Origin of the sequence: Streptomyces coelicoflavus (assembly GCF_003112555.1) — a bacterium.
In the GTDB taxonomy this organism is placed as follows: Bacteria; Actinomycetota; Actinomycetes; order Streptomycetales; family Streptomycetaceae; genus Streptomyces; species Streptomyces coelicoflavus.
Map to the genome: position 1 here is coordinate 1 of NZ_BEWB01000012.1, position 57501 is coordinate 57501.

Below are 57501 nucleotides of genomic sequence, written 5' to 3' on the forward strand. Positions count from 1 at the left end.
GGGGGCGCGGCGGTCGCGGGCGCCGAGCCCCTCGTCGTCCGAGTCCGTCCACAGCGAGCCGTCGTACGGCGTGTCGGGGATCGGGACGAGGTCCGGACGCCTGGGCGCGTCCGGCGCGGCAGCCGCCGCCCGCAGCAGGGCGAGGCTCTCGCGCAGATGGTCGGCGTCGGTGCGGACCCGGCGGACCTCCAGGTCACCGCTGCCCAGCTGCTGCTCCAGCCGGGTCACCGTCCGGGACAGCTCGTCGAGGCTGCGCTGCACGGATGACAGATCGTCGTGCACGGACAAGACGTGACCTCACTTCCGTCGGACACGGCAGGGGAGCCGCCGGGCCGGTCTCGGGGGCGACGCTCATGCGCCTGAGAGTGTCGCGCGTCACACCGGCCGCTGGGAAGGGATGTGCAGCGATTGGCCGGGGCGTGTCGGTGCATCGCGGGTGGCGTTGCGCCGGACGGGTGAGCTTACGCAGCGTCGTCGCCGTGTCTCCCGGCGTCGCCGAACCGTTTCCCCTTCAGTGGCCGCATCCCCGTCCGGATACAAATGATCAACTTGAATACCGCAAATACCGCAAACGCGGCCTTCCGGAGGTAGCAGAGATGTCCCACGTCGGCGTCGGACCGCGCGCGGTGATGCGCTCGGTCGCCTTCCTCACCGCGGGTGTCCTCGCGGTTCCCGCGCTGGCCGGCTGCACCTCCGAGGACCCGGCCGGCAAGCCGCTCGCCGAACAGGACGTCGCCGCCGCGGCCCGCGCCCGGATCGCCGACGGCGGCACCCTGCGCTGGGCCGTGGACTCCGTGCCGGACACGCTGAACGCCTTCCAGTCGGACGCCGACGCCACCACGACCCGTGTCGCGCAGGCCGTGCTGCCCTCGATGTACCGGATGGACGAGACCGGCAGCCCGGTGCGCAACCCCGACTACCTGGAGTCGGCCGAGGTCGTCGACACCGAGCCCAAGCAGGTCGTGGTCTACAAGCTGAACCAGCAGGCCGTCTGGAGCGACGGCCGGGAGATCGGCGCCGCGGACTTCGCCGCCCAGTGGCGTGCGCTGTCCGGCAAGGACAGCGCCTACTGGACCGCCCGCAACGCCGGCTACGACCGCATCCAGAAGATCGAACGCGGGGCGAACGACCTGGAGGTGAAGGTCACCTTCAGCAGGCCCTACGCCGACTGGAAGGCCCTGTTCTCGCCGCTGTACCCGAAGGACGTCATGGGCACCCCCGACGCCTTCAACGACGGCGCGCGGCGGTCGCTCGAGGTCACCGCGGGGCCCTTCGCGGTCAAGAAGGTCGACACCAAGAGCGACCAGGTCGTCCTCACCGGCAATCCGCGCTGGTGGGGCGAGCCGGCCAAGCTGGACAAGATCGTGCTGCGTGCCGTGCCCCGCGACGAGCGCGTCTCCGAGCTGGTCGCCGGCGAGCTCGACCTCGCGGAGATCGACCCGGAGACCGCCGACGAGGTCACCCTGGCCGGGGCGCCCCGGGACCCGGCCACCGGCACGCCGCTCATGGGCCCGGAGGGCTCCCCGGCCCGCGGTCCGCAGGGCAGGTCCGCCGCCGAGGCGCTGCGCTCCTGGGCCGTCGCCAACGGCTCCGACGAGGACGCCGCCGAGGAGGAGATCCTCGCCCGCGAGGAGCGCCGCGAGGCGGCGGCGAAGGAACGGCGCCGGCAGAAGGCGCTGAGCGGCTTCGAGGTCCGCAAGTCGCTGGAGGCCGCCTACACCCAGCTCGCCCTCAACGGATCCGACGGCCCCCTCGCCGACGAACGCGTCCGCAGGGCCGTGGCCCGCGCCCTGGACCGCGAGAAGCTGGCGGAGGCGGTGCTGAAGCCGCTCGGCCTGCCCGCCGAGCCCGTCGGCAGCCACCTCGCCCTGTCCGGCCAGCCCGCCTACGCCGACGGCAGCGGCGCGCTGGGGCAGCAGAACGCCAAGGAGGCCCGGGCCCTGCTCGCGGACGCCGGGTGGGTGTCCGGCGGCCCGGTGAAGAAGGCCGACGAGGGGGAGAAGGCGGCCGGTGCCGAGAAGGACGAGAAGGGCGACAAGGACGAGAAGAAGTCCGACGGCGACGACGGCACGTACATCGTCGGCGAGGACAACAAGAACGGCGGGAGCGGCGACGGCGGGAACGACGACGCCAAGGACGACGCCAAGGACGGCGCCGACCGGGAGAGCGGCGAGAAGCTGAGCAGCGGCAAGAACACCGCGCAGGGCGGCGCCCCCGGCGCCTACGCCCCCAAGGGCACCGCGGCCCCGGCCGGCTCGGTTACGGCCCCGCTGGCCAAGGACGGCAAGGCGCTCACCCTGCGCTTCGTGCTCCCCTCGGGCCCCGGCTCCGAGGCCCTGCGCACCGTGGCCGACCGCATCACGGACATGCTGAAGGAGATCGGCATCGGCACCGAGATCACCAAGGTGCCGGACGAGAGCTACTTCAAGGACCACATCGCCGCCGGCGAGTACGACCTGGCGCTCTACTCCTGGCCCGCCTCCGCCTTCCCGGCCACCGACGCCCGCCCCATCTACGCCAAGCCCGTCCCGGCCGCCGACGGCTCCCTGAACGTCGCGCAGAACTACACCCGGGTCGGCACCGACCAGGTCGACCAGCTCTTCGACCGGGCCATGACCACGCTGGACCAGAAGGAGGCCCGGGACCTGCTGCGCAAGGCGGACTCGCGGATCTGGGCGGCGGCCGGCTCCATCCCGCTCTACCAGCGCCCCCAGCTGACGGTGGCCCGCGAGAACCTCGCCAACGCGGGGGCCTTCGGCTTCGAGACGCCGGTCTACGAGGACATGGGCTACCTCAAGAAGGGCGCCCAGGGCTCCCGGCCCTCCGCCCCGGCCGGGACCTCCGCGTCGTCCTCTCCGTCGTCCTCCTCGGGGTCCTGAACCCTCCCGGCAAGCCGCAGTCTCCGGAGCCCCGTACCATTGGGTGAGGCCGTGGCATGTACCGCCCGGCAGGCCCGCGTGACACGGACGTCCGCGACGGCCGTCCTCACACCCTCCGGGAGTACGCCTCATATGACCGCGTCCACAACGCGTCACGACATCCGCAACGTCGCCATCGTTGCCCACGTCGACCACGGCAAGACCACGATCGTCGACGGAATGCTCAAGCAGGCCGGTGCCTTCGCCGCGCACCAGCTCGAAGGCGTCGACGACCGCATGATGGACTCGAACGACCTGGAGCGTGAGAAGGGCATCACGATCCTCGCCAAGAACACGGCGGTGAAGTACCACCCGAAGGATGGCGGCGACGTCATCACCATCAACATCATCGACACCCCCGGCCACGCCGACTTCGGCGGCGAGGTCGAGCGCGGTCTGTCGATGGTCGACGGCGTGGTGCTGCTCGTGGACGCCTCCGAGGGCCCGCTGCCGCAGACCCGGTTCGTGCTGCGCAAGGCGCTCAGCCAGCGGCTGCCGATCATCCTCTGCATCAACAAGACGGACCGCCCGGACGCCCGGATCGACGAGGTGGTCAACGAGACCTACGACCTCTTCCTCGACCTGGACGCCGACGAGGAGCAGATCGAGTTCCCGATCGTCTACGCCTGCGGCCGGGACGGCGTCGCCTCCCTCACCAAGCCCGACGACGGCACGGTCCCGAGCGACTCCACCAGCCTGGAGCCGTTCTTCTCGACGATCCTGGACCACATCCCGGCGCCGACCTACGACGAGGACGCCCCGCTCCAGGCCCACGTCACCAACCTGGACGCCGACAACTTCCTCGGCCGCATCGCGCTGCTGCGCGTGCACCAGGGCGAGCTGAAGAAGGGCCAGACCGTCGCCTGGATGAAGCGCGACGGCTCCGTGCAGAACGTGCGGATCTCCGAGCTGATGATGACCGAGGCGCTCACCCGCAAGCCCGCCGAGAAGGCCGGCCCCGGTGACATCTGCGCGGTCGCCGGCATCCCGGACATCATGATCGGCGAGACCCTGGCCGACGTGGAGAACCCGGTCCCGCTGCCGCTGATCACGGTGGACGAGCCCGCGATCTCGATGACCATCGGCACCAACACCTCCCCGCTGGTCGGCCGCGGCGCCACCGGCAAGGGCGCCGACAACAAGGCGGTCGTCAAGGACCGCAAGGTCACCGCCCGCCAGGTCAAGGACCGCCTGGACCGCGAGCTGATCGGCAACGTCTCGCTCCGCGTCCTGGACACCGAGCGCCCGGACGCCTGGGAGGTGCAGGGCCGCGGTGAGCTGGCGCTGGCCATCCTGGTCGAGCAGATGCGCCGCGAGGGCTTCGAGCTGACCATCGGCAAGCCGCAGGTCGTCACCAAGGAGGTCGACGGCAAGACGTACGAGCCCGTCGAGCGCATGACGATCGACGTGCCCGAGGAGCACATGGGCGCCGTCACGCAGCTCATGGGCGTGCGCAAGGGCCGGATGGACAACATGTCCAACCACGGCTCCGGCTGGGTCCGCATGGAGTTCGTGGTGCCCTCGCGCGGCCTGATCGGATTCCGGACGGAGTTCCTCACCCAGACCCGCGGCACCGGCATCGCCCACTCCATCCACGAGGGCCACGAGCCCTGGTTCGGCACCCTGACGACCCGTAACAACGGCTCGCTGGTCGCCGACCGCTCCGGCGCCGTCACCGCGTTCGCGATGACAAACCTCCAGGAGCGTGGCGTGCTCTTCACGGACCCCGGCACCGAGGTGTACGAGGGCATGATCGTCGGCGAGAACTCCCGCGCCGACGACATGGACGTGAACATCACCAAGGAGAAGAAGCTCACGAACATGCGGTCGTCCTCGGCCGACTCGTTCGAGGCGATCGTCCCGCCGCGCAAGCTCTCCCTGGAGCAGTCGCTGGAGTTCTGCCGCGACGACGAGTGCGTCGAGGTGACCCCGGAGGCCGTTCGCATCCGCAAGGTGAACCTGGACGCGCGCGAGCGCGCCCGCGCCGCGAGCCGCGCCAAGCACGGCTGACCCGCCTGCCGCGCCGGCGGCACGCAGCGGAGCCCGGGTGCCCCCATCATGGGGGCGCCCGGGCTTTTTTCAACCGGTTTTCCGAGCGCCGGACACCCCTCTGTGACCTCCTGAGCACCCCCTTGTGTCCGAAACGCGGAGATCGACGCCCGATAGCCATGTAACACGTCCGTTTCGCGGTCTTCTCGTCCCGAACGGTTTGTCCAGATTTTGGAAGATCTACCCCGCAGCTGTGACTGAATTGAGATTTAAAGACGGTGGTCGGTTCTTCTGCTCATGGCAGATAGTTAGCCGCGTAACGCTCGGGTCAATGGGTCAAGGCGCTGTGGGGACAGTGCCCGACTCACGAGCACCAGGGGGTGACTGAGCTTCCGTCAGGGGTGTCGGAAGCCAGACGCACGCCCCCTCCTGTCGGTGAACACGTGGAGTCATGAGGAGGAGTCCCATGCGAGGTGTCACGAACACCAGGTGGGTCACACGGTCCGTCGCCCGCATCTGTGCACCGTCGGACGGCGACCGACTCTGAGGAGCGGGCCGGCCGCTGAAGTCCGGGCATCCGGCTACGCGCGTCCGGCTGCGGGTTTCCGGTGTCTTCCGGGACGTCCCGACGCTTCTTCATGATCCGTTCCGCGATGGCGCACACCCTGCGCCCGTCGCCGGTTCGGCACACCCACACCTGTGAAATGGGCGAATTGTGACAAGTCCGATCGACATTGAGGACGGCGGAACGGCAGCCGTCGCAGCCGACGCTCCGGAGCCCGTCAAGACGGAGGAGGCGAAGAGCCACGAAGGCCGCTCACCCGGGCAGTTGATGTGGCTCCGCTTCAAACGCGACCGCACCGGAGTCGTCTCCGCCTGCGTCGTGCTCCTCTACTTCGTCGTCTCCGCACTGGCGCCGCTCATCGCCAATGTGTACGGGAAGAACCCCTACACGCTGTACGCCCGGGAGCCCGAGTACCCCTTCCTCCTGGACGACTTCGCGATGCCCACGGGTTCCTTCGGCGGCATGTCGGGCGAGTTCTGGTTCGGTGTCGAACCCAAGCTGGGCCGCGACGTGTTCACCATGCTGCTGTACGGCATGCGCACCTCCCTCTACATGGCCGTGCTCGTCACCACGCTCTGCGTCGTCACCGGTGTGCTCATCGGGATGGTCAGCGGCTTCTTCGGCGGCCGCGTCGACTACTGGCTGGGCCGGGTCACCGACTTCTTCCTGGCCTTCCCGCAACAGCTGTTCTTCATCGCCTTCATGCCCGTCGTGACCGCGATGTTCGTCTCCCCGCAGGACGAGACCCCCACCTACCTCAGGGTCGTGGCCATCACCCTGGTGATGTGGTTCCTCGGCTGGATGGGCCTGGCCCGTCTGGTGCGCGGCTCGGTACTGACCCTGCGGGAGCGGGAGTTCGTGGAGGCGGCCAAGGTGTCCGGGGCCTCTCCCTGGCGCATCGTGCGCAAGGAGATCCTGCCGAACATCGTCACACCGATCCTGGTGCAGGCCACCTACATCCTCCCGAGCACGATCCTGTCCATCGCCTTCCTGTCGTACATCGGCGTGGGCTTCGTCGAACCGACCCCGGACTGGGGCCGCATGTTCGCCATCGGTGCCGACGTGTACGAGCAGGACCCGATGTTCATGTTCTTCCCAGGAGTGGCGCTGGTCGTCTTCGTCCTCTCCTTCAACCTTCTCGGCGACTCCGTCCGGGACGCATTCGACCCCAAGACCGGACGGTAACCGTCCATTGGTGGTGGGGGAGCTGCCACCCCCGTGCCGGGCTTCCGGACCGTCAGGCAGCACTCGTGGACAACTCTCGACAGGCAGGTGGATCGGCACTATGAAGCCCATCAGAACCCGCACCACGCGCACCACGCGCGCCATAGCCGTGGCCATCGTGGCCGGCACGCTGGTGCTGACCGGCTGCTCCGGCGACAACGACGGGGGCGGCGGCAAGGGCAAGAGCGACGCCAAGAACCAGAAGGACGCCGCCGAGCAGCAGGACCCGGTGGCCTACGGCGACGCCGCGGCCTCCAACGGTCCGGCCGAGGAGGTCCCCGGGGCGAAGCCCGGCGGCTTCATCAACGTCTACATGCAGTCGGACCTGACCCACATGGACCCGGGCCAGATCTACGTCAGCGACGCCGGCCAGTTCGCCAACCTGATCCACCGCGGCCTGACCAACTTCCAGGAGGACGACCAGGGCAACCTGACCGTCGTCGGCGACATCGCCACCGACTCCGGCCAGTCCTCCGACGGCGGCAAGACCTGGACGTACAAGCTCAAGGACAACATCAAGGACGACCAGGGCAACGCCATCACCTCGGCGGACGTCCGGCACAGCATCGAGCGCCTGTACTCGAAGGTGATCTTCGACGGTCCGACGTACATCCAGTCCTGGCTCTCCGGCAACGACTACCGCAAGGCGCTGCCGGACGGCCCGTACAAGGGCAAGCACCTGCCGGACTCGGTGCTGGAGACCCCGGACGACAAGACGGTCGTCTTCCACTTCTCCCAGCCGCGCCCGGACCTCCCGCAGGCCCTCGCCATGGCCGGCTACGCCATCGTGCCCGAGAAGCGGGACACGAAGGAGAAGTACGACGACGCCCCCGCGTCCCTCGGCCCCTACAAGATCGCCGAGTACAAGCCCGGCAAGTCCATGAAGCTGGTCAGGAACGACCAGTGGGACCCGAAGACGGACTCGGTGCGCCACCAGTACGTCGACGGCTACAACTTCTCCAGCACCATCGACCAGGCCAGCCAGACCAAGCGGCTGATCGCCGACCAGGGCGAGGCCAAGAACGCCATCCAGTTCACGGACCCGGTCGACGCGGCCCAGATGTCGACGGTCGTCAGCGACCCGGCGACGAAGAAACGTACCATCGCGGGCTACCAGGTCTACGTCTGGCAGATGAGCTTCAACCTGGACCGTCTGAAGGACAAGAAGGTCCGCGACGCGATCACCTACGCGATCCCGAACCAGTCCATGGTCCAGGCGGACGGCGGCCGCTACGGCGGCGAGGTGGCCGGCGGCCTGCTCGCGCCGACCCTGCCGAACTTCGACCCGAAGTACGACCCGTTCGGCAAGCTGAAGAAGCCCAACGGCGACCCGGAGAAGGCCAAGGCGCTGCTCAAGGAGGCGGGTGTCAAGGAGGGCACGAAGCTCACCTACGCCTACTCCAACACCCCGCGCGGCCAGGCCCAGATGCTCATCATCAAGGACGCCCTGGCGAAGATCGGCTTCGACGTCCAGGCCAAGGAGATCGACCGGGCCAGCTTCTACGAGCAGATCGGCAAGCTGGACAACCCGTACGACCTCTACATGACCGGCTGGGGCCAGGACTGGCCCAACGCGTCCACGGTCATCACCCCGGTCTACGACGGTGAACTGGTCGCCGACGGCGGGTCCAACTACTCGCACATCGACGACGCGCAGGTCAACGCGCTGATCAAGAAGGCGCTGACGCAGCAGCCGGAGGAGGCGGCCAAGACCTGGGAGAAGGCCCACCACCGCATCGTGGAGGACATCAACCCGGCGGCCCCGGTCTACTACTCCAAGCAGATCCAGCTCTACGGGTCGAACATCGGCGGTGCCCGGTACAGCAACGAGTCGAGCTACATCGACATCAACGACCTGTACCTGAAGCAGCCGTAGCCCGCCGGCCCGGCTGACCGCGGGGGTGCGCGCCAAGCGGAGCGCGACGGAGCGCACCCCCGCGGAGGTCCTCCTCACCTGCCGCCGCGTTCCCGAAGAGAGCATCCACCTGCCATGCTTCAGTTCCTCGTTCGCAGGTTGATCGGCGCATGCGTGATCATCTTCCTGATCGGCGCCTTCACCTTCTTCCTGTTCTACACGATCCCCCAGGACTTCGCCGAGCTGTCCTGCGGCAGAAACTGCACCCCGCAGAACATCGCGGTGATCCGCGAGAACCTCGGCCTCGACAAGCCCATCACCTCCCAGTTCTGGGAGTTCATGGCGGGCATCGTGAACGGCCGGGACTTCACCCAGGGGCACTGCTCCGCGCCGTGTCTGGGGGTGTCCTTCGACACCGGAGAGTTCGTCTGGGACTCGATCCTGGACCGGTTCCCGCTGACGCTCTCCCTGACCCTCGGCGGCCTCGTCATCTTCCTGTTCCTGGGGCTCGGCTCGGGTCTGCTGGCCGCCTGGAAGCGCGGCACCGTCGTGGACAAGGCCGTCAGCGGTGCCTCGATCGTCCTCAGCTCGTTCCAGATCTACTTCCTCGGCCCGATCGTCCTCGGCATCTTCGTGTACCAGTCGGGGATCATGGACAACCCGAAGTACGAGCCGTTCACGGAGAACCCGATCGCCTGGATGGTCGGCATGATCATCCCCTGGTGCGTGATGGCCACCATCTTCACCGCCCAGTACACCCGTATGGCGCGCTCGACCATGATCGAACAGCTTCAGGAGGAGCACGTCCGCACCGCCCGGGCCAAGGGCATGAAGCAGCGCTACGTCTTCTTCCGCTACGCCTGGCGCGGTTCGCTGATCCCGATCGTCACCATTCTCGGCGTGGACCTCAGCGCGCTGCTGTCCGGGGCGGTGGTCACGGAGTTCACCTTCGACCTCGCCGGCATCGGCCGCCTCGCGGTCGACTCGTCGCTGACCAAGGACCTGCCGGTGACGATGGGCGTGATGCTGTTCGGGGCCTTCTTCATCCTGCTCCTGAACATCGTCGTGGACCTCGCCTACGCCTACATCGACCCGCGCGTGCGGCTCAGCTAGGAGAACTCCGTGAGTACTTCGACCAGGACCGAAGGCGCCGCGGCCCCGACCGGGCCGGATTCCTTCTTCTCGGTCCGCGACCTCCGGGTGCGGTTCTCCACCGAGGACGGCGTCGTCAAGGCGGTCGACGGCCTGTCCTTCGACGTCGAACGCGGCCGGACCCTCGGCATCGTGGGGGAGTCGGGCTCCGGCAAGTCCGTCACGAACCTCACCGTGCTCGGCCTGCACAACCCCAAGACGACCACGGTCGACGGCGAGATCGTCCTCGACGGCAAGGAACTGGTCACGGCGACCGAGAAGGAGCTGGAGAAGCTCCGCGGCAACAAGGTCGCCATGATCTTCCAGGACCCCCTGACCGCGCTGTCGCCCTACTACACGGTGGGCCGGCAGATCGCCGAGCCGTACATGAAGCACACCGGCGCCTCCAAGAAGGAGGCGCGGGCACGGGCGATCGAGATGCTGACCAAGGTCGGCATCCCGCAGCCCAAGGTCCGTGTGGACGACTACCCGCACCAGTTCTCCGGCGGTATGCGCCAGCGCGCGATGATCGCCATGGCCCTGGTCTGCGACCCCGACCTCCTGATCGCCGACGAGCCGACCACCGCCCTGGACGTCACCGTCCAGGCGCAGATCCTGGACCTGCTCAAGGACCTCCAGCAGGAGTTCGGCTCGGCCATCGTCTTCATCACCCACGACCTCGGCGTCATCTCCGACATGGCCGACGACCTGCTCGTGATGTACGCGGGACGGGCCGTGGAGCGCGGCAGCGCCGCCGAGGTGCTGCGCAGCCCGCGGCACCCCTACACCTGGGGCCTGCTCAGCTCGATGCCGCGCCTCGGCGGCAGCCTCGACCAGCCGCTCAGCCCGATCCCGGGCTCGCCGCCCAGCATGCTCAACCCGCCGTCCGGCTGCCCCTTCCACCCGCGCTGCGCGTTCACGGACGAGGTGGGCGGCGACCGGTGCGCCACCGAGCGTCCGCCGCTCGGCGAGGGACGCGCCGCCGCCTGCCATCTGACGGCGGAGCAGAAGCAGACCCTCTTCATCGACAAGATCCAGCCCCGGCTGCGTTAGGGAGACCGAGACATGAGCGACGACGTCACGCTTCCCGCGCAGCAGGGCTCCGCCTCCGCCTCCGCCCCGTCCGAGGTGCTGCTGAAGGTCGCGGGCCTGACCAAGCACTTCCCGGTCTACGGCGGCTTCCCGATCAAACGCAAGGTCGGCGCCGTCCAGGCCGTGGACGACGTCGACCTGACCGTCGGCGCCGGCGAGAGCGTCGGTCTGGTGGGCGAGTCCGGCTGCGGCAAGTCCACCACCGGGCGGCTCATCACCCGGCTCATGGAACCGACCGGCGGGCGGATCGAGTACGCGGGCCGGGACATCACCCACGCCTCACGCAGGCAGCTCGCGCCCGTCCGGTCCGAGATCCAGATGATCTTCCAGGACCCGTACTCCTCGCTGAACCCCCGGCAGACCGTCGGCACGATCATCAAGTCGCCCATGGAGGTCAACGGGATCAACCCCAAGGGCGGCCGGGACACGAAGGTCCGCGAGCTGCTCGAACTGGTGGGTCTCAACCCCGAGCACTTCAACCGCTTCCCGCACGAGTTCTCCGGCGGCCAGCGCCAGCGCATCGGCGTCGCCCGCGCCCTGGCCCTCAACCCGAAGCTGATCGTGGCCGACGAGCCGGTCTCCGCGCTCGACGTGTCCATCCAGGCACAGGTCGTCAACCTGCTCCAGAAGGTGCAGCAGGAACTGGGCATCGCGTTCCTCTTCATCGCCCACGACCTCGCCGTCGTACGGCACTTCTCCCAGCGCGTCGCGGTCATGTACCTCGGCAAGGTGGTCGAGGTCGGCGACCGGGTCTCCATCTACAGCAGGCCCCGGCACCCCTACACCCACGCCCTGCTGTCGGCGGTCCCCGAGGTGTCGACGATCGACGAGCCGGAGGACCGTGAGCGCATCCGCCTCGCCGGCGACGTCCCCTCGCCGATCCTGCCGCCCTCCGGCTGCCGCTTCCGCACCCGCTGCTGGAAGGCGCAGGACAAGTGCGCCAGCGAGGTGCCGCCCCTGGTCCGCATCGACGGCAACCACGAGGGCCACCTGACCGCCTGCCACTTCCCGGAGCAGCCGACGACCGCGGCCCGCGACGAGGACATCGTCCTGGACCCGGCGCTGACCGCGCTGGAGGACACCGGGAAGGACTGAACCGGCACCGCGGAGAAGACAGACCGAGGGCCCGCGCCTGGGGAGGCGCGGGCCCTCGGCTTCCCTGGAAGCGGACGGGTCCGGGCTCGGGTCAATGGGCCTTGGACGGTCCCTTCCGTGGGCGGTGCCGACAGAAAAGGGGTGTTGTCAGGCAGCCGCCCCGGGGCTCTTGGTGAGACGGGGCGAGGCTACGTCATCCGTCTCGGGGTAGTGACAGGCGGTCAGGTGACCGGCCTTGTTGCCCTCCACCTGGACCAGCGGCGGAGCCTCGGACGCGCACTTCTCCGTCGCCTTCCAGCAGCGGGTGCGGAAGCGGCAGCCCGAGGGCGGGTTGATCGGCGAGGGCACGTCGCCGACGAGCCGGATGCGCTCGCGGGGCGTGTCCTCCACCGTGGCCTCGGGCACGGCGGAGAGCAGGGCGCGCGTGTAGGGGTGACGCGGGTTCTCGTAGAGGTCGTCGCGGTCGGCGATCTCCATGATCTTACCCAGGTACATGACCGCGACGCGCTGGGAGAAGTGCCGTACGACGGCCAGGTCGTGGGCGATGAAGACGAACGCGATGCCCAGTTCCCGCTGCACCTTCTGGAGCAGGTTGACGACCTGGGCCTGGATGGACACGTCGAGCGCGGAGACCGGCTCGTCGGCCACGATCAGCTTCGGGTTGAGGGCCAGGGCGCGGGCGACGCCGATGCGCTGGCGCTGGCCGCCGGAGAACTCGTGCGGGAAGCGGTTGAAGTGCTCGGGGTTGAGACCCACGATCTCCAGCAGCTCGCGCACGCGGTTCTCCCGGCCGCCGGCCGGGTTGATGTTGTTGATCTCCATCGGACCCGCGATGATCTTGCCGACCGTCTGGCGCGGGTTGAGGGACGCGTACGGGTCCTGGAAGATCATCTGGATCTCGGACCTGATCGGCGCGAGCGCCCTGCGCCCCGCGTGCGTGATGTCCTGGCCCTGGTAGACGACCTTGCCGCCGGTGGGCTCCAGCAGGCGGGTGATCAGCCGGCCGGTGGTCGACTTGCCGCACCCGGACTCGCCGACCAGGCCCAGGCTCTCGCCGGCGCCCACGGTGAAGTCGAGGCCGTCCACGGCCCGGACCGCACCGACCGTGCGGGAGATCGGGAAGCCGCCCTTGATCGGGAAGTGCTTGGTCAGGCCGCTGACGTCCAGGAGCGTTTCCGCGTTGCTCATGATGGTGAAGTCCTGTCTCTTGTACGTCAGTTGTGCCGCGAGGCGACGGAGTCGGCGAACAGCTCCTTGCGCTGCTCCTTGGGAAGGTGGCACGCGGACCCGCGGCCCTCGAGCACCGTGAGCACCGGCTGCTCCGAGGAGCACAGCCCGCCCTCGACCTTCTCGACGAAGGCGCACCGCGGGTGGAACCGGCAGCCCGTGGGCGGGTTGAGCAGCGAGGGGGGCGAGCCCGGAATCGGCTCCAGCGGCACGTCGACCGGCCCGTCCAGGCTCGGCATCGAGCTCATCAGGCCCAGCGTGTAGGGGTGCTGCGGGTCGCGCAGCACCTCCTCCTTCGTCCCCCGCTCCACGCACCGGCCGCCGTACATCACCAGGACGTCGTCCGCGATGTCGGCGATGACGCCGAGGTCGTGGGTGATGAAGACGATGGCCGTGCCGAACTCCTGCTGGAGGTCCTTGAGCAGGTCCATGATCTGCGCCTGGACCGTCACGTCCAGGGCCGTGGTCGGCTCGTCCGCGATGAGCAGCTCGGGGTCGCAGACCAGGGCCATGGCGATCATCGCGCGCTGGCGCATACCGCCGGAGAACTGGTGCGGGTAGTCGTCCACCCGCATCTCCGGCTGCGGGATGCCCACCCGGCGCAGCATCTCGATCGCCCGCGCCCGGGCCTCCTTCTTGGAGGCGCCGGTGTGCTTGCGGTACGTCTCGCCGATCTGCTTGCCGATGGTGTGGTACGGCGACAGCGAGGCCAGCGCGTCCTGGAAGATCATGGCCATCTTGTTGCCGCGCAGCCGCTCCAGCTCCCGCTCGGTGGCGGTGAGCAGGTCCTTGTCGTCGAGGACGATCTCGCCCTCGATCGAGGTGTGGTCCCGGTCGTGCAGGCCCAGGATCGTCAGGTTGGTGACCGACTTGCCCGAGCCCGACTCGCCGACGATGCCGAGCGTCTTGCCCTTGGCGAGATCGAAGGAGAGCCCGTCGACGGCCTTGACGATGCCGTCCTCGGTGGAGAAGTGGACCTTCAAGTCCCTGACGGAGAGGAAGGGCTGCTGTTCGGTGCTCGTCACGGGGACGCTCCAGGAGGTGATGCGGGGGGTAGCCGGGTGGGGCGGTGGGAGAGGCGACTGTGGCGGGCGCAGGTCAGGCGAGCCGGATCCGCGGGTCGATCAGGGCGTAGACCGCGTCGACGACGATGTTGAAGATCACGATCGCGCCGGCCGCCAGCACGGTGACGCCGAGCAGCATGGGCAGGTCGCTCTTGAACACGGACTCGATCGCGAGCCGGCCGATGCCCTGGAGGCTGAAGGTCGTCTCGGTGATGATGGCGCCGCCGATCAGGACACCGAGGTCGACACCGAAGATGGTGACGATCGGGCCCATCGCACCGCGCCAGGCGAAGCGGAAGAAGACGTTGCGCTTCGACAGGCCCTTGGCCCGCGCGGTGCGCACGTAGTCCTCGCTCAGCTGCTCCACCATCTGGGAACGCGTCATACGGGTGTAGTTGGCGGTGAAGATGATCGACAGCACCAGCCAGGGCAGCAGCAGGCCGGACACCCAGGCGGCCGGGTCGTCGGTCAGCGGCGTGTACGACGGCTGGCTGAGGATGCCGAGCTCACCGACCAGGAAGAACATGGCGATGTAGCCGACGAAGTAGATCTGGAGCGAGGAGCCGAGCAGCGACACGGAGCTGGCGAACTTGTCCAGGAACTTGCCCTGCTTCGAGGCCGCGAGCATGCCGGCGCCGATACCGATGATCAGGAAGAAGATGGCCGCACCGAAGGCGAGCGACAGGGTCAGCGGCAGCCGGTCCATGATCGTGCCGTAGACGGGCTGATTGTTGGCGAACGAGTAGCCGAGGCACGGCGCCTCGCAGTTGCCGTAACCGGCGTAGTCGCGGCCCGCGAAGATGCCGGAGAGCCAGTGCCAGTACTGCATGACGATCGACTCGTCGATGCCCAGGTTCTTCCGGATCTGCTCAAGGTTTTCCGGCGTGCAGTTCTTGCCGCAGGACATCATGGCAGGGTCGCGCGGCACGGCGTAGAAGAGCCAGAAGGTGATGGCGCTGATGATCAGCAAAATGACCAACGCGCCGAAGACTCGGCGGACTAGGAAGCGGAACATGGGGCGTGACTTTCCGGACGGGGCGCCGTCGCCGGGGTGAGAGGGGGGTGGGCCTCAGGGGGGCGGCCATAAGGGTGGTGGCCGCCCCCCTGTGCGTCTGCGCGCTTACTTCTTGACGTAGAGCTTGCAGAGGGCGATGCAGGTGTTGCCGTAGTCGAACACGACGTTGCCGATCTTCGATCCGTACATCCAGTTGCGGATCGAGTGGTAGTCGGGCACGACGGCCGCGAGCTCCATGATCTGGCGGTCGATGGCGCCCCAGGCCTTGTTGGCCTCTTCCGCGTCGGCGATCTTGGACGCGGCGTTGATCGCCTTGTTCACGCTGGGGTCGTCCAGCTGGGCGTAGTTGCTGCGGCCGTTGCCGATGTTCTCACCGCTCCAGCACGGGTAGAACACCGAGTAGCCGTTCGGCCAGTCCGGGCTCCAGCCGGCCGCGAACAGGTCGTAGCCGTTGTCGATCTTGCCGATCTGGGTGTAGAAGGTCGACTTGTCGAGCTGCTTGTTGACGACCTTGAAGCCCGCGGCCTCCAGGGCGTTCTTGATCGCGACGGCCTGCTTCAGCGCGTTGTCCGAGGTCTGGTACGCGATGACCAGCTTCTGGCCGACCTTGCCGGCCTCCTTCAGCAGCGCCTTGGCCTTCTCCGGGTCGCCACCGGGCTTCTTGTCGACGCCGTACAGGTCGAACTCCTCGTGGCCGGGGGTCACCGGGCTGAGGATGGTGGTGGCGAGCTCGCTGGTGGACTTGCCGCCGCGGATCGTCTGGAGCTGCTGGTGCGGCCAGGCCCAGTTGATGGCCTGGCGGACCTTGACGTCCTTGATGCGGGTGGTGTTGATCGGCCAGTAGTAGGTGACCGTGTCGACCGCGGTGAGGACGCGCTTCTTCAGGTTCGGGTCGGTGAGCACCTTGGCGATGCGCTCCGGCGCGACCTCGTTGAAGATCGCCATGGCCTGCTGGTCCTCGCCGGAGTCGGCGATGAAGCGGTCGGTGGCGGCCAGCGGCTGGTAGCCGAACCGGAACCGGTACTCGTCCGGGTAGGCGTTGCGGATCGCGTCCGTCTTCGGGTCCCAGTGCTCGTTGCGCACGTAGGTCAGGGACTTGCCGACGCTGCGCTCGCTGATCTTGTAGGGACCGCAGGAGAACGGACGGCTGTCGTACTTCTGCTTGGTGTCCTTCGCCTTGGGCACGAGGGAGTAGCCGCGCATGGCCAGCGTGAAGTTGAAGTCGGCGCGGGGCTCGTTGAGGCGGAAGGTGATGGTCTTGCCGTCGACCTCGACGGAGTCGAGCTGCTTGCCGTCGTACGGGCCCTTGTACTTGTCACCGCCGACGAGGAACTGCTGCACGTAGCGCGGGCCCTCGGTGACGAAGTCCGCGAAGAGGCGCTCGAAGGTGTGGCGGACGTCGTCCATGGAGACGTCGGAGCCGTCCTCCCACTTCACGCCGTCCTTGATGGTGAACGACCAGGTCTTGCCGCCGTCCTTCATCGTGCCGGCGTCGGTGGCGACGTCGCCGACCAGGGTGCAGCCGCCCTTGTCGTCCAGCTTGTAGCCGGTCAGACCGCGCATGATCGGGACGGTGATGGCGCCCTCGGTCGAGACGTAGATCTGCGCCGGGTCCATGTGGTCCATGTCGAACTGGTCGAGCGAGTGGACGATCCCGCCCTTCACCGCGCCCTTGACCTCGGGCGCGGGACCGGTCGAGTCGGCCTTCGTGCCGACCAGGATCTCGACGGTCTTGGAGCCGGAGACCTTCGGAGCGTCGCTCCTGCCGCCGCCGCCCTTGTTGTCACTGCCGCCACAGGCGGTCAGGACCGAGGAGGAGGCCGCGACGACACCGGTCGCTATGAGGAAGTTTCTGCGGGAGAAAGCCATGGAGAACCTACCAAGGGTGGTCAAACGGGACGGAGGTGGCCGGCCTGATTCCTGTGTACGGACCGGGGGAGGAACGGATCAGCGCTTGGTCTTCGGGTCGAGCGCGTCGCGCACCGAGTCGCCGAGCAGGTTGAAGGCGAGGACGAAGATCACCATGGAGAGGCCCGGGAAGAGCATGAAGGTGAGGTCCTCGGTGTAGAACTGGGCGCCTCGCTGGATCATGACGCCCCAGTCCGGCGTCGGGTCGATCATGCCGACGCCGAGGAATGCCAGCCCCGCCTCGGCGGTGACGAACATCGGCAGCATCAGCGTGGTCTGGATGATGATCGGAGTCCAGAGGTTCGGCAGCAGCTCCTTGAAGACGATGCGCCAAGGAGACGCGCCCGTGACCTTCGCCGCCTCGACGAACTCCCGCTCGCGCAGGCCGAGTACCTGACCGCGCAGCAGACGGGCGAGGGAGGCCCAGCCGAAGCCGGACAGCACGATGATGAGGGAGATGGCCCGCAGGGACGTCGGGATGTTCTCGTCCGGCGCGACGAACAGGCCGTAGATGACCGGCATGAACGCGATGAAGAACAGCGTGGAGGGGAACGACAGCAGGATGTCGATGATCCGGCCGACGAGGTAGTCCGTCTTGCCGCCGAGGTAGCCCGCCGTGGTGCCGATGACGACGCCGAGGACGGCCGTGACGATCGTGGCGGCCACCGCGAGGCCCAGCGAGGTCCGGATGCCGTACAGCAGGAAGGTGAACACGTCCCGGCCGAGCTGCGGCTCGATGCCGAACCAGAACTCCGAACTCATACCGCCGTTCGGGCCGGCCGGGTACGAGAAGGCGTCGAGCAGCTCGGGTCGCTGGCTGGCGTACGTGGTGTACGGGTCCTTGCCGTACAGCTTGGCGATGAGGGGCGCCGCGAGCGCGATCACGAAGAAGAAGATCACGATGCACGCCGATATGACGCCCGTGCGGTCGCGCTTGAAACGCTTCCAGGCCAGTCGGCCCGGCGAACGGCTCTCGCTGCCCTTGGGGGTGGCGGGCGTGGGTGACTTGTCGACGGTTTCGTCGGTCACCTCGAGCGGGGCGGCCGCTGATGGAGTTGGGGGGGTCATGGTGCTCCTGGCCCAAGGGAGGGTCTGATGACTCCGCAGGGCGTCCCCCTACGGGCTACGCCGGACTTTTTCAACGCAATTCGTTCAAGGTCAATAAAATCTGGCTCGAGTTGACCTTGTCTTTACCTTCTTTGCCTCCTCTTGGTCATTCCGTAGTTACGCGTGTAGCGCGTCGTGATCGATCCGTGCCTTACATCGGGCCAACTGGACCAATCGGGCAAGGTGTTCGTTATATGGGCGCCGAGTCGTCGGAATGCGTACACCTGAGGGTCGCAAAGTAACGGGTTTGCATCGCTTTCCGGTGATCCATTGCGTGGCCGGCCGGACGAATCGCGGCCCTGTCCTGCGGCGTCCGTGCGTGATCCATGCAGAACCCGAACGTCCGGTCCGCACAGTGAGGGGTGCCGCTGACACCAGACCGACGAAGACCTTCAGGGGACCGCGTGAACGTACAGATCCTGGGTTGCATCGAGCTTCGCGCCACAGACGGTGGAAACATTCCGGTCAGCCCGACCGTCGGCCGCCTTCTGGCCACGCTGGCCTGGTCCGCGAACTCCTTCATCACCGACGAGGACACGATCGGCCGGGTCTGGGAGAACAGGGTCCCGGCCCACCCCCGCGACGCCCTCTACACAGTGGCAACCCGGCTGCGCAAGGCGCTGCATGCGGTCGCCGCGCCGGACACCGCGTGCGACGTGGTCCGGCGGCCGGGCGGATACACCCTGGTCGCGGCCGAGGAGACGGTCGACGTCCTCCGCTTCCGCGCCCTCGTCCGGCAGGCCAGGAACGCACAGTGCCGGGGAGAGGAGGAGGCCGCCCTGGAGCGCTACGAGAGGGCGCTGGCCCTGTGCCACGGCCGTCCCCTGTCCGATGTCCGGACGGCATGGGCGGAGGCCGCGCGCGTGACGTTCGGTCAGGAGCTGCGGGCCGCGAGGATCAACAGCGCGGAACTCGCGCTCGGCCTCGGGCGCTGCGACGACTACGTGCCGTTGCTCCACGAGCTGGCCGAGGCCCATCCCCTGGACGAACGGATCACCAGTCTGCTGATGCTGGCGCTGTACCGCAGCGGACGCCAGGACGAGGCGCTGCGCTGCTTCCGCTCGATCCGCTCACGGTTCGTCGCGGAACTCGGCGTCGAGCCCGGGGGCAGGCTGCGCATGCTGCACGAACGGATCCTGCGCAGGGACGAGATCGTGCACGGCGGCCGTCCGGTGTGGGCGGCCATGGCGTCATAGCCGCCCACCCGTGCCGGGCCCGTCGTCCGTGAGGTCGTCGAAGTGATCGGCGAGGTAGCGCGCGAGACGTTCCGCCGCGTCGTCCGGCAGGGGAGGCCGCGCGCTCCGTGCCGCGGGAATCCGTGCCGCCGGGCTCCGGTCCGGCGCGGCGTCGGCCCCGCGGTGTCCGGTGGCCGTCCGGAGCCCGGTGGCCGTCCGGTGTCCGGTGGCCGTCCGGTGTCCGGTGGCGGTCCGGTGTCCGGTGGCCGTCCGGCAGGAGGACGGGACGCCGATCGCGTCGAACAAGGTCTCCGCCTCGTCGCGGTACCCGGCGGGGGACCGGACGTCACCGGCGGCCTCGCGGGCGTCGGCGAGGGCGGTCAGCGCACGAGCCAGCACCAGGCGCTGACCCGAGTGCCGGGCCTGCTCCACCGCCTCCCGCGCCGCCTCTGCCGCGGCGGCGGTCGCCCCGGTCTCCCGGAGGGCCACGGCGTACAGGTTGCGGATGCGGGGCAGCGTGAGGGGGCTGCCGTTCACCGCGAGCCCGCCGGCCGTCTCCAGAACCGCCGCCGCTTCCCGGTACCGTCCCTCCGCGCAGTGCAGGGCCCCGCGCACCATCAGGATCTCGATCAGGCCGGTCCGGTGCCCGGTCTCCTCGGCGATGGTCCGGGCATCGTCGAGGTGGGCCGCCGCCTCCCGCGTCCGGCCCGTGCGCAGCTCGACGGAGGCGAGACCCACCAGGGAGTCGACCTGGCAGTTGCGGTTGCCCACGCGCCGGGCCAGCCCGAGCGCGTCCTCGTAGGCGAGCAGGGCACGGGCGTCCTGGCCCGCGTCGTCGCGCACCCGGCCGAGGGTCTCCAGCATCACCGCCTCCGCGTAGAGCGATTCGGAGGCCCGGGAGACCTCGAGGCCCTTCCGCAGAGTGGCGGCGGCATCCCGGAACCTCGCCTGCTTCTGCCGCACCAGCGCGTGGTTCACCAGGGTCATCGAGTGGAGGTGCCCCTGCGTGCCGGCGTCGAGCGCGAGCGCTCCGGTCACCGCCTCCTCGGCCTCGGCGAGCCGCCCCAGCGCGAGCTGCAGGGAGGCCGTGTTGGTCAGCATGATCTTCTCGGCCTCCGTCATGCCGAGGGTGCGGTAGAGGGTGAGGGCGCGGTCGTAGAAGGGCAGTGCCTCACGCGGTTCGCCCAGCAGTTTCAGCGTCACCCCCGTGCCCTGCGCGCTCCGTGCCTCCCCCGACAGCCACCCGGCGTCGCGGGCCGCGAGTTGTGCGCTCTCGTAGGCGCCGAGGGCACCCCTGAAGTCGCCGCTCCGCCACAGGGCGTGGCCGGACGACAGGTGGACGACCGCCTGGCCCCTGCGGTCGCCGCCGCGTTCGGCCGCCTTCCCGGCGAGCGCGGCCAGCCGCAGCCAGTCGGACAGCGGGCGGCGGTGGTGGAACAGGTCCTGCAACGCGTCGACGAGCTGCCAGGCGAAGCGGGAGGGCCCGTGCTCGGCCGCGTACGCGATCGCCGCCGCGATGTCCTCCCACTCCCCGTCGAACCAAGCGAAGGCCTCCTCCGGGGTGCGGAAGGTCCGCGGGGCGGAGCCGCCGACGGGTTCCGGACGGGGCTGCGGGCAGTAGAGGCGGCACGTCACGGCGACGCGGGAGACACTCTGCAGGTAGTGGTCGAGGAGGCGGTCGACCGCCCGCGCCCGCTCCGCTCCGGCGTCCTCGGTGACCACGCGTTCCGCCGCGTACTCGTGCACGAGGTCGTGCCAGGCGGTACGGCCGTCCTCGGTGTCGCGCAGCAGGTGCACCCGCTGGGCGAGCCTCAGCAGGTCGGCCGTGCGGGACTCGTCGAGTCCCGCGCCCGCCGCGGTCGCGGCCACCGAGCGACCGGTGCCCGGAATCAGCCCCAGGGAGCGGAAGACCCACTTCGCCTCGTCGGGCAGCGTCGCGTAGGACAGGTCCAGCGCGGCCCGCACGGCGACGCTCTCCTCCCCCTCCACGTGCAACCGGGCAAGACGGCCGCGTTCCGCGAGACTGGTGACGTAGGCCCGGACGCTCCCGGCGCCGGTGCCGATCCAGGAACCGGCGACGCACAGGGCCAGGGGCAGGTGGTCGCAGAGTTCCACCAGGTGGGCCGCGGCCCCGGGGTCGGCCGCCACGGCGTCGGCACCGATCGCGGCGCCGAACAACTCCAGGGCCTCGTCGCGGGACAGCACGTCGCAGGTCACCCGGTGGGCCCCGTCCAGGACGAGCCCGTTCAGTTTCCGCCGGCTGGTCACCAGGGTGAGCGACCCGCTGGTGGAGGGCAGGAGCCGGCGTACGGTCGAGGCGTCGGCCACGTCGTCGAGGAGGACGAGGACCCGACGGCCCGCCAGGAGCGTGCGGTAGAGCGCGGTCTGCGCGTCCAGCCCCAGCGGGATGTCGTGCGGCGCGCAGCCCAGCCCCTGCAACAGCAGGGGCAGCGCCTCCTCCAGGGTCATGGGACCGGCGTTGTCGAAGCCCCGCATGTCCAGGAAGAGCTGCCCGTCGGGATAGCCGTCGGCTATCCGGTGGGCCCAGTGCAGGGCCAGAGCGGTCTTCCCGGCGCCGGCGGGCCCCACGATCACGGCCGGAGCGCCGTCCTCCCGCCGGCAGGCGTCGAGCAGCCGCAGCTCCGTGTTCCGGCCGACGAAGCGGTGGGGGGCCCGGGGCAGCTGGCGGGGCACCCAGCGGTGCCAGGAGGGCTCGGCGGGAGCGGACCCGGCCGTGCGGGGGGCGGCGTCTCCGACGAGCAGCCTCCGGTGGAGTTCCGTGAGTTCGTCCGAGGGGTCGACGCCCAGTTCCCGCACCATGCGGTTGCGCAGGCCGGTGTAGACGGCCAGGGCGTCCGGGGACCGACCGTCCCGGGCCAGGGCGCGCATCAGCAGCGCGTGCGGGCGTTCGCGCAGCGGGTGCTCGGACGTGAGCCGGACCAGGTCGGCGACGGCGGAGCGCGGCCGGCCCAGCTCCAGTTCCGCCTCCGCCCTGCCCTCCTCGGCGGCGATGCGCAGTTCGGTCAGGCGCCGGCGTTCCGCTTCCATGGCCGGCAGATCGGGGAGCGGGTCGCCGCGCCACAGCGCGAGGGCGTCGTCGTGGTAGCGGTACGCCTCCGCCCACTCCTTGTGCGCCAGCGCCCGCAGCCCGTCCCTGATCAGCGCTTCGAAGAGGAACGCGTCGACCTCCGCGGGAGCGGCGCGCAGGACGTACCCGGGCTTCTGGGTGGCCAGCAGAGCCGCTCCGTCCGGGCCGAGGGCGTGCCGGACCTCGGAGACCAGGGCGCGGATCCGTGCGGCCGACGTTCTGGGCAGCCGCTCGTCCCACAGGCCCTGGGCCAGCCGGTCCACGGAGACGACGCGGCCGGCGTGCAGCAGCAGGACCGCGCAGAGGGCGCGTTGACGCCCCGTGAGGACGACACCCGCTCCGTCGACCTGGATGTCAAGAGGGCCGAGCAGACGGAACCGGGGCGAACGACTAGGCATCGGGGAACGGTAAACCAGCACCGTCCCGTTGGGCCACGAGACGCCGTCGGGCCGGGAGACCCTGCCAGGTCGCCGCGCCCCGTCAAGTCACCGTGCCCCGCCGGGTCACGAAGCCCCGCCGGGCCGGGAGGCTCCCTCGGGCGACGCGGCCCCCGAACGACGGCCCCGCCGCTCGCGGACGGACCGCACCGTACGCCGTACCCGCTCACCGTGGCGCTTCCACCACAGCCGCATCCACAGACCGTGCAGCCCGACCAGGACGAGGGCGGTGACCAGCGCGTCGAGCAGGCTCCACCAGTCGGAGCCGTCCGTCAGGTGGACGAGGGCCCGGTGCAGCAGGCGCCAGGTGACCTGGGTGAGCACCTGGAGACCGATGGCCACGCAGGCCACGCTCCCCACGACCACGGCGACGGCGTACCCCTTGACGAAGCGCCGTTCACGGGCGGGCAGCGACCGCAGGGGATGCGGGGCCCGGCGCCCGAAGGGCAGGGCGGCCACGTGGCGCAGGTAGCGGGTCGTGTCGGTGAACAGGTTCCGGCAGCCCGTCAGGTCCTGGACGACGAAGTACAGGTCCGTGCGCATGAACACCAGGCACTGGTTCGCCAGCGCGAGGAACAGGGTCGCCACGACGACGGGAAGCAGGACGAAGTCCGCTCCCCAGGCGCGGGCCAGCAGGCAGCCGCCCCAGATCACCGCGTCGAGGACGATGCCCGACAGGTAGACCGTGAGCCGCGCCCGCCGGCCCTTGAGCCAGATGCCCGACACCTCCGTCTGCGCCACCAGGAACTGGAGGCGGGTACCGAGCCTGATCCGCCCGCGCACCCCCGTGGCGCGGGCGGTCAGCAGATGTGCGGCCTCGTGCAGGGCGATGAGGCACCAGCCGATCACGCACTGCACCAGCACCGTGAAGGTGCCGTACTCCGTCCAGAGGAAGCTGTCCCAGGAGGGGAAGGTGCCCGGACGCGTCACCGCGACCGCGAGACCCGCGACCGGGACCAGGAGCAGGACGGCGTGCAGCACCGGGTTCATGAGCCAGCGCACGTGGTGCGCGCGCACCCGGGGGAGCGAGACCGGGGTCTGCGCGACGGGGAACCGCCGCTCGCCGATGGACGCCACCAGTCCGGCGGACGCGAGCCGCTCCACGAAGGCCCGGACGTCGACGTCCCGGCCGGTGCTCGCACGCAGGCTGCTCCTGGTCTCCTCCACCGTCCGGCCGGCGGACAGCAGCCGAATCGCGTCCATGCCGATCCCGGGCAGGGCGATGATCTCGTCGGTGCCCTGCCGCCCCACGATCCACTCGTCCCGGTCCGGGCGGAACTCCAGCTCCTGGAAGGAGACCTCCGGGTCTTCCGCACGCGTCAACGGCTGCACAGCGGACACTCCGGCCGGGCGGGGTGCCGCACATGGACGAGATGGTCCGGGGCGATCAGATTGATGCCGCGCACGAAGCCGGGAGCCGTCCGGGCGGTACCGGTGACCAGCGACACGACCTCGTTGGCGATGAGCTGACCCGAGATCCCGGCGGCCGGCGCCATCGCTCCGGTACCCCCCAGATCCGGGTGCCAGCCGGGCTTCAGTTTGGCCTCCTCGCCCGCGCCGACACACTCGAAGCAGGGGCCGTCGGGCCCGTACACACCGACCGTCACCAGGGGACCGTTGTAGCCCGCGGTCACCCAGGGGACCCCCAGCTCGGCACAGACCCGGTTGGTCATCTTGTTGATGACGTCGTTGCGCGGCTCGTCGGCGCACAGCACGAAGACGTCGGAGCCGGCGACGAGTTCGCGCAGCGCGTCCTCGGTGTCCACCCGCCGCACGTCGTAGGTGAACTTCCCCGAAGAGTTGACCGCGCCGATCCGTTCCGCGGCCACCTCCGCCTTGGCCCGGCCGATGTCGGCCTCGGTGTACAGCGCCTGCCTGGTCAGGTTGGACACTTCCACGCGGTCCGGATCCACCAGGTGGAGCGTGCCGACCCCGACCGCGGCGAGCGCCCAGGCGGCGTGGCTGCCGGTGCCTCCGGTCCCCAGAACCGTCACACGGGAGAGCATGACGCGACGCTGGGTCTCCCAGGGGTCGCTCTCCGGGCGGAGGTCGACGCGCCGGAAGTAGTCGTGGTTGCGGCTGTACCGCTCGATCTCGGTGTCCGTGAACCCCTCGGGCCGGCCGGCCGCCGCGTCCTCCACGTAGCCGGTGCCGATCAGTTCCCGCACCAGCCGCCGCGCGCCGTCGGTGCCGAGCCGCGGGTGCCGTTCGGCCAACGCCGTCTCGATGTCCTGAACAGGGGTCGCGCCGTCCATCATGGTCAGGGCGTCCCACGCCCACCCGTCGCGGTCGGTGATCTCCGCCGCGATGCCGTAGACCTCGCCGCCGAGGCGGACCGTTCCGTCGTCGAACCGGTGCGGGACGTGCTCCCGTTTCACTCGTGGACGTCTCACCACTTGCCTCCCGGAGTACCTCTCGGACGAAACGATCCGCCGGCGATCCGACGATCCGGCGACTACCTGCTGATGGCCTTGCTGTCGATCGTCTCGATCTTGTCGAGCAGGCGGATCTCGATGAGCTCGGTCTGCCCCTCCAGGTCCGTCGTGACGGCGGGCGACTTCTCGTCGTTCGGCGTGACGTGCTTGACGTCCTGCATGGTCACGTTCCTCTCTTCACGGGACATCAGGCGTATGCCTGACCTCGGTGACCAGATTCCTCCGGCGGGCTTTCCGTCGTCTTTCAGTGACCTTTCCGGGTGGTGGCGCACCCCGGATGGCGGGACTGGATGTGCGAAAGGTCAACTACCACTCGATATTGGCTGAAATGGGGCAACAGGAGAACCAGGGCACGAGGAGGCACTCCATGCGCGGAGCCACGCACGCCAAATGGGCCGCTTGCGCGGCGGCGGTAGTCCTCGCGGCGACGGCCTGTGGCGGCGGGGGCGGGGACGGCGGCAGTGGTGGGGACGGCGGCGGAGTGCTCAGCTCCTCCTGGGGCGACCCGCAGAACCCGCTGGAGCCGGCCAACACCAACGAGGTGCAGGGCGGCAAGGTCCTCGACATGATCTTCCGGGGACTGAAGAAGTACGACCCCGACACCGGCGAGGCCAAGAACATGCTCGCCGAGAAGATCGAGACCTCCGACTCGCAGAACTTCACCGTCACCGTCAAGGACGGCTGGACCTTCAGCAACGGCGAGAAGGTCACCGCCCAGTCCTTCGTGGACGCCTGGAACTACGGCGCGAGCCTGAAGAACAACCAGCGCAACGCCTACTTCTTCGCGTACATCGACGGCTACGACAAGGTGCACCCCGAGAGCGGCTCGCAGAGCGCCGACACGCTCTCCGGGCTGAAGGTGACCGGCCCGCGCACCTTCACCATCAAGCTCAACCAGAAGTTCTCCAGCTTCCCCGACACCCTCGGCTACGCCGCCTTCGCGCCGCTGCCCAAGGCGTTCTTCGACGACCACGACGCCTGGCTGAAGAAGCCGATCGGCAACGGCCCGTACCAGGTCGACAACTACACGCGCGGCTCGCAGATGTCCCTGCGCAAGTGGGACGACTACCCCGGCCCGGACAAGGCGCAGAACGGCGGCGTGGACCTCAAGGTCTACACCGACAACAACACCGCCTACACGGACCTGATCGCCGGCAACCTCGACCTGGTCGACGACGTCCCGGCGTCCCAGCTCAAGAACGTCAAGAACGACCTCGGCGACCGGTACATCAACACCCCCGCCGGCATCATCCAGACCCTCGCCTTCCCGTTCTACGACAACGACTGGAGCAAGTCCGGCTCCGAGAAGGTCCGCAAGGGCCTGTCCATGGCGATCAACCGCAAGCAGATCACCGACACGATCTTCCAGCAGACCCGCACCCCGGCCACCGACTGGACCTCACCGGTCCTCGGCAAGGACGGCGGCTACAAGCCGGGCCTGTGCGGCGACGCGTGCGAGTACAACCCCGAGGAAGCCAAGAAGCTGGTCAAGGAGGGCGGCGGGCTGCCCGGCGGCCAGGTCAAGATCACGTACAACGCCGACACCGGCTCCCACAAGCAGTGGGTCGACGCGGTCTGCAACTCCATCAACAACGCCCTGGACAACGACCGCGCCTGCGCCGGCAACCCGGTCGGCACCTTCGCCGACTTCCGCAACCAGATCACCGACCAGAAGATGAGCGGCCCCTTCCGCGCCGGCTGGCAGATGGACTACCCGCTCATCCAGAACTTCCTCCAGCCGCTCTACTACACCAACGCCTCCTCCAACGACGGCAAGTGGTCCAACCAGAAGTTCGACGACCTCGTCGACAAGGCCAACGCCGAGACCGACACCGCCAAGGCCGTCGGCCTCTTCCAGCAGGCCGAGGAAGTCCTCAGGGACGACATGGGCGCCATCCCGCTCTGGTACCAGAACGGCAGCGCCGGCTACTCGGACCGGCTCTCCGACGTCAAGCTCAACCCCTTCAGCGTCCCGGTCTACAACGAGATCAAGGTCGGCTGAGGGGGCGCCATGGGACGCTACGTCGTCCGGCGGCTGCTCCAGATGATCCCGGTCTTCATCGGGGCCACGCTGCTGATCTTCCTGATGGTCAACGTGATGGGCGACCCCATCGCGGGCCTGTGCGGCGACCGGGAGTGCGATCCGGCGACGGCCGCGCAGCTGCGGCACGAGTTCGGCCTCGACCAGCCCGTGTGGCAGCAGTACGCCACCTACATGGGCAACGTCTTCACCGGCGACTTCGGCACCGCCTTCAACGGCCAGCCGGTCACCGAGCTGATGGGCACGGCGTTCCCGGTCACCATCCGGCTCACCATCGTCGCGATCCTCTTCGAGATCGTCGTGGGCATCATCCTGGGCGTCGTCACCGGCCTGCGCCGCGGCCGCCCCGTCGACACCGGGGTGCTGCTGCTGACCCTCGTCGTCATCTCCGTGCCCACCTTCGTCACCGGCCTGCTGCTCCAGCTGCTGCTCGGCGTCAAGTGGGGCTGGATCGACCCGGCCGTCTCCTCCGAGGCGGCCTTCGGCGAGCTGATCGTCCCCGGACTGGTGCTCGCCTCGGTCTCGCTGGCCTACGTCACCCGGCTGACCCGCACCTCCATCGCGGAGAACCGGCGCTCCGACTACGTCCGCACCGCCATCGCCAAGGGCCTGCCCCGGCACCGGGTCATCACCCGGCACCTGCTGCGCAACTCCCTCATCCCGGTCGTCACCTTCATCGGCACCGACATCGGCGCCCTGATGGGCGGCGCCATCGTCACCGAGCGGATCTTCAACATCCACGGCGTCGGCTACCAGCTCTACCAGGGCATCCTGCGACAGAACACCCAGACAGTGGTCGGCTTCGTCACCGTCCTGGTCCTCGTCTTCCTCGTCGCCAACCTCGTCGTCGACCTCCTGTACGCCGTACTCGACCCGAGGATCCGCTATGCCTGACCAGGAGCCCTACGAGCCCGAGCGCGCCATCGCCGGCACCGGCATGGGCGGCACGATGGACCTCGGCACCAGCGAGGCGGTCACGCTGGAGCAGCCGCCCGGACCGGACGGGGCGGACCCGCGCGAGAAGCCGCGCAGCCTGTGGTCCGACGCCTGGCACGACCTGCGCCGCAACCCCGTCTTCATCATCTCGGCCCTGGTGATCCTCTTCCTGATCGTCATCTCCATCTGGCCGTCCCTGATCGCCTCCGGCAGCCCTCTCAAGTGCGACCTGGCCAAGGCCCAGGAGGGCTCCCAGCCCGGCCACCCCTTCGGCTTCAACGGCCAGGGCTGCGACGTCTACACCCGTACCGTCTACGGCGCCCGCACCTCGGTGGCGGTCGGCATCCTCGCCACCCTCGGGGTCGCCGTCCTCGGCAGCGTCCTCGGCGGCCTCGCCGGGTTCTTCGGCGGCGCCGGGGACGCGGTCCTGTCCCGCATCACCGACATCTTCTTCGCGATCCCGGTCGTCCTGGGCGGTCTCGTCCTGCTCTCCGTCATCACCAGCAACACCATCTGGCCGGTCATCGGCTTCATCGTGCTGCTCGGCTGGCCGCAGATCTCCCGCATCGCCCGCGGCTCCGTCATCACCGCCAAGCAGAACGACTACGTCCAGGCGGCCCGTGCCCTGGGCGCCTCCAACTCCCGTCTCCTGCTGCGCCACATCGCGCCCAACGCGATCGCGCCCGTCATCGTCGTGGCGACCATCGCGCTCGGCACCTACATCTCCCTGGAGGCGACCCTGTCCTTCCTCGGCGTCGGTCTCAAGCCGCCCAGCGTCTCCTGGGGCATCGACATCTCCTCCGCCGCCCCCTACGTGCGCAACGCCCCGCACGCCCTGCTCTGGCCCTCCGGAGCCCTCGCCATCACCGTCCTCGCGTTCATCATGCTCGGCGACGCGGTGCGCGACGCCCTCGACCCGAAGCTGAGGTGAGCGACCGCATGCTGCTCGAAGTACGCGACCTGCACGTGGAGTTCCGCACCCGGGACGGCGTCGCCAGGGCCGTCAACGGCGTCAGCTACGGCGTGGACGCGGGCGAGACCCTCGCGGTGCTCGGCGAGTCCGGCTCCGGCAAGTCCGTCACCGCCCAGACGATCATGGGCATCCTCGACATCCCGCCGGGCCGGGTCACCGCGGGGGAGATCCTCTTCGAGGGCCGGGACCTGCTGAAGCTGAAGGAGGAGGAACGCCGGAAGGTCCGCGGCGCCGAGATGGCGATGATCTTCCAGGACGCGCTGTCCTCGCTGAACCCCGTCCTGACCGTCGGCGCCCAGCTCGCCGAGATGTTCACCGTGCACCGCGGCATGTCCCGCAAGGACGCCCACGCCAAAGCCGTAGAGCTGATGGACCGGGTCCGCATCCCGGCCGCCAGGGAGCGCGTACGCCAGTACCCGCACCAGTTCTCCGGCGGCATGCGCCAGCGCATCATGATCGCCATGGCGATGGCCCTGGAACCCAAGCTGATCATCGCCGACGAACCGACCACCGCCCTCGACGTCACCGTCCAGGCCCAGGTCATGGACCTGCTCGCGGAGCTCCAGCGCGAGCTGCACATGGGGCTCATCCTCATCACCCACGACCTCGGCGTGGTCGCCGACGTCGCCGACAAGATCGCGGTCATGTACGCGGGCCGGATCGTCGAAACCGCCCCGGTCCACGACATCTACAAGGCCCCGGCCCACCCGTACACCCGCGGCCTCCTGGAATCCATCCCCCGCCTCGACCAGAAGGGCCAGGAGCTCTACGCCATCAAGGGCCTGCCGCCCAACCTCACCCGCATCCCGCCCGGCTGCGCCTTCCACCCCCGCTGCCCGATGGCTCAGGACGTCTGCCGCACCGACGTACCGCCCCTGTACGACGTGACCGAGTCCGACGCCGAGCGGGGCAGCGCCTGCCACTTCTGGAGGGAGTGCCTGCATGGCTGAGACCACCGAGCCGATCCTCGAAGTCCGCGGCCTGGTCAAGCACTACCCGCTGACCTCCGGCATCCTCTTCAAGAAGCAGGTCGGCGCGGTCAAGGCCGTCGACGGCGTGGACTTCGAGCTGGCCCGCGGCGAGACCCTCGGCATCGTCGGCGAGTCCGGCTGCGGCAAGTCCACGGTCGCCAAGATGCTGGTCAACCTGGAACGGCCGACGGCCGGCGAGATCCGCTACAAGGGCGAGGACATCACCCGCCTGTCGGGCAAGGCCCTGAAGACCGTACGCCGCAACATCCAGATGGTCTTCCAGGACCCCTACACCTCGCTCAACCCCCGCATGACGGTCGGCGACATCATCGGCGAGGCGTACGACATCCACCCCGAGGTGGCCCCCAAGGGCGACCGCCGGAAGCGGGTCCAGGACCTGCTGGACGTGGTCGGCCTGAACCCGGAGTACATCAACCGCTACCCCCACCAGTTCTCCGGCGGCCAGCGCCAGCGCATCGGCATCGCGCGGGGCCTGGCGCTGCGCCCGGAGATCATCGTCGCGGACGAGCCGGTCTCCGCCCTCGACGTCTCGGTCCAGGCCCAGGTGATCAACCTGATGGGCCGCCTCCAGGACGAGTTCGACCTCTCCTACATCTTCATCGCCCACGACCTCTCGATCGTCCGGCACATCTCGGACCGGGTCGGCGTGATGTACCTGGGCCGCATCGTGGAGACGGGCCGCGATGCGGAGATCTACGACCACCCGACCCACCCCTACACCCAGGCCCTGCTGTCCGCCGTACCGGTGCCCGACCCGGAGGCCCGGGAGCACCGCGAGCGCATCATCCTGGCCGGCGACGTCCCGTCCCCGACCAACATCCCCTCCGGCTGCCGCTTCCGCACCCGCTGCTGGAAGGCACAGGAACGGTGCGCGCTCGAGGTACCGCTCCTGGCGGTCCCCGCCGAGTTCCGGGACGTCTCCGGACCCGCGGCCCACGACTCGGCGTGCCACTTCGCGGAGGAGAAGCAGGTGGTGCCGCCGGAGGAACCGGACCAGCCGGGGGCGCCCGGGCCGGCGGGGCCGTCCGGGCCGCACGGAGCCGGCGGATCGCATGGAGCGGACGGACCGCACGGCTCGCACCGGGAGGACAGCGAAGGCGGATGACGCGGCGGGGCGGGCCGCGGACGTTCAGTCTTCGTCGCTCTCGTCCACCACACCGGTTGCGGGATATCCGTCTTCAGCGACGACCACCTTCCCGGTGGCCGTCTCGATCGCCTCGACCAGGGCCCGCTGCCGGGCTTCGAAGAAGCCCGCAAAGTCGTCCTTGGCGAGCAGCTCGGGATCAATCAGGTGGGTACGAATGTGGTTGGCCATGGTGTCCCCGTCCACCTCGGCGTTCTTCGCGAGCCTGGGGAGGTAGACGGAGGGTGCTGTCCCGCCGATGATGCGGTTGGTGCGCCCGGTCAGCGGGGTCTTGTTGACGATTGAGTTGTAAGTGCCCCGCGGGATGTTCTCCCGTTCGCACCACGCCTGCGGGAAGATGTGGTGAATGTCCACGGCCTCCGCGAAGTACTCGGTGGTCTCGGTCTTCTCACCGGTCCGCCAGTCGACGGCGCCCTCCTTCATCAGAAGGGCGTAGATCCCCTTGTAGGCGGCGCTGTTGCGGGTTCGCAAGGTCAGGAGGCGGCTCTCGCTGAACCGGGCGTCGCGGATGGTGCGAGGTTCCGCCCCCACTCCTCGTACCCAGCTCACGGTTTCGGGGAGGTCGTGGCTGAACCTGGTCTCCGTCGAGCCGCCGTACAACTCGCCGAACACACCGCACCAGTACCAACGGGCCAGCTTCTGCTGTGCACCGGCCGGTTCGGCATGTTCGCCCAGCATGCTGAGGATCGCGGCGAGAGGGATCAGCTGGGTGCCGTACGGGAGGAACTTGGTGTCGAAGAGGTACTGCTGACGCAGGAACTTGGCGGCGTCCTTGAAGCCCCGGACGAGCAGCGGAGCGTAACGGCGGTACTCGTCCAGCCCCAGTTCCAACATGTCCTTGCGCTTGCAGCCGATTCGCGGCCGACGCTCTTCGTCGATTCCGACGGTAGCGGCATCGGCGCGCCGGGCAGCCGTTGCCATCAGGGTGACGGCTTGCAGGAAGTCGGTGTTGGCAACCTCTTTGAGGACGCGGTACTCCGGGGCAGTCCACGCGGCCCGGACCACATTGTCCCAGTGGTCGCGCAGGTCGAACTCTTCGGCGGCATATGTGGCGGTGAGCAGCTCGAAGACCGTAAGGGTGACGCCGCCGGTGTTGACCTTCTCGAAGACCTGGCAGACAGCCTGCCTCTCGGTCTGCTTCCCCAGTTCGATCACCGGCACCTGGTAGAGCTCGAAGGGGCGGACGAACGCCTCTTCGAAGTCCCGCCACCACTTGCGGCCGTCCTCGCCCTTCGCCTTCCAGTAGTCCTCGTAGCCGTAACTCCATTCACGGTTGTCGAAGAGCTGGGAGAGCGGGAAGAGCCGGGCCGCGTATTCCTTCTCCGGGGTCGAACAGTCTTCGATGGATTCGCCCCGGAAGCTGCGGACCACCCGGTCCGCCGGCAGAAGGCGGATGGCGTCCTCACGGTCCACCTGAGGGTCGAGGGCCTTGACCATGTCGACGTAGAACCAGCCGGATACCCGCTGCTTGCGCTGGTTCTGTGTCTCGACCGGCTTGCCGAGCATGAGTGACTGGAAGAGCGAGGTCATCCGCTGCTGGCCGTCGAGAATCAGAGTGTCCGGTTCGGTGCCCGGGGGAGGGGTCGCGCCCTCGACCGGGCGACACTTGAAACGCACGTCTCCGCCGGTCTGCAACAGCATGAGGGTGCCGACCGGGTATCCGCGAGAGATCGAGGCGAGCAGGCCGATGATGTTGTGGTCCGGCCACACCCAGCCGCGCTGGAACTCCGGTAGCTGTGCTTCGCCCTCAGCCACCCGCCGCAGCAGTTTGACCAGTTGGATCTTGTCGATCCCGAATGCTTGCTCGGTCACGGTCCGCCCCCTCCTCGATGCTGAGCGCTGCCGAGAGGCTATCGGGTGGCCGAGTGAGCACGGGCCGCGCCCTCCTTGCGCGCATACTGCAGTATGCTTGAGGTATGTCCTCAACGACTCGCATCACCGTCACACTCCCCAGCGATCAGGTGGCGGAGATCCGCAAGCTCACGGACAACGTTTCCGGCTACGTGGCGGAAGCCGTGGCCCGCCAGATCCGGCACCAGCTCATTGGCGACGACCTTCGTCGTTACGAAGAAGAGCACGGAGGCTTCAGCGGCGAGGAACTCGCCGAGGCCCAATCGAAGATTTTCGGCGCCGTCGGTTCCACCAAGGGCGCGGACGCCGCGTGAGCGAGCGCATCGAGACCGTTGTCCTGGACTCGGAAGGGCTTTCCGCCTGGATCGCCCAGGACCGCAAGTTTCTCGCGATGTTGCAGGTCTTCCACGACACGGGAGCCGACCTCGTGATCGGAGCGAACGCCATCGTGGAAGTCAGCCACTCCCGTACCAACATCCCACGCCTGAACTGGGTCCTGTCCCGCCTCAAGGTGGAGCCGGTCACCGAGCAGGCGGCGAAAGCGGCAGCAGAGCTCCTCAAAGGCGCCGGGCTGCACGGACACAAGTACGCCATCGACGCCACGGTCGCCGAGTTGGCGCTCCGCCAGCCGAAACCCGTTGTCCTGCTGACGTCCGACAGCGACGACTTGGCCAAGCTCTGCGGCAACCAGGTCCGCATCGTCTCTCTCTGACCCGCCGGCCCTGCGGGCCGGTCGAAGCGGCAGTCAACGGTCGGCGGCGGCGCCCGGGGGAGGTCCGGAGGATTCCGGACCCGGCCGAGCTTTCACACCCTTGCGGGTGACGGGCCCGGGCACCGCCGTCGCGTCACGCCGGTGCGGGCAGCGACCGCTTGAGGAAGTCCACCTGGAGCAGCAGCAGGTTCTCGGCGACGGACTCCTGCGGGGTCATGTGTGTGACGCCGGACAGCGGCAGCACCTCGTGCGGCCGGCCGGCCGCCAGCAGGGCCGAGGACAGGCGCAGCGAGTGCGCGACCACCACGTTGTCGTCCGCGAGGCCGTGAATGACCATCATGGGCCGGTGCGGCTCGGCGGCGTCGACCAGCCCCTCGTCGTCGATCACCGAGTTGCGGCGGTAGACCTCCGGCTGCTCGCGGGGGTCGCCGACGTACCGCTCCTCGTAGTGGGTGTCGTAGAGCCGCAGGTCGGTGACCGGTGCGCCGACCACGGCGGCGTGGAAGACGTCCGGCCGGCGCAGCGCCGCGAGGGCGGCGAGATAGCCGCCGAAGGACCAGCCCCGGATGGCGACGCGGTTCAGGTCCAGCGGGAAGTCGGCGGCGAGGGCCTGGAGGGCGTCCACCTGGTCCTGGAGCACGACGGCGGCCACGTCGTCCTTGACGGCCTTCTCCCAGGCGGGGGAGCGTCCCGGAGTGCCGCGCCCGTCGGCGACGACCACCGCGAACCCCTGGTCCGCGAACCACTGCGAGGTGAGGTGGGCGTTGTGCGCGGCCACGACGCGCTGGCCGTGCGGCCCACCGTAGGGGTCGAGGAGGACGGGGAGGGGGGTGTCACCGTGGTAGTCCGTTGGCATAAGCACGGCGCACGGGACACGCCGTGCGCCCCCCTGGGTGAGCGTCACGCGCGGGGACAAACCGGGGTCTTCCGCATACGAGGCGACGGTCGCCGCGCGCTTCCCGTCCCGCAGCACCTGGACGCGGGCGCCCGGCCGGTCGAGGCCGGCGGAGACGAGTACGATCACGCCCCCCGCGCGCGCCGCCGAGTGCACGCCGGGCTCCTGCGACAGGCGCTCCACACCGAGTTCGTTCACCCGGTACACGTGCACCTCGCCGATCTCCGTGTCGGTCGCCTCCTCGCCCGCCGAGGCGGAGACCAGCACGTCGTCGGCGCCCACGTCCAGCACCGCCCGCAGGTGCAACTGCGCTCCGGTCAGCGGCCGTTCACCGACCGCCAGGACCCGCGCCCCGCCCTCGTCGGCGATCCGCACGAGCTGTCCCGAGGGGCTCCAGCAGGGCGCACCGGGGAACAGTTCCAGCCAAGTTGGATCTTCGTCGGCGTGCACCATCCGGGTCGTCCCGGACTCCGTGTCCACCGCCAGGTAGAGCTGACTGCGCTGGTCGCGCGCCTGTACGAGGAGCAGCGGTGCACCCGCCGCTGACCAGTGCACTCGCGCCAGATACGGGTACCGCGCCCGGTCCCACAGAACCTCCGTGCGCCCCCCGTCGAGACCGACGGCGAACAGTCGTACGTCCGCGTTGGGAGTGCCCGCCGCCGGGTACGGAACGTGTTGTGGATCACGTCCGGGGTGCGCCGGGTCGGAGATCCACCAGCGTTGGACCGGCGTGTCGTCCACGCGTGCCACCAGCAGCCGGTCCGACTCCGGGCTCCACCAGAAGCCCCGGTCGCGCGACATCTCCTCGGCCGCGACGAACTCGGCGAGTCCGTACGTGACGCCCTCGCCGTCCGGCTCGGCCAGCGCCCTGTCCCCGTCCCCCTCGGCGCCCACGACGCGCAGGGCGCCCCGGGCGACGTAGGCGATGTGCCGGCCGTCGGGGGAGGGGCGCGGGTCGATCACCGGGCCGGGGGCGGGCAGCTCGCGTGCGGTGCCGGCCCGCAGCTCGGCCGCGAAAAGCCGCCCGGACAGGGCGAAGGAGGCCAACTCGACCGCGGAGTCGGTGGCGTAGCCGACGATCCCGGCGCCCCCTTCGCGGCTGCGCTCGCGCCGCGCCCGTTCCTCGGGCGACAGGCGCTCCCCGGCCCCGCCCAGGAGGGCGCGGGGGTCGGCGGCCACGCGCTCCCCGCCCTTCTCGACGTCGAGGATCCAGAGCGAGTTGGCCCGGTCCGTACCGGTGCCGGAGCGCAGGAAGGCGACCCGTGAACCATCGGGTGCCACGGTGAACGAACGCGGCGCGCCGAGCGTGAACCGCTGGGTGCGGGCGTGCCGTTTGGGGAAGGAGTCGGACTCGGTCGTCATGCCTCGACCATATTGGCCATGCGCCCCCTTGTGCGGCCGTGCGCCGAGAGATGCGCGCGCACGGATAGTTATGATCACTAGCGCACAGTGGGTATCAACCAGGTACCCGTTGCGTGGATTTATCTGCCCCGAGCTCCGACTGCGACCGACCCCCCATGTCCCTGGGCCCATTGGAGGTGAGCCGCCGTGGCACTCTCGATTTCGGCGGTTGTGCTGCTGGCGATCATCGTCTTCCTGCTGGTCAAGAAGTCAGGCTTGAAGGCGGGGCATGCGGTGGTCTGCATGCTCCTCGGCTTCTACCTGGCCTCGTCGACGATCGCGCCCACGATCAGCGAGCTGACGAACAACATCGCGGGGATGATCGGAGACATCAACTTCTGATTCCGCCCTCGCAACCGGCCCGCACGTCGGCGGCGTCCTCTCTCCGGAGTGCGGAGAACACCGGGGAGACGGAGCCGGAGGCGGTAGGGCATGGCGAAAACCGTGGTGGGAATCCTCCTGTGCGGTCTGGTCGGGCTGCTGCTCCTGTGGGTCGGCCTGCACGATGCCGTACGGGTGCGGAGACTGCGTCAGCACGGGGTTCGAACCGCCGGCACGGTGGTCGACAACGTCCGGGTCGACAGCAACAACGGCCCCTCGTGGGCGCCGGTCATCGCCTTCGTCGACCACCACGGATACCGCGTGGAGTTCACGCCGCGCATGCGCGGATCCGGCATGGGGCTCGCGACCGGACGCGAGGTCACCGTGGTCTATCTGCGCGAGGATCCGCAGACGGCACGTGTGCTCATGCGGCGCCACATGACGGGGCCGGTGTACTTCATGCTGGCCGGCGCCCTGGCCTTCCTGTGCGGCGTGGTGGCGATCGCCGCGTCGGCCTGACGGACCGCCGGATCAGCCCTCGACCGCGTACGGCAGGAAACCGGTCCACGCGGTGGGGGCGAAGGCGAGCTGAGGGCCGCGGAGGTTCTTCGAGTCGCGGACGTGGACGGTGGTGGGGTCGGTGGCGATCTCCACACACGAGTCGCCTTCGCTGCTGCTGCTGTAGCTGCTCTTGAACCACGCGAGGCCGGAGGCGTCCCCGGACAAGGTCTTGCGGCTCATGTCTCCCCCAGCAGTTGCTCGATGAATGAGGCTGTCTCACGCGGCGTGAGGGCCTGGGTGCGGATGATGCCATACCGAAGTTCCAGGATACGGAGCTGCCTGGGCTCGGTAACCGGGCGGCCGTTGGCAACCGCCTGCGAGCGCCCGACCATCGAGCCGTCCTCGAACTTCAGCACCTCGATGCCGCCTGCCAGACCAGCGTGCTCCTCGTGATCCATCGGCATGACTTGAAGCTCGACGTTGCGCAACTGACCCAGTTCCAGCAGATGCTCCAGTTGTTGACGCAGCCTTGCCTTTCCGCCCAGCGGACGTCGAAGCGTCCACTCCTCCAGGACGAAGCTCAGGTCGGGAGCAGGGTCCTTGTCGAACACTGACTTGCGGGCCACACGCGCGGAGATGAACTGCTCCACTTCCTCCGCCGAGTAGGCGGGACGCCTCATGAGGAGGAGTCCACGTGCGTAATCGGGCGTCTGCAACAACCCGTGAATGTTCAAGGGATCGTAGAGCTGAAGCTCGACCGCCCGCCCCTCCAACTGTGCGAGATCCCGAACCTTCTTCGGATACCGGACCTTCTTGACGTCCTCCCGCATCGCCGAGATGAGCCCACCGGCGCCGAGCACCTCGTCCGCCTTGTCCAAGTACTCGGGCCTGGGGATCCGCTTCCCCGTCTCGATCTTGTACACGAGATCCGCCCCGTACCCGGCGGCCACCGCGAAGTCGTTGACCCGCAGGCCGGCCGCCTCCCGGCGGAGTCGCAACTGCCGCCCCACCGTGGCCAGCACGGCCAGTGCCCAGTCGTCGTCCGGGTCGACCTCCCACCCCGGCTCGTCCGTCCGGTCCGTCTCCGGCGCGACCCGCACCGCCTCTTCGCTCACCGACATGTGTGCCCCTTCGACAGCTTGGACAGGGCCCGTCCGACCTTGGACCGTAGCTCTACGTGACGGCATGGTGACCCGTTTAAGTATGTCCGGTCGGCCACGCTCGGTGATGTGAATCAGCGAACCCAGGGAATCTCCAAGGACGGGACACGACCCGAACCGGGCGGCACCGTACGGAACTTCAGCGTGCTGCTGTCGTCCACCCCGCGAGGTGCCCGCCTCGCCCGTCTGCTCGCCGCGGACACGCTCCGGAGCTGGGGGCTTCCGTACGAGCGGGCGAGTCATGTCGTCGCGGAACTGGCAGCCAACGCGGCCACCCACGGCCGCCTCCCGGGCCGCAGCTTCCGGCTCACGCCCTACGTGATCGGTACGACGGTCCGCGTCGAGGTCACGGACACACGCGGTGACCGGCTGCCCGCGACGCAAGTGCCGGACGCGGGAGCCGAGTCGGGGCGGGGCCTGCTGCTCGTCGAGGCTCTGGCGGACCGCTGGGGCGTGATCGAGGAGCGGTTCCCGCGCAAGACCGTCTGGGCCGAACTGGGCTTTTCACCACCGGAACCCGGGTCCTCGCGCTCCGGTGCCGTCGGCGACTGAAAGACAAAGAACGTTCGGGAAAAGACCCCCACCAAACCCGACCCTCCCGCCCGTAGCCGTACCCGCTCGTGCTCACTCGGGCGGGTGAACATCGCCGGTCCGGCTGGATTTTCGGACCTCCGAAGCCCGACGCTCAGCCCAACGCACCACCACGAACACCGCAGACATGAGACGGCCCCCGCCGGGACGGGAATCCCAAAGCGAGGGCCTCACCACCGAGGAAGAGAAGAGCTTCCAGATGGATACCGAGAACCCTAGCGTGCCGCTGCGCGCCCAGGCCCGCCCTGCGGGCGACAAGCGCCCCGACCGGCGCCCCGGCACGGCTCACCGCACCGGCGGCGGGATCGTCCACGAAAACACCCGCCACACGACCCGCTTCACGGTGATCGGCAACCACCTGGCCCAGCACCGGGAGCTGTCGCTCCTCGCCATCGGGCTCGGGACACACCTCCAGTCGCTGCCCAAGGGCGCCCCCGCCGACATCAAGACCCTCACCGCCCGGTTCCCCGAGGGAGCCACCCGTATCGCCGCCGCCCTGCGCGAACTTGAATCACACGGTTACCTGCGCCGCGACCGCCACCGCACGCCCTCCGGCCGGATCGTCACCCGCACGGTCTCCTGCAATCAGCCGGCGGCCAAGCCGGGCGGCCCCGAGCCCCACCCGGAGCCCCGGAAGGCCCGGCAGCCGTGCGAGGAGGGCGAGGCCGTGCCCAAGGCGCCTGAGAGACGCCCCCACAAGCCACTCCCCGCCGTCCCACGCCCGGCCTGCTCCGGCCCCGGGATCCTCCAGGCCGCCACCGACCTCCTCGCGAGCCTGCGCCGCCACGATCCGAGCCTGCTCCTCTCCGCCTGCGACACGGCCCACCTGGCGCCCGGCGTCGCCGCGTGGCTGGAGCGCGACGTCGCCCCTGCCGCCGTACGCCGTGCCCTGACCGCGGACCTGCCGCCCGAGGGCGTACGACGACCCGCCGCCCTCCTGGCCCACCGGCTCACCGCCCAGCTCCCGCCCCCGGCTCCCTTCCGGCCTCCGACCGCAGCCCCGTCGTCACCCGTACGTCACCCGATGCAGAACTGCGACGGCTGCGACCGCGGATTCCGCGCTCCCGGCCCGGGCCGCTGCCGCGAGTGCCGAACTGATCACCGTGAGGCCGCTTAGCTGTCATGTCTCACCAGGCTGGTCACATGAGGTCCTCGAACGTGAGCTGTTGCTCGAGGTCGTCCGTCCTGAGCGATGTCTGCCCACTGGCCTGGCCGCCCGGCTCCCGTTCAGTCCTGGGCCGGGAAGTCCAGGGCGGTCCCGTACATCCGGGAGACCCGGATCAGGATCACCACACGCCGGTCCGGCAGCGACGGCTCGCCGGGGGCCGCCCCGTCGGCCGGGTCCACTATTTCCGCCTCGCCCTCCGCCACGGCGAACGACCAGACGTCCGGCCCGCTGACGTGCAGTGCGGTGTGCGGGTCGCGGCGCAGTTGGCGGACCTTGAGGCGGTCGGCGGTGGAGGAGATGCGCAGGACGCGTTCCTCGGCGTTCCAGTCGTAGACGACGGTCGACAGGTGAGGGTGACCGGTGCTCCTGACGCTCGCTAGTACGCCGAACTGCTGGCGGTGCAACAGCTGGGAGAGTTCCTGGTCGGTGAGCACCCGGGGGGCCGGGCCGTCGTTCTCGGTGGTGCCGGCGGGCGTCTCGGTGACGGTCTTCTCGCTCATGGGTCAGCCTTTCGGCGGTCGGGTCGGGTCGGGTCGGGTCGGCGGGTCGGGTCGGGCTGGGAGGCTCGGGACGCGTCGCGTCGGGGCCGGTTGGGGCGGGAGACGGGTCAGACGGGCGTGGTCCGGGCGGGAACCGGCGTGTCGCCGGCCGGCTCCTGGGCGGCCCGTCGCTCGGGGCGGCGCAGCATCGCCGAGGCGACGACGAAGGCGGTGACCAGAAGCCCCGCGCCCGTCGCGAAGGCGAGCCGGTAGCCGCCGGTCAGCGCCTCGGCCGCCGTCCGGCCGTCCGCCGCGAGACTCTCGGTGCGAGAGGCCGCCAGGGTGGACAGGACGGCGACGCCCAGGGCCATGCCGATCTGCTGGGTGGTGTTGAACAGGCCGGACGCGAGGCCGGCGTCCTCCTCGCTCGCGCCGGACATGCCGAGCGTGGTCAGCGCGGGCAGCGCGAGGCCGAAGCCCGCGGCGAGCAGCATGACCGGCAGCAGGTCGGCGGCGTAACCGGCCCGGACGGGGACGCGGGCGAGCAGGGCGAGGGCGCCGACGAGGAGCACGATGCCCGCCAGCAGGACGTTGCGCTCACCGAAGCGGGCGTTGAGGCGGGCCGAGACTCCCAGCGAGGCCGCACCGATGGCGGCGGCTGCCGGGAGCATCGCGAGGCCGGTCTCGGCGGCACCGTACCCGAGCACCTTCTGGAGGTAGAGGGCGACGAGCACCTGGAAGGAGAAGAGCGCGGCGACCATCAGGATCTGGACCAGGTTGGCGCCGGAGACGCTGCGCGAGCGGAAGATCCTCAGCGGCATCAGCGGGTTCTTCGCGGTGGCCTGACGGACGAGGAACGCGGCGAGCAGTACGGCGGCGAGGGCGCCGAGGCCGAGGGTGCGCACCGAAGTCCAGCCGGACTCCCCGGCCTTGACGACGGTGTAGATGCCGAGCATCAGACCGGAGGTGACCAGCACCGCGCCCAGGACGTCCGCGCCCGCCCCGACGCCGAGTCCCCGGTCACCGGGCAGGACGCGTACGGCGACCGCGAGGGCGGCGACGCCGATCGGCAGGTTGATGAAGAAGATCCAGTGCCAGTTGAGCGCGTCGGTGAGTACGCCGCCGAGGACCTGGCCGATCGACGCACCCGCCGCGCCGGTGAAGCTGAAGACGGCGATGGCCTTGGCGCGCTCCCGGGGTTCGGTGAACAGCGTCACGAGGATGCCCAGGCTGACGGCGGAGGCCATCGCGCTGCCGATGCCCTGGAGGAAGCGGGCGGCGATCAGCAGGGCGGGCGAGGTGGCCGCACCGGCCAGCAGCGAGCCGGCGGTGAAGACGACGGTGCCGGCCAGGAACATGCGCCTGCGGCCGAGCAGGTCACCGAGCCGGCCGGCCAGCAGGAGCAGGCTGCCGAACGCGACGAGGTAGGCGTTGACGACCCAGCTGAGGCCGGCGGGGGTGAAGCCCAGGTCGTTCTGGATGGCGGGCATCGCCACGGTCACGATGGAGCCGTCGAGGACGATCGTCAGCGTCCCGGTGGCGAGCACTCCGAGAGCGAGCCGGCGTGAGCGCCGAGTGGTGGGAGAAGCGGGCGGCGGCTCGGAATCGGATGCGGCAAGCATGCGGTCTCTCCTGTCGGTTGGGACGACAGGAGAGACCGTAACAGATGGTTTTGTTGCAGACTATTTCTTTCGGTCCTGCTTATCGTGGCCCGCTTCCCGCTTCCCGCTTCCCGCTTCCTGCTCCCTGCGGCCTGTCCTGCTGCGGCCGTGCCCCCCGGGCTACTTGGGCTGACGCGCCCGGCGGGCGGAGCGCGGAGCCTCCACCGGGGTCGCCAGGCTGTCGCCGACCAGGTGGTTGAGTGTGCGCAGGAGGGCCTTCCTGTCCGTCTCCGGAAGTGCGGCCAGGGCCTCGCGATGCACGCGGTCGACGATCTTCTGGCTCCGCCCGGCGACGCGGGCGCCCTCGCCGGTGACGGCGACGACCCGGGCCCGCCGGTCCGTACTGGAGGGGCGGCGCTCGGCCAGGCCCGCCTTCTCCAGGGCGTCCACCGTCACCACCATCGTGGTTTTGTCCATGTCGCCGATCTCGGCGAGCTGGATCTGGGTGCGCTCCTCCTCCAGGGCGTGCACGAGCACACAGTGCATCCGGGCGGTCAGGCCGATCTCGGCGAGAGCGGCGGACATCTTGCTCCGCAGGACGTGACTGGTGTGGTCGAGGAGGAACGACAGGTCCGGTTCGGTGCGTGCGGGCGTCATGGCGGTCATGTCCGTCAGCGTAGAACAGCTCGATCCGAGGCGGATTATCCAAAAGAGACCTAGCTCGGCGGGGTCGAAGCCACTGGAGATTCGGGCCGGTGCGAGCGGAGGGGAGGCGGTCCGTACCGTCCCCGGGCCTCATAGGGTGGACCCCATGACGGATCTTCCCGGCCGGCGTCTGCTGCTGGTGCACGCGCACCCGGACGACGAGTCGATCAACAACGGCGTCACCATGGCCCGGTACGCGGCCGAGGGCGCGCACGTGACGCTGGTGACCTGCACCCTCGGCGAGCGGGGCGAGGTCATTCCGCCCGAGCTCGCCCATCTGTCCGGGGCCGCCCTGGGCGCGCACCGCAGGGGCGAGCTGGCGGACGCGATGCACGCGCTCGGCGTCGACGACTTCCGGCTGCTCGGCGGGCCGGGGCGGTTCACCGACTCCGGGATGATGGGGCTCTCCGACAACGACGAGCCCGGCTGCCTGTGGCAGGCCGACGTCGACGCGGCCGCGGCCCTGCTCGTCGACGTGATCCGCGAGGTGCGCCCCCAGGTGCTCGTCACCTATGACCCGAACGGCGGCTACGGCCACCCCGACCACATCCAGGCCCACCGCATCGCCATGCGGGCGGTGGAGCTGGCGGCCGAGGCCGGGTGCCCGGTCGCCAAGGTCTACTGGAACCGCGTGCCGCGCTCCCACGTCGAGGACGCCTTCGCCCGGCTCCGGGACGAGCTGCCCGGATCACCGTTCGAGAAGGCGGCCGAGGTCGAGGACGTCCCGGGCGTCGTCGACGACGAGCGGATCACCACGGCGATCCACGGCGAGGGCACCGCGCACGCCTCCGCCAAGGCCGCCGCGATGCGCGCGCACGCCACCCAGATCACGGTCGCCGAACCGTACTTCGTCCTCTCCAACGACCTGGCCCAGCCCCTCCTCACCACCGAGTACTACGAACTGGTTCGCGGTGAGCGCGGCGACGGCGACGGCGACGGCGGCGGCGGGCGCGAGAGCGACCTGTTCGCGGGAGTCGCCGCCGCCCCCGGAAGCGGGGCTGCCTCGTGAGCGGCCGAAACGAGCCCGCGAGCTCCGCACTCGCCCAGCCGCTGCGCCCGCCCTCGGTCGGCCGGGCCCTCCTCTACGTGGGCCTCTTCGTGCTCGGTGCCGTCCTCGGGGTGGCGGGTGCGCTGCTCCAGCCGGCCTGGTTCCCGGGCGGGCTGCTGCTCGCCCTGGCCGCCGAGGCGGGACTGTGCCTCGGCGCCGGCCGCGCCGTGGGGCGCCGGGGAGGGGCCGTCGCGCCCGCCCTCGGCTGGGCGCTCGCCGCGGTACTGCTCACCACCAGCCGTCCGGAGGGCGACTTCCTGTTCGCCGCCGGTATCGGCTCCTACCTCTTTCTGCTCGGCGGGATCGCCGTTGCTGTGATCTGCGCCACCCTCGCGCCGGTACGGCAACCGGACGGCGACCGCGTCCGACTTCGCAAGTGACGTACCGCTTCGCCGTGCCGCGGGCGTGCGAGTCCCGTGTGGGTTTCCCCGGCGGTCACGGGATACGCGCCAAGGGTGGCCAGTATGGTGGTGCGCGCCGCCGAGCCGCCCGCTGAAGGTGTGACGGGCGGCGGAGCCAACCGGGAGAACCTGCCTTGAGTCGTGAAACTGACAGTTCGTCCTCCGGGCCCCACGGGCGCGGCGGAGCCGCATACCCCTCGGGCACCCCGCCCTATGGGACACCCACGGCTTCCGACGCCGGTGCGGACGCGGGCCGTTCGGCCACGCGGCCGGAGGAGCGCAAGACCGAGACGACGCTGACGACCCGCATCCGGATCAACATCCCCGGGTCGCGGCCCATTCCGCCGGTCGTCGTGCGCAAGCCCGTCGCGGACGGCGACAGCGCCGCCGACGACACGGAGGCGGCGACGACGGGGGAGCGGCCCGCGCCGGCACCCGCGCCGAGCGCCTCCGCCGCGCCCTCGGGCGCCCCCGCGGCTCCCGCCGAGCCCGCGCAGTCCGCACAGTCCGCCGATGAGAAGCCGACCAGCGACTGGTTCGCACCCCGCAAGTCTGGTCAGGGCAAGGGCGCTCAGGGTGGCGGTTCCACCAACGGCGCCGGTTCGCCCGGCGGTTCCCCGGCGCCCGGCGCGGGCGCGGGTGCTTCCGGTGCGGGTACCGGTGCCGGTGCGCGACCGGGCGGCGGGAGTGGCCGTCCCGGTGGTGTCGTCGGTTCCATGAACGCACCCGGCGGTTCCCGGCCCGGTTCCGCGGGCGGCGCCGCCCGTTCCGGGGCGACCGGTGGACCCGTGGCGCCCGGCCACGGCGGTGGCACCGGCTCCTTCGACGTGACCGAGGCACTGGCGGCCGGTCCGCTGGGCGGCAACGGCTCCCGGCCGGGCGCCGACGCCGGTGGCGAACCGGGCCGCGACGACCTGCCGGTCCGCACGGGGGAGGGCCGGACCGGCCAGGGCCCCGGCGCCCCCGGCGGGCAGCGCAACGGCCTCAACGGGCAGTCCCCGTACGGCGCGGGCCCCCAGGCCCCCGCGGGCCCCACGAGCGGCCCGGCCACCGGCGACAGCCGGATGGCGCCGCCCCCGGTCGGGGACCTCGGCGGTCTCGGCCTGTCCGGAGGGCCCGGTGCGCCGGCCGGACAGCGCGAGTCCGCACCGAACGACCTGCGCGGCCCGGGCGGACCCGGCGGCGCGAACGGATTCGGTGGTCCCGGTGGTCCGGGTGGCCCTGGCAGGCCGGTGGGCTCCGGTCCCGGCGCGGGCCCCGACGCCGCCCGCCCCGGCCCCGGCGGCGGGCTCAGCGACGACACCGCGATCCTCACCCCGCAGCGGCCGGCTCCCCCCGGCGCGGGCAACCCGGACAACGTCTCCGGCAACACCGTCACCAGCGGCATCCCCGTCGTACCGGGCGGGCGCAACGAGCCGTTCCGGGGCGCCCCCGGCGACGGCCCGCTGCCGCACACGCCGCCCAAGCTGCCCGAGCCGGTCTCCGCGCCCCCGGCGAGCTCCGCCAAGCCCGCCAAGAAGAAGGGGCGCAAGAAGCTCCCGCTGCTCGTCGGCGGCCTGGTCGTCGTCGCCGGTGTCACCTACGGCGCCGGTCTGCTGATGAACCGCTCCGACGTGCCCAAGGGCACCACGGTGCTCGGCGTCGACATCGGCGGCGGCACCCGCGACGACGCCGTCGAGAAACTGGACAAGGCCCTCGGCGCCCGCGCGGCCAAGCCGCTCAAGCTCACCGTGGGCGGCGACACCGTCTCCCTGAAGCCCGACCAGGCGGGACTCCAGCTCGACACGCAGGCGACGGCCAGCGACGCGGCGACGAGCGACTACAACCCGGTGTCCGTGATCGGCTCGCTCTTCGGCCAGAAGCGGGTCGTCGAACCGGTCATGCCCGTCGACGAGGAGAAGCTGCACGCCGCCCTGGAGGACGCCGCCGGCGGGGCCGGTTCGGTGACCGAGGGCACGATCAAGTTCGAGTCCGGCAAGGCCGTCCCCGTGTACGGCAAGGCCGGCAAGGGCATAGACGTCGCCAAGTCGACCGAGGCCGTGCAGGCCGCCTACCGCGCCCAGGTGGAGACCGGCACCGCCACCGGGGTGAACGTGCCGACGACCACCAAGGAGCCCACGGTCTCCAAGGCCGAGGTCGACCGGATGATGAAGGAGTTCGCCGAGCCTGCGATGTCGGACCGCGTGACCGTGCAGACGGACCCGGCCCACTCGATTCCGCTCAGCCCCGAGAAGTCGCTGTGGAAGTTCCTCCGGGTCACGGCCGTCGACGGCAAGCTGGTCGACAAGCCCGACCTGAACGCCCTCAAGGAGCTCTACGGCCAGACCTTCGACGGCGTGCTCATCACCCGTGCCAACGGCGACAAGACGCCCGTCACCCCGCAGGACGTCTACGGCGCCATGCGCCAGGCCCTGAAGAGCAAGACCGACCGGGTGGCGGTCATCGACACCAACCCGAGCTGACACCGCGCCAGGACAGGAAGCGGCACGACTGAGGGCAGTCGTGCCGCTGGGGCGGCGCGGGCAGGCGCGGGCGGGCGCGGGCGGTATCCCGTCAGCGCGGGCAGGCGCCCCCGGCCCCCCGGCGGTCAGTTCAGCAGCGCCCGAGCCGCCCGAGCCTCCCCGCGCACCTCCTCCGCGACGGCCTCGTCCACCGCCGACAGCACCTCCGCATACGCTTCCAACTCCCCGGCCCCCGCCGAGAACTCCCCCCGCTGCACCAGCAACCGCGCCCGCTCGTACCGCAGCCGCGCCGCATGCGAGGGCAGCAGCAGCGCCAACTCGATCGCCCACAGCCCCACCGCCGACTGCTCCGGCCGCCCCGCCGCCCACGCCCGGACGTTGTTCAGCACCCGGGACACCACCTCCAGCGGCGCCGCGGGCTCCAGCATCGACGGCCGCAGCTCCGCCCCCGTCGCCCCGGCGACCAGCACCTCCGCGTCCTTCCCGCTCAGCAGCCGTCCCCCGTCGAACGGATCGACGAGCACCCGCCCGTCCGCCGAGTCCCCGTCCGCCGCGTCCCCGTCCGCCGAGTCCCCGGCCGCCGTGTCTCCGGACCCCGTCCCGTGGCCCGTCCCGTGGCCCGTCCCGAACCCGACCACGAAGTGCCCCGGCAGCGCGACCCCGTACACCGGCGCCCCCGCCCGCCGGGCCACCTCCAGCCACACCACCGACAGCAGGATCGGCAGCCCCCGCCGCCGCAGCAGCACCTCGTGCAGCAACGACGACTCCAGCCGCTGGTAGTCCGCGGCGACCCCGTGGAACCCGTACCGCTCGCCGAGCAGGTCCCGCAGCGCCTGGGCCCAGGCCCGCGGCGTACCCGGCCGGAACGGCAGCTCCCCGGCCAGCCGGTCCAGTTCCACCTGCGCGGCGTCCAGGGCCGGCTCGTCCAGCGTCCCGTCCGCCTCCGCGCCCACCAGCAGGCACAGCGTGGCCAGGTCGGGCCGCTCGGAGCGCGCCTCCTCGGCGAACCGCCGCCGCACTTCGGCCGAACGTTCCGGCGACGGGGGCCGGGGAGGATGAGGATGACCCATGGTCGGCTCGTGCCCTTTCGCAGTGCTGTCGAGGTGAGGCCGGGTGATCGGCTACCCGTCCGTTCCGGCGTCCCCGGGTTCCCGGTAGTGGTGGTAGGCGTGGTGCGCCGCGAAGCCCATCCGGGCGTACAGCGCCCTGGCCGCCGCGTTGTCCGTCTCCACCTGGAGCCACGCCGCCGACGCGCCCTCGTCGAGCGCCCGCCGGGCCAGCGCGGCCATCACGGCGGTCGCGAGCCCCCGGCGCCGCCGCGCGGGATCGACCTCGACGGCCGCGAAGGAGGCCCAGCGCCCGTCCACGACACACCGCCCGATCGCCGCCGGGCCGTCCGCGCCGGGCACCGTGGCGAACCACACCGACGGCCCCGAGCCCAGCACCCGCAGGGCCACGTCGCTCACGCCCTTGCGCCCGTACCGGGCCAGCCACGCCTCGTCCGCCTCCCGGGACAGGACCACCCCGGTGCCCTCGGCCAGGTCGGCGACCGGGGCGAGCCCGCCGGTCCACACCTCGGCCGTCACCTCCCGGACCCAGCCCCGCCGCTCCAGCTCCGCGCACAGCAGCTCCTGCGTGCCCTCGGCACCGGTGGCGGTCTGGACGTACGCGGGCAGGCCCCGCTCGCCGTACCAGCGCCGTACGGCCGCCAGCGCCTCGTCGAGCGGCAGGCCCGGATCGCCGAGCGGCAGCACGGAGTTGGCCCGCCGGGTGAAGCCCCCGGCCGCCCGCAGCTCCCACCCGCCGAGCCGCTCGCTCTCCACCGGACGCCAGGCCCGCGCGGCGACCCGCGCCAGCTCCTCGTAGGACGTGGCGGGCCCGCGCCGGCGGGCGGGCGCGGACGGCACGACCTTCCCGGCGACGAGGGCGGACTCCGCGACACGGACGCATTCGCCACTCTTCCGTGTGATGAGCAGCACACCGTCGGTCCATGATGTGAGAACGCCAACCGTGTCGGTGAACTTCTCACCCGCGACACCAGGTTCGCTCAAGCGCCGCACGGAGACTCGTTTGCCCACGTCAGCAGTGGTGATACGGACCTCAAGACGCCCGGCGGCAGAGATTTCCACGGCTCTGTCCACCCCTCCTGTTCGGATCATGCCCAAGAACGGAGATACTAGGGGCGGGCATCGACGACGCCGCGCTCCCGCGCGCCAGGCGGCGGAGCCTACGGAGGCCCGCCAGCGCCCTATCGAGGAGGAACGACAGCGTGACCTACGTCATCGCGCAGCCTTGTGTCGACGTGAAGGACAAGGCGTGCATCGAGGAGTGCCCGGTCGACTGCATCTACGAGGGCCAGCGGTCCTTGTACATCCACCCGGACGAATGCGTCGACTGTGGTGCCTGTGAGCCGGTCTGCCCGGTCGAGGCGATCTTCTACGAAGACGACACTCCCGAGGAGTGGAAGGACTACTACAAGGCGAACGTCGAGTTCTTCGACGAGCTCGGCTCGCCCGGCGGCGCCAGCAAGCTGGGCCTGATCGAGCGCGACCACCCCTTCGTCGCCGCGCTGCCGCCGCAGAACCAGTAAGAGCGGCCCGCACACGCGCCGCCTCGGTCCCGTACGACCCGGTCACCCCGATCGGCGCCGCACGGGACCGAGGCGTTTGCCGTACCGGCGCCGACGAGGAAAGGGAGCCACCCACCGTGTCATCAGTCTCCGACCGACTTCCCGCCTTCCCCTGGGACAAGCTGGAGCCGTACAAGAAGACGGCCGCGGCCCACCCCGGCGGCATCGTCGACCTCTCGGTCGGCACCCCGGTCGACCCGGTCCCCGAGCTGATCCAGAAGGCCCTGGTCGACGCGGCGGACTCTCCGGGCTACCCGACCGTCTGGGGCACCCCGGCGCTGCGGGACGCCCTCACCGGCTGGGTCGAGCGCCGCCTGGGCGCCCGCGACGTCACCCACCGCCACGTGCTGCCCGTCGTCGGCTCCAAGGAACTCGTCGCCTGGCTCCCGACCCAGCTGGGCCTCGGCCCGGGCGACAGGGTGGCCTTCCCCCGCCTGGCCTACCCGACCTACGAGGTCGGCGCCCGCCTGGCCCGCGCCGAGTACGAGGCGTACGAGGACCCGACCGAGCTGGACCCGGCGGGCCTGAAGCTCCTCTGGCTCAACTCCCCCTCCAACCCGACCGGCAAGGTCCTGTCCAAGGCCGACCTGACCCGGATCGTGGCCTGGGCCCGCGAGCACGGCGTCCTCGTCGTCTCCGACGAGTGCTACCTGGAGCTGGGCTGGGAGGCCGACCCGGTCTCGGTCCTGCACCCGGACGTCAACGGAGGCTCGTACGACGGCCTGGTCGCCGTCCACTCCCTCTCCAAGCGCTCCAACCTCGCGGGCTACCGGGCGGCCTTCGTCGCCGGAGACCCGGCGGTGCTGGGCCCGCTCCTGCAGATCCGCAAGCACGGCGGCATGATGACCTCGGCGCCGACCCAGGCGGCCGTCGTGGCGGCCCTCGGCGACGACGAGCACGTCCGCGTCCAGCGCGAGCGCTACGCGGCCCGCCGCACCGCCCTGCGGGAGGCCCTGCTCGGCCACGGCTTCCGCATCGAGCACAGCGAGGCCAGCCTCTACCTCTGGGCCACCCGCGACGAGTCCTGCTGGACCACGGTCGCCCACCTCGCCGACCGCGGCATCCTGGTGGCCCCGGGCGACTTCTACGGCCCGGCGGGCGACCACTTCGTCCGCGTAGCCCTGACGGCCACGGACGAGCGCGTCCGGACGGCGGTCGAGCGCCTCAAGGCCTGAAACCCGGCTGTGGGCAGTCGTTCCGCAGGGCGCAGGGGGGGTACCTCCCATGCCCTTCAGACACGGGGGTACCTCCCATGCCCTCCAGGCACGCTCACCGCACCGACGCAGGACAGAGAAACGCCGGGGCCCAGTCGGGAAACCTGGACCCCGGCGCCGCTCAAGCCCGGTGCTAGCCGACCGGCAGACCCTGAACCGGCAGCCCGCCCTTGCCCAGCGCGTCCGTCGGCAGCCCACCCTTCGTCGCGGTCGACGCCGTGTCACCCACGATGTCCCCGGCGGAGCCCGCCGCGTCCCCGGCGGCGTTCTGCGCGGCCGGCGTGGCCTTCTTGACGACCGATCCACCGGTCTCGCCGGCGGCCGGCACGGCCTTCTTGACGGCCTTGCCGCCGGTGTCACCCGCGGTCCCGGTGACGTTCTCGGCCGCGGAGGCGGCGGTGTTGCCGACGTTCGCCCCGTCCAGGGCGGTCAGCCCCCCGAGGTTCGGGGTGGCCGGCAGTTCGGGAGCCGCGCTGGCGGAGCCGGCCGCACCGACCCCGGCAGCCGCTCCCGCAGCGACGAGCAGCGCGGCACGGGCGATCCGGCGGGTCAGGGGGAGGGACATGATGCTCCTTCGACGGAAGTCAACGTTGGGGAATCCGACCGTGCCCGGAGGCGATCGGAGAGCGATCGACCGGGCTCGGACGCAGTGACTACCGACTCGGGAGCCGCGGAGGTTGCGGCGACCCAACGTAAAGAGTTGGTAATGCGTCGCATTATCAGGTGCACAGAAAAACGGGCAAAAGGGCGCCGGTCGGAAAGTCTGCTGAATCCTTACGGCCCTTGATTTTCCTGGGCTCCGACGCGCTCCGGGGTGACGGCACGAAAACCCGTGCTCCGCGTCGACCTGGCGCCGACGCGGGTCACCCTCAGAGGCGACGGCTCGTACGGGCGAGCTACCGGGAAGTGGTGATCCGCACCGCGCCCGCCGCCCGCTCCGCGCCCTTGGCGCCGCCGCCCGTCGGGTACCACTTGCTGTCGGTGTTGCCCGCGGTCCACACCCGGCCCGCGTAGGTGACCCGCTGGATGTGCAGCGAGGAGGCGTTGGCCACGGCCCAGTGCGCCACCTGCCAGCCGCGCCGGCCGGTCTCCCGTTCCCCGGCCGCACCGCTGCCGCCGGTCATGGGCACCGTCACGGTCCGCTCCTCGGAGGCGCCCGCGAACCGTGCCGTGCCGGTGCCGGCGTCCGTGCCGTCGGAGACCTCCGCACCGGCCGGTCGGAGCACCGTGTGCCCGAAGTCGCGCACCAGTGCCGCGCGCACCGCGTCCGGCCCCTTGTCCGGGGTCGGACCGGGGCGCCCGTCGCAGGTCAGCGTCGCCGCGGACCGTCCGGTGAGCGCGGCGGCGAGCAGCTCGGCGCCCGGCTCGTGCTTGGCGTAGGCGTACGGGAAGGCGCTGCGCTGCACGCGCTGGGCGGCGTCGGTCAGGGGCAGGTCCAGGTAGCCGGGGATCTCGACCAGGTGGTCGTAGAACAGGCCCGCCGAGTACGTCGGGTCCATGATCTCCCCGGGTGTGCCCCAGCCCTGCGAGGGCCGCTGCTGGAACAGGCCGAGCGAGTCCTTGTCGCCGTGGTCCAGATTGCGCAGGGCCGACTCCTGCATGGCGGTCGCCAGCGCGATCGTCACGGCCCGCTCCGGCAGCTTGCGCGCGGTGCCCACGGCGGTGATCGTCGCCGCGTTCACGGCCTGCTCCGGCGTGAACTCGTAGCCCGCCCGGCCGTCCTTGCCGGAGGCCACCTTGCAGCCCGGAGCACCCGCGCCTCCGGTGACGTACTGCACGGCCAGGTAACCGGCGACCGCGAGGAGAGCCATGGAGGCGGCGCCCGAACGGGCGAGGCGGCCACGGCGTTTGCGGGGTGGGGACGGCTGAAGCACGCGTACAAGGTACTGGAGGGTAGGGTTCGGTGTCCCCCGGGTACGCACACTGCCCCGAAGGGCAGGGCGTTAGGGTCGGGGCCATGGCCGATACCCCGCTTGACCTCACGCTGGACGCCGCGGAGCTTACCGCGCGGCTCGTCGACCTCCCGTCCGAGAGCGGCACCGAGAAGCCGTTGGCGGACGCGGTCGAGAGCGCGCTGCGGGCCCTGCCCCACCTGTCGGTCGAGCGGTACGGCAACAACGTCGTCGCCCGTACGGACCTGGGCCGCGACGAGCGCGTGATCCTGGCCGGCCACATCGACACGGTGCCGATCGCCGGCAACGTCCCCTCCCGGCTGGACGAGGACGGGGTCCTGTGGGGCTGCGGCACCTGCGACATGAAGGCGGGCGTCGCGGTCCAGCTGCGCATCGCGGCCACCGTCCCCGCCCCCAACCGCGACCTGACCTTCGTCTTCTACGACAACGAGGAGGTCGCCGCCGAGCTGAACGGCCTGAAGCACGTCGCCGAGGCCCACCCCGAGTGGCTGGAGGGCGACTTCGCGGTGCTCCTCGAACCGTCCGACGGCCAGGTGGAGGGCGGCTGCCAGGGCACGCTGCGGGTGCTGCTCAAGACGGCGGGGGAGCGGGCGCACTCCGCACGCTCCTGGATGGGCTCCAACGCCATCCACGCCGCCGCCCCGATCCTCGCGCGCCTGGCGGCGTACGAGCCCCGCTACCCGGTCATCGACGGCCTGGAGTACCGCGAGGGCCTCAACGCGGTCGGCATCACGGGCGGGGTGGCGGGCAACGTCATCCCCGACGAGTGCGTGGTCACGGTCAACTTCCGCTACGCCCCCGACCGCAGCCCGGAGGACGCCCTCGCCCACGTGCGCGAGGTCTTCGCCGACTGCGGGGTGACGGAGTTCGTGGTCGACGACCACAGCGGCGCTGCCCTGCCCGGCCTGTCCCACCCGGCCGCGGCCGCCTTCATCGAGGCGGTGGGCGGCACCCCGCAGCCCAAGTACGGCTGGACGGACGTGTCCCGCTTCTCCGCGCTCGGCGTCCCGGCGGTCAACTACGGCCCCGGCAACCCGCACTTGGCGCACAAGCGCGACGAGCGGGTCGAGGTGGCGAAGATCCTCGCGGGGGAGGAGCGTCTGCGCTCCTGGCTGACGGCATGATCCACGGCGTCCGCGGCGGGTTTATGTCGCTGCGTGGCGGACATGCTGAGGTCCCTCGTACGTAACCCGCGTAGATCTACGCTGAGGTGGAAGAACCTGCAACTGGAGGGAGCGCGCATGGCTACCGGCAACCCCGAGGGCAAGAAGCGGCCACCGGAGGAGCAGCGCCTGGGCCCCGTCCTCCGGCGGCGGGACCAGGTGCAGGAGAGCACCACGGACCAGCGCCTGCTGGACGAGCGTGCCCCCACGGACTGGGTCCACACCGACCCCTGGCGGGTGCTGCGCATCCAGTCCGAGTTCATCGAGGGCTTCGGCACGCTGGCCGAACTGCCGCCCGCCATCAGCGTCTTCGGCTCCGCCCGGACACGGACGGACTCGCCGGAGTACGAGGCGGGCGTCCGGCTCGGCCGCGGGCTGGTGGAGGCCGGCTTCGCCGTCATCACCGGCGGCGGGCCCGGCGCCATGGAGGCGGCCAACAAGGGCGCCCTGGACGCGAAGGGCGTCTCGGTCGGCCTGGGCATCGAACTGCCCTTCGAGCAGGGGCTCAACCCCTACGTCGACATCGGCCTGAACTTCCGGTACTTCTTCGTCCGCAAGATGATGTTCGTCAAGTACGCGCAGGGCTTCGTCGTGCTGCCCGGCGGCCTCGGCACCCTGGACGAGCTCTTCGAGGCCCTCACCCTGGTGCAGACCCAGAAGGTGACCCGCTTCCCCATCGTCCTGTTCGGCTCCGAGTACTGGGGCGGCCTGGTCGACTGGCTCCGCGGCACCCTGGTCGCGCAGGGCAAGGCCGCCGAGAAGGACCTCCTCCTCTTCCACGTCACGGACGACGTGGACGAGGCGGTGGCCCTGGTCTCCAAGGAGGCGGGCCGGTAGAGAGCGGTCGGCCACGGGCGGGGGCGAGGGTTACGCCAGCCCCCGCCGGGCCACCGCCGGTGCCCGGTGCCCGGCGATCGTCGACACCATGTCCAGGACCTGCCGGGTCTCCGCCACCTCGTGCACCCGGTACACCCGTGCCCCCAGCCACGCCGACACCGCCGTCGTCGCCAGCGTGCCGATCACCCGCTCCTTCACGGGCCGGTCCAGCGTCTCCCCGACGAAGTCCTTGTTGGACAGGGACACCAGCACCGGCCACCCGGTCTCCACCATCTCCCCGAGCCGCCGCGTCGCCTCCAGGCTGTGCCGCGTGTTCTTCCCGAAGTCGTGCCCGGGGTCGATCAGCACCGACTCCCGCGGCACCCCCAGCCCCGCCGCCCGCTCGGCCAGCCCCACCGTCACCTGAAGGATGTCGGCCATGACGTCTTCGTACGTCACCCGGTGCGGCCGGGTCCGCGGCTCGGCGCCGCCCGCGTGCGTGCACACCAGCCCCACCCCGTACCGCGCCGCGACCTCGGCGAGCTTCGGGTCGACGCCGCCCCACGCGTCGTTCAGCAGGTCCGCGCCCACCTCGCACACGGCCTCGCCGACCTCGTGCCGCCAGGTGTCCACGCTGATCACGACGTCCGGGAAACGCCGCCGCACCTCCGCGACGAAGCCCACCGTCCGCCGGGCCTCCTCCGCGGCCGTCACCTCGTCCCCGGGGCCGGCCTTCACCCCGCCGATGTCGATGATCGCGGCACCCTCGGCCACCGCCTGCTCCACGCGCGCGAGGGCGGGCTCGTCGCGGAAGGTCGCCCCCTGGTCGTAGAAGGAGTCGGGGGTCCGGTTCACGATCGCCATGATCACCGGCTCGTGCGCCGCGAACTCACGCCTGCCCAGCCTGAGCGTCCCCTGTGACATCTTCTCGTCCATACCCGTTCTCTCGTCCGCTCTCGGCCCCGGGTGCGCGGTCCTTCGACGGCCGCGGCCCCGACTGTCAGACTCGCATGGCACGATCGGACCCGACACAACCGACTCCGGCACAACCGGTTCCGACCCGACCATGGGGGCCCCAGCGATGGTCATGTTCCTGTTCCTCGTCATCGCGCTGGCCGTCGTCGTGGCCGCGGTGACGCTCGCCGTGGTGGGCGGCGGCGACAGCGGGCCGCTGCCCGAGGCCGCGCCCGAGCGGGTGAGGGACGCGCTGCCCCCGGACCGCCCGGTGGGCCGCGGCGACGTGGAGCGACTGCGCTTCCCGCTCGTCGTCCGCGGCTACCGCATGGCGGACGTCGACGACGCCCTCGGCCGTCTCGGCGCCGAGCTGGCCGAGCGCGACGCCCGGATCGCCGACCTGGAGTCCGCGCTGGCGGGCGCCCGGGCCGCGGCCGCCCACCGCCACGTCGTCATGGACAAGCCGGCTCCGGAGGACCAGCAGTGAGCGCCGGGGAGGCCGTCGCGGGCCCGGACGGCGCGCTGCGCTGCCCCTGGGCGCTGTCCACCGAGGACTACGTCGCGTACCACGACGAGGAATGGGGCCGCCCGGTCCACGGCGACGACGCCCTGTACGAGCGGCTCAGCCTGGAGGCCTTCCAGTCCGGCCTGTCCTGGATCACCATCCTGCGCCGCCGCACCGGCTTCCGCCTCGCCTTCGCCGGCTTCGAGATCGCCAAGGTCGCCGCCTTCACCGACGCGGACCGCGAGCGCCTGCTCGCCGACGCCGGCATCATCCGCAACCGCGCCAAGGTCGACGCGACGCTCGCCAACGCGCGGGTGCTGGCCGAGTGGGCCCCCGGCGACCTGGACGAGCTGATCTGGTCCCACGCCCCGGACCCGGCCGGCCGGCCGGTCCCCGAAACCCTCACCGACGTCCCGGCGGTCACACCGGAGTCCACGGCGCTGTCCAAGGCCCTGAAGAAGCGGGGCCTGCGCTTCGTCGGCCCGACGACGGCGTACGCGCTGATGCAGGCCTGCGGACTGGTCGACGACCACCTGGCGGCGTGCGTGGCCCGCCGCGCCTGATCCGCCGGGCGCCCGCCACCGGGCGCCAACGGCACCGGGCGCCCGCCTACCGGCCCAGGTACTCCGGCTTCACCTTCTCGACGAACGCCCGCACCGCGATCGCGTGGTCCTCCGAGGACCCCGCCCGCGACTGGAGCTCGTCCTCCTTGTCCAGCGTCTCGGAGAGCGAGTGCGTCAGCCCGTACGCCATCGACTCCTTCAGCGCCGCGTACGCCACCGTCGGCCCCTCGGCCAGCGCCCGCGCCGTCTTCTCGGCCTCGGCCCGCAGGTCGGCGGCGGGGACGACCCGGCTCGCGATCCCCAGCTCGTACGCCTCCTGCGCCTTGACGGTGCGCGGGAAGAGCAGCAGGTCGGCGGCGCGCCCGGGGCCGACGACGCGCGGCAGCGTCCAGGAGACGCCGGAGTCCGCGGTGAGCGCCACGCCCGCGAAGGACGTGTTGAACGACGCCGTGTCCGCGACGATCCGGTAGTCCGCCGCGAGGGCGAAGCCGAGGCCCGCCCCGGCCGCCACGCCGTTCACCGCCGCGACCACCGGCTTCTCGGCCCCGGCGAGCGCCCGCACGATCGGGTTGTAGTGCTCGCCCACCGTGCTCATCGTCTGGCCCGAGCCGGTCTCCCGGTCGGCGGCCAGCAGCCCGATGTGCTCCTTGAGGTCCTGGCCGACGCAGAACGCCCGCTCTCCGGCCGCGGTCAGCAGCACCGCCCGTACGGTGTCGTCCGCCCCCGCGGAGCGCACCGCGTCCCGGAGCGCGACCTTGGTCTCGATGTTCAGCGCGTTCATCGCCTCGGGGCGGTTCAGCGTGATCGTCGCGAGCCCGTCGCTCACCTCGTAGAGCACGGTGTCGGCCATGGAAATCCCCTCCGCGTAGTGGCATGCAGTGGCTTGTGTCCGCAGACAGCATGACGGAGATCACCGGGAACGGATCGCCCGGGCGATGTGACCTGCGTCAAAGAATTCCGGTCCGTATCCGTTCGGTGGAAGTGGGCGGGGGCGCGCAGTATCGCAGTCACATCGCCGAATTGAGTGGTTTTGCTCG

General features: G+C 70.5%; 51 protein-coding genes. 28 read left to right on the plus strand and 23 right to left on the minus strand.

All coding sequences use genetic code 11. From position 1 onward, the window contains the following. Positions 1-288, minus strand: a 288-nt coding sequence (locus tag Sco07f_RS27530; protein ID WP_007444465.1) for an Rv0250c family protein, incomplete at its 3' end; no start/stop codon positions are given. A gap of 308 nt (positions 289-596) precedes the next feature. On the opposite strand from Sco07f_RS27530, the gene Sco07f_RS27540 reads away from it, so the two are divergent. From Sco07f_RS27540 to Sco07f_RS27570, 7 genes are all read left to right on the plus strand, one after another. After that, entirely contained in the window at positions 597-2879 is a 2283-nt protein-coding gene (locus Sco07f_RS27540) for an ABC transporter family substrate-binding protein (protein ID WP_108989500.1), read from the plus strand. Between the two features lie 132 nt (positions 2880-3011). Continuing rightward, positions 3012-4928, plus strand: a complete 1917-nt coding sequence (gene typA / locus Sco07f_RS27545) for a translational GTPase TypA (RefSeq protein WP_054099124.1) — start codon at positions 3012-3014, stop codon at positions 4926-4928. A 694-nt stretch (positions 4929-5622) separates the two neighbouring features. After that, on the plus strand, positions 5623-6657 hold the full coding sequence (locus Sco07f_RS27550) for an ABC transporter permease (protein WP_042825091.1): 1035 nt from the start codon (positions 5623-5625) through the stop codon (positions 6655-6657). A gap of 100 nt (positions 6658-6757) precedes the next feature. Continuing rightward, positions 6758-8572, plus strand: coding sequence for an ABC transporter substrate-binding protein (locus Sco07f_RS27555; protein WP_054099123.1), 1815 nt, complete (start codon positions 6758-6760; stop codon positions 8570-8572). Positions 8573-8686: 114 nt separating this feature from the next. Next, positions 8687-9664: an ABC transporter permease gene (locus tag Sco07f_RS27560; protein WP_007444491.1), complete on the plus strand. Its 978-nt coding sequence runs from the start codon at positions 8687-8689 to the stop codon at positions 9662-9664. Between the two features lie 9 nt (positions 9665-9673). After that, positions 9674-10735, plus strand: coding sequence for an ABC transporter ATP-binding protein (locus Sco07f_RS27565; protein WP_007444492.1), 1062 nt, complete (start codon positions 9674-9676; stop codon positions 10733-10735). A gap of 12 nt (positions 10736-10747) precedes the next feature. Further along, on the plus strand, positions 10748-11869 hold the full coding sequence (locus Sco07f_RS27570) for an ABC transporter ATP-binding protein (protein WP_087789641.1): 1122 nt from the start codon (positions 10748-10750) through the stop codon (positions 11867-11869). A gap of 147 nt (positions 11870-12016) precedes the next feature. On the opposite strand, the gene Sco07f_RS27575 is transcribed toward Sco07f_RS27570, so the two are convergent. The 5 genes from Sco07f_RS27575 to Sco07f_RS27595 all read right to left on the minus strand — a co-directional run bounded on the left by Sco07f_RS27575 (position 12017) and on the right by Sco07f_RS27595 (position 18151). Then, positions 12017-13057, minus strand: a complete 1041-nt coding sequence (locus tag Sco07f_RS27575) for an ABC transporter ATP-binding protein (protein WP_007444466.1) — start codon at positions 13055-13057, stop codon at positions 12017-12019. A 26-nt stretch (positions 13058-13083) separates the two neighbouring features. After that, a complete protein-coding gene (locus tag Sco07f_RS27580; RefSeq protein ID WP_007444467.1) occupies positions 13084-14121 on the minus strand; it encodes an ABC transporter ATP-binding protein in 1038 nt (345 codons plus the stop codon). A gap of 73 nt (positions 14122-14194) precedes the next feature. Next, positions 14195-15175, minus strand: coding sequence for an ABC transporter permease (locus Sco07f_RS27585; protein ID WP_007444468.1), 981 nt, complete (start codon positions 15173-15175; stop codon positions 14195-14197). A gap of 105 nt (positions 15176-15280) precedes the next feature. After that, the gene (locus tag Sco07f_RS27590) at positions 15281-17044 is read right to left on the minus strand and encodes an ABC transporter substrate-binding protein (RefSeq protein ID WP_007444469.1); all 1764 of its coding nucleotides are present in this window, start codon (positions 17042-17044) and stop codon (positions 15281-15283) included. 78 nt (positions 17045-17122) lie between these two features. After that, positions 17123-18151 (minus strand): ABC transporter permease, encoded by a 1029-nt coding sequence (locus Sco07f_RS27595; RefSeq protein WP_007444470.1) that lies wholly within the window; start codon positions 18149-18151, stop codon positions 17123-17125. 443 nt (positions 18152-18594) lie between these two features. On the opposite strand from Sco07f_RS27595, the gene Sco07f_RS27600 reads away from it, so the two are divergent. After that, on the plus strand, positions 18595-19386 hold the full coding sequence (locus Sco07f_RS27600) for an AfsR/SARP family transcriptional regulator (protein WP_108989501.1): 792 nt from the start codon (positions 18595-18597) through the stop codon (positions 19384-19386). Here Sco07f_RS27600 and Sco07f_RS27605 read toward each other — a convergent pair. The 4 genes from Sco07f_RS27605 to Sco07f_RS39835 all read right to left on the minus strand — a co-directional run bounded on the left by Sco07f_RS27605 (position 19381) and on the right by Sco07f_RS39835 (position 25486). Then, positions 19381-22851 carry an AfsR/SARP family transcriptional regulator gene (locus tag Sco07f_RS27605; RefSeq protein WP_108989502.1) on the minus strand — a complete coding sequence of 1157 codons (3471 nt, stop codon included), beginning with the start codon at positions 22849-22851 and terminating at the stop codon, positions 19381-19383. The two genes, Sco07f_RS27600 and Sco07f_RS27605, sit on opposite strands and share 6 nt — an antisense overlap. Before the next feature lie 105 nt (positions 22852-22956). After that, positions 22957-24222, minus strand: coding sequence for a hypothetical protein (locus Sco07f_RS27610; RefSeq protein WP_108989503.1), 1266 nt, complete (start codon positions 24220-24222; stop codon positions 22957-22959). Beyond that, positions 24210-25283, minus strand: coding sequence for a HesA/MoeB/ThiF family protein (locus Sco07f_RS27615; RefSeq protein ID WP_108989504.1), 1074 nt, complete (start codon positions 25281-25283; stop codon positions 24210-24212). Before Sco07f_RS27615 ends, Sco07f_RS27610 begins: the two co-directional genes overlap by 13 nt. Positions 25284-25345: 62 nt before the next feature. Further along, positions 25346-25486, minus strand: coding sequence for a hypothetical protein (locus Sco07f_RS39835; RefSeq protein WP_007444475.1), 141 nt, complete (start codon positions 25484-25486; stop codon positions 25346-25348). A 206-nt stretch (positions 25487-25692) separates the two neighbouring features. Between Sco07f_RS39835 and Sco07f_RS27620 the strand changes: the two genes are divergently transcribed. The 5 genes from Sco07f_RS27620 to Sco07f_RS27640 are packed head-to-tail and all read left to right on the plus strand — an operon-like array spanning position 25693 to position 31372. Continuing rightward, positions 25693-27327: a peptide ABC transporter substrate-binding protein gene (locus Sco07f_RS27620; protein ID WP_054099117.1), complete on the plus strand. Its 1635-nt coding sequence runs from the start codon at positions 25693-25695 to the stop codon at positions 27325-27327. Between the two features lie 9 nt (positions 27328-27336). Next, the gene (locus tag Sco07f_RS27625) at positions 27337-28260 is read left to right on the plus strand and encodes an ABC transporter permease (protein ID WP_087789635.1); all 924 of its coding nucleotides are present in this window, start codon (positions 27337-27339) and stop codon (positions 28258-28260) included. Continuing rightward, positions 28253-29233 (plus strand): ABC transporter permease, encoded by a 981-nt coding sequence (locus tag Sco07f_RS27630; RefSeq protein WP_042825095.1) that lies wholly within the window; start codon positions 28253-28255, stop codon positions 29231-29233. Before Sco07f_RS27625 ends, Sco07f_RS27630 begins: the two co-directional genes overlap by 8 nt. 8 nt (positions 29234-29241) lie before the next feature. Further along, on the plus strand, positions 29242-30225 hold the full coding sequence (locus Sco07f_RS27635; RefSeq protein WP_108989505.1) for an ABC transporter ATP-binding protein: 984 nt from the start codon (positions 29242-29244) through the stop codon (positions 30223-30225). Next, positions 30218-31372 carry a dipeptide ABC transporter ATP-binding protein gene (locus tag Sco07f_RS27640; RefSeq protein ID WP_108989506.1) on the plus strand — a complete coding sequence of 385 codons (1155 nt, stop codon included), beginning with the start codon at positions 30218-30220 and terminating at the stop codon, positions 31370-31372. The genes Sco07f_RS27635 and Sco07f_RS27640 overlap by 8 nt, the downstream gene beginning before the upstream one ends. 24 nt (positions 31373-31396) lie before the next feature. Here the strand turns inward: Sco07f_RS27640 and Sco07f_RS27645 are convergent, their stop codons facing one another. After that, on the minus strand, positions 31397-33223 hold the full coding sequence (locus Sco07f_RS27645; protein ID WP_007444476.1) for a GmrSD restriction endonuclease domain-containing protein: 1827 nt from the start codon (positions 33221-33223) through the stop codon (positions 31397-31399). 104 nt (positions 33224-33327) lie between these two features. Here Sco07f_RS27645 and Sco07f_RS27650 point away from each other — a divergent pair, with 104 nt between their 5' ends. Together Sco07f_RS27650 and Sco07f_RS27655 are read left to right on the plus strand one after the other, a co-directional pair. After that, positions 33328-33576: a type II toxin-antitoxin system CcdA family antitoxin gene (locus Sco07f_RS27650; RefSeq protein WP_087789632.1), complete on the plus strand. Its 249-nt coding sequence runs from the start codon at positions 33328-33330 to the stop codon at positions 33574-33576. Next, complete coding sequence (locus tag Sco07f_RS27655) at positions 33573-33974, plus strand: DNA-binding protein (RefSeq protein WP_108989507.1); 402 nt, start codon at positions 33573-33575, stop codon at positions 33972-33974. Before Sco07f_RS27650 ends, Sco07f_RS27655 begins: the two co-directional genes overlap by 4 nt. A 133-nt stretch (positions 33975-34107) precedes the next feature. Here Sco07f_RS27655 and Sco07f_RS27660 read toward each other — a convergent pair whose 3' ends face one another. Next, positions 34108-36231: a S9 family peptidase gene (locus Sco07f_RS27660; RefSeq protein WP_108989508.1), complete on the minus strand. Its 2124-nt coding sequence runs from the start codon at positions 36229-36231 to the stop codon at positions 34108-34110. Between the two features lie 186 nt (positions 36232-36417). On the opposite strand from Sco07f_RS27660, the gene Sco07f_RS27665 reads away from it, so the two are divergent. Further along, the gene (locus Sco07f_RS27665; protein ID WP_007444504.1) at positions 36418-36612 is read left to right on the plus strand and encodes a hypothetical protein; all 195 of its coding nucleotides are present in this window, start codon (positions 36418-36420) and stop codon (positions 36610-36612) included. A gap of 90 nt (positions 36613-36702) precedes the next feature. Then, positions 36703-37110: a DUF3592 domain-containing protein gene (locus Sco07f_RS27670; protein WP_087789630.1), complete on the plus strand. Its 408-nt coding sequence runs from the start codon at positions 36703-36705 to the stop codon at positions 37108-37110. A gap of 12 nt (positions 37111-37122) precedes the next feature. Here Sco07f_RS27670 and Sco07f_RS27675 read toward each other — a convergent pair whose 3' ends face one another. After that, positions 37123-37332 (minus strand): DUF397 domain-containing protein, encoded by a 210-nt coding sequence (locus Sco07f_RS27675; protein WP_108989509.1) that lies wholly within the window; start codon positions 37330-37332, stop codon positions 37123-37125. Continuing rightward, a complete protein-coding gene (locus Sco07f_RS27680; RefSeq protein WP_108989510.1) occupies positions 37329-38213 on the minus strand; it encodes a helix-turn-helix domain-containing protein in 885 nt (294 codons plus the stop codon). Before Sco07f_RS27680 ends, Sco07f_RS27675 begins: the two co-directional genes overlap by 4 nt. 108 nt (positions 38214-38321) lie before the next feature. Between Sco07f_RS27680 and Sco07f_RS27685 the strand changes: the two genes are divergently transcribed. After that, positions 38322-38804 (plus strand): ATP-binding protein, encoded by a 483-nt coding sequence (locus Sco07f_RS27685; RefSeq protein WP_108989511.1) that lies wholly within the window; start codon positions 38322-38324, stop codon positions 38802-38804. 238 nt (positions 38805-39042) lie between these two features. Beyond that, positions 39043-39960 carry a helix-turn-helix domain-containing protein gene (locus Sco07f_RS27690; RefSeq protein ID WP_174855423.1) on the plus strand — a complete coding sequence of 306 codons (918 nt, stop codon included), beginning with the start codon at positions 39043-39045 and terminating at the stop codon, positions 39958-39960. 110 nt (positions 39961-40070) lie between these two features. Here the strand turns inward: Sco07f_RS27690 and Sco07f_RS27695 are convergent, their stop codons facing one another. From Sco07f_RS27695 to Sco07f_RS27705, 3 genes are all read right to left on the minus strand, one after another. Further along, positions 40071-40511 carry a pyridoxamine 5'-phosphate oxidase family protein gene (locus tag Sco07f_RS27695; protein ID WP_108989513.1) on the minus strand — a complete coding sequence of 147 codons (441 nt, stop codon included), beginning with the start codon at positions 40509-40511 and terminating at the stop codon, positions 40071-40073. Between the two features lie 107 nt (positions 40512-40618). Beyond that, a complete protein-coding gene (locus Sco07f_RS27700; RefSeq protein WP_108989514.1) occupies positions 40619-42112 on the minus strand; it encodes an MFS transporter in 1494 nt (497 codons plus the stop codon). 159 nt (positions 42113-42271) lie between these two features. Next, a complete protein-coding gene (locus tag Sco07f_RS27705) occupies positions 42272-42757 on the minus strand; it encodes a MarR family winged helix-turn-helix transcriptional regulator (RefSeq protein WP_108989515.1) in 486 nt (161 codons plus the stop codon). 145 nt (positions 42758-42902) lie between these two features. Between Sco07f_RS27705 and mshB the strand changes: the two genes are divergently transcribed. The 3 genes from mshB to Sco07f_RS27720 all read left to right on the plus strand — a co-directional run bounded on the left by mshB (position 42903) and on the right by Sco07f_RS27720 (position 46707). Continuing rightward, positions 42903-43805 carry an N-acetyl-1-D-myo-inositol-2-amino-2-deoxy-alpha-D-glucopyranoside deacetylase gene (gene mshB / locus Sco07f_RS27710; RefSeq protein WP_108989516.1) on the plus strand — a complete coding sequence of 301 codons (903 nt, stop codon included), beginning with the start codon at positions 42903-42905 and terminating at the stop codon, positions 43803-43805. Beyond that, positions 43802-44224 (plus strand): DUF6113 family protein, encoded by a 423-nt coding sequence (locus Sco07f_RS27715; protein WP_054099110.1) that lies wholly within the window; start codon positions 43802-43804, stop codon positions 44222-44224. The genes mshB and Sco07f_RS27715 overlap by 4 nt, the downstream gene beginning before the upstream one ends. Before the next feature lie 155 nt (positions 44225-44379). Continuing rightward, complete coding sequence (locus Sco07f_RS27720; protein WP_108989517.1) at positions 44380-46707, plus strand: hypothetical protein; 2328 nt, start codon at positions 44380-44382, stop codon at positions 46705-46707. A gap of 125 nt (positions 46708-46832) precedes the next feature. On the opposite strand, the gene Sco07f_RS27725 is transcribed toward Sco07f_RS27720, so the two are convergent. Next, entirely contained in the window at positions 46833-47777 is a 945-nt protein-coding gene (locus Sco07f_RS27725; RefSeq protein WP_108989518.1) for a transglutaminase family protein, read from the minus strand. 51 nt (positions 47778-47828) lie between these two features. After that, positions 47829-48836 carry a GNAT family N-acetyltransferase gene (locus Sco07f_RS27730; RefSeq protein ID WP_108989519.1) on the minus strand — a complete coding sequence of 336 codons (1008 nt, stop codon included), beginning with the start codon at positions 48834-48836 and terminating at the stop codon, positions 47829-47831. Between the two features lie 140 nt (positions 48837-48976). Here Sco07f_RS27730 and fdxA point away from each other — a divergent pair, with 140 nt between their 5' ends. After that, a complete protein-coding gene (gene fdxA / locus Sco07f_RS27735) occupies positions 48977-49297 on the plus strand; it encodes a ferredoxin (RefSeq protein ID WP_003973842.1) in 321 nt (106 codons plus the stop codon). 116 nt (positions 49298-49413) lie between these two features. Beyond that, the gene (locus Sco07f_RS27740) at positions 49414-50511 is read left to right on the plus strand and encodes a bifunctional succinyldiaminopimelate transaminase/glutamate-prephenate aminotransferase (RefSeq protein WP_108989520.1); all 1098 of its coding nucleotides are present in this window, start codon (positions 49414-49416) and stop codon (positions 50509-50511) included. Between the two features lie 172 nt (positions 50512-50683). Here the strand turns inward: Sco07f_RS27740 and Sco07f_RS27745 are convergent, their stop codons facing one another. After that, the gene (locus tag Sco07f_RS27745) at positions 50684-51115 is read right to left on the minus strand and encodes a hypothetical protein (RefSeq protein ID WP_007444338.1); all 432 of its coding nucleotides are present in this window, start codon (positions 51113-51115) and stop codon (positions 50684-50686) included. Between the two features lie 331 nt (positions 51116-51446). After that, positions 51447-52424, minus strand: coding sequence for a VldE C-terminal domain-containing protein (locus Sco07f_RS27750; RefSeq protein WP_108989521.1), 978 nt, complete (start codon positions 52422-52424; stop codon positions 51447-51449). Positions 52425-52507: 83 nt separating this feature from the next. On the opposite strand from Sco07f_RS27750, the gene dapE reads away from it, so the two are divergent. After that, complete coding sequence (dapE, locus tag Sco07f_RS27755) at positions 52508-53587, plus strand: succinyl-diaminopimelate desuccinylase (RefSeq protein WP_042825068.1); 1080 nt, start codon at positions 52508-52510, stop codon at positions 53585-53587. Between the two features lie 117 nt (positions 53588-53704). Continuing rightward, positions 53705-54463, plus strand: coding sequence for an LOG family protein (locus Sco07f_RS27760; RefSeq protein WP_054099105.1), 759 nt, complete (start codon positions 53705-53707; stop codon positions 54461-54463). Positions 54464-54493: 30 nt separating this feature from the next. Here the strand turns inward: Sco07f_RS27760 and folP are convergent, their stop codons facing one another. Then, complete coding sequence (folP, locus tag Sco07f_RS27765) at positions 54494-55366, minus strand: dihydropteroate synthase (RefSeq protein WP_167468257.1); 873 nt, start codon at positions 55364-55366, stop codon at positions 54494-54496. Between the two features lie 157 nt (positions 55367-55523). On the opposite strand from folP, the gene Sco07f_RS27770 reads away from it, so the two are divergent. Both Sco07f_RS27770 and Sco07f_RS27775 read left to right on the plus strand, forming a co-directional pair. Then, positions 55524-55883 carry a DivIVA domain-containing protein gene (locus Sco07f_RS27770; protein WP_108989523.1) on the plus strand — a complete coding sequence of 120 codons (360 nt, stop codon included), beginning with the start codon at positions 55524-55526 and terminating at the stop codon, positions 55881-55883. Continuing rightward, positions 55880-56464, plus strand: coding sequence for a DNA-3-methyladenine glycosylase I (locus Sco07f_RS27775; RefSeq protein ID WP_054099104.1), 585 nt, complete (start codon positions 55880-55882; stop codon positions 56462-56464). Before Sco07f_RS27770 ends, Sco07f_RS27775 begins: the two co-directional genes overlap by 4 nt. Before the next feature lie 46 nt (positions 56465-56510). Here the strand turns inward: Sco07f_RS27775 and chcB are convergent, their stop codons facing one another. Further along, positions 56511-57320: a 2-cyclohexenylcarbonyl CoA isomerase gene (chcB, locus tag Sco07f_RS27780; RefSeq protein ID WP_491590404.1), complete on the minus strand. Its 810-nt coding sequence runs from the start codon at positions 57318-57320 to the stop codon at positions 56511-56513. Positions 57321-57501: the final 181 nt, after the last annotated feature.

Excerpts from the sequence above, each read along its gene's own strand:
- mshB (WP_108989516.1), top strand. The coding sequence starts at position 42,903 with ATGACGGATCTTCCCGGCCGGCGTCTGCTGCTGGTGCACGCGCACCCG.
- typA (WP_054099124.1), top strand. The coding sequence starts at position 3,012 with ATGACCGCGTCCACAACGCGTCACGACATCCGCAACGTCGCCATCGTT.
- Sco07f_RS27640 (WP_108989506.1), top strand. The coding sequence starts at position 30,218 with ATGGCTGAGACCACCGAGCCGATCCTCGAAGTCCGCGGCCTGGTCAAG.
- Sco07f_RS27605 (WP_108989502.1), bottom strand. The coding sequence starts at position 22,851 with ATGCCTAGTCGTTCGCCCCGGTTCCGTCTGCTCGGCCCTCTTGACATC.
- Sco07f_RS27760 (WP_054099105.1), top strand. The coding sequence starts at position 53,705 with ATGGCTACCGGCAACCCCGAGGGCAAGAAGCGGCCACCGGAGGAGCAG.
- Sco07f_RS27670 (WP_087789630.1), top strand. The coding sequence starts at position 36,703 with ATGGCGAAAACCGTGGTGGGAATCCTCCTGTGCGGTCTGGTCGGGCTG.
- Sco07f_RS27700 (WP_108989514.1), bottom strand. The coding sequence starts at position 42,112 with ATGCTTGCCGCATCCGATTCCGAGCCGCCGCCCGCTTCTCCCACCACT.
- Sco07f_RS27705 (WP_108989515.1), bottom strand. The coding sequence starts at position 42,757 with ATGACCGCCATGACGCCCGCACGCACCGAACCGGACCTGTCGTTCCTC.
- Sco07f_RS27625 (WP_087789635.1), top strand. The coding sequence starts at position 27,337 with ATGGGACGCTACGTCGTCCGGCGGCTGCTCCAGATGATCCCGGTCTTC.
- Sco07f_RS27570 (WP_087789641.1), top strand. The coding sequence starts at position 10,748 with ATGAGCGACGACGTCACGCTTCCCGCGCAGCAGGGCTCCGCCTCCGCC.
- Sco07f_RS27745 (WP_007444338.1), bottom strand. The coding sequence starts at position 51,115 with ATGTCCCTCCCCCTGACCCGCCGGATCGCCCGTGCCGCGCTGCTCGTC.
- Sco07f_RS27690 (WP_174855423.1), top strand. The coding sequence starts at position 39,043 with ATGGATACCGAGAACCCTAGCGTGCCGCTGCGCGCCCAGGCCCGCCCT.
- Sco07f_RS27680 (WP_108989510.1), bottom strand. The coding sequence starts at position 38,213 with ATGTCGGTGAGCGAAGAGGCGGTGCGGGTCGCGCCGGAGACGGACCGG.
- Sco07f_RS27660 (WP_108989508.1), bottom strand. The coding sequence starts at position 36,231 with ATGACGACCGAGTCCGACTCCTTCCCCAAACGGCACGCCCGCACCCAG.
- Sco07f_RS27555 (WP_054099123.1), top strand. The coding sequence starts at position 6,758 with ATGAAGCCCATCAGAACCCGCACCACGCGCACCACGCGCGCCATAGCC.
- folP (WP_167468257.1), bottom strand. The coding sequence starts at position 55,366 with ATGTCACAGGGGACGCTCAGGCTGGGCAGGCGTGAGTTCGCGGCGCAC.
- Sco07f_RS39835 (WP_007444475.1), bottom strand. The coding sequence starts at position 25,486 with ATGCAGGACGTCAAGCACGTCACGCCGAACGACGAGAAGTCGCCCGCC.
- Sco07f_RS27590 (WP_007444469.1), bottom strand. The coding sequence starts at position 17,044 with ATGGCTTTCTCCCGCAGAAACTTCCTCATAGCGACCGGTGTCGTCGCG.
- Sco07f_RS27540 (WP_108989500.1), top strand. The coding sequence starts at position 597 with ATGTCCCACGTCGGCGTCGGACCGCGCGCGGTGATGCGCTCGGTCGCC.
- Sco07f_RS27695 (WP_108989513.1), bottom strand. The coding sequence starts at position 40,511 with ATGAGCGAGAAGACCGTCACCGAGACGCCCGCCGGCACCACCGAGAAC.
- Sco07f_RS27560 (WP_007444491.1), top strand. The coding sequence starts at position 8,687 with ATGCTTCAGTTCCTCGTTCGCAGGTTGATCGGCGCATGCGTGATCATC.
- Sco07f_RS27725 (WP_108989518.1), bottom strand. The coding sequence starts at position 47,777 with ATGGGTCATCCTCATCCTCCCCGGCCCCCGTCGCCGGAACGTTCGGCC.
- Sco07f_RS27650 (WP_087789632.1), top strand. The coding sequence starts at position 33,328 with ATGTCCTCAACGACTCGCATCACCGTCACACTCCCCAGCGATCAGGTG.
- Sco07f_RS27585 (WP_007444468.1), bottom strand. The coding sequence starts at position 15,175 with ATGTTCCGCTTCCTAGTCCGCCGAGTCTTCGGCGCGTTGGTCATTTTG.
- Sco07f_RS27630 (WP_042825095.1), top strand. The coding sequence starts at position 28,253 with ATGCCTGACCAGGAGCCCTACGAGCCCGAGCGCGCCATCGCCGGCACC.
- Sco07f_RS27675 (WP_108989509.1), bottom strand. The coding sequence starts at position 37,332 with ATGAGCCGCAAGACCTTGTCCGGGGACGCCTCCGGCCTCGCGTGGTTC.
- Sco07f_RS27635 (WP_108989505.1), top strand. The coding sequence starts at position 29,242 with ATGCTGCTCGAAGTACGCGACCTGCACGTGGAGTTCCGCACCCGGGAC.
- Sco07f_RS27575 (WP_007444466.1), bottom strand. The coding sequence starts at position 13,057 with ATGAGCAACGCGGAAACGCTCCTGGACGTCAGCGGCCTGACCAAGCAC.
- Sco07f_RS27620 (WP_054099117.1), top strand. The coding sequence starts at position 25,693 with ATGCGCGGAGCCACGCACGCCAAATGGGCCGCTTGCGCGGCGGCGGTA.
- Sco07f_RS27770 (WP_108989523.1), top strand. The coding sequence starts at position 55,524 with ATGGTCATGTTCCTGTTCCTCGTCATCGCGCTGGCCGTCGTCGTGGCC.
- dapE (WP_042825068.1), top strand. The coding sequence starts at position 52,508 with ATGGCCGATACCCCGCTTGACCTCACGCTGGACGCCGCGGAGCTTACC.
- Sco07f_RS27595 (WP_007444470.1), bottom strand. The coding sequence starts at position 18,151 with ATGACCCCCCCAACTCCATCAGCGGCCGCCCCGCTCGAGGTGACCGAC.